53 protein-coding genes and 3 pseudogenes (1 of these 56 running past the window's edge) are annotated in these 55946 nt (G+C 73.2%); 29 read left to right on the top strand and 27 right to left on the bottom strand.

Annotated elements, in window-relative coordinates; all coding sequences use genetic code 11:
- Positions 1-151: 151 nt before the first annotated feature.
- On the bottom strand, positions 152-1378 hold the full coding sequence (locus tag ABT369_RS35025) for a beta-ketoacyl-[acyl-carrier-protein] synthase family protein (protein ID WP_350618570.1): 1227 nt from the start codon (positions 1376-1378) through the stop codon (positions 152-154).
- A 54-nt stretch (positions 1379-1432) separates the two neighbouring features.
- Here ABT369_RS35025 and ABT369_RS35030 point away from each other — a divergent pair, with 54 nt between their 5' ends.
- Positions 1433-2014 (top strand): TetR/AcrR family transcriptional regulator C-terminal domain-containing protein, encoded by a 582-nt coding sequence (locus ABT369_RS35030; protein ID WP_350618572.1) that lies wholly within the window; start codon positions 1433-1435, stop codon positions 2012-2014.
- Between the two features lie 204 nt (positions 2015-2218).
- Here the strand turns inward: ABT369_RS35030 and ABT369_RS35035 are convergent, their stop codons facing one another.
- Both ABT369_RS35035 and ABT369_RS58035 read right to left on the bottom strand, forming a co-directional pair.
- Positions 2219-3055 (bottom strand): SDR family NAD(P)-dependent oxidoreductase, encoded by an 837-nt coding sequence (locus ABT369_RS35035; protein ID WP_350618574.1) that lies wholly within the window; start codon positions 3053-3055, stop codon positions 2219-2221.
- A gap of 346 nt (positions 3056-3401) precedes the next feature.
- Positions 3402-5825, bottom strand: coding sequence for an arabinofuranosidase catalytic domain-containing protein (locus ABT369_RS58035; protein ID WP_502891856.1), 2424 nt, complete (start codon positions 5823-5825; stop codon positions 3402-3404).
- Between the two features lie 175 nt (positions 5826-6000).
- Between ABT369_RS58035 and ABT369_RS35055 the strand changes: the two genes are divergently transcribed.
- From ABT369_RS35055 to ABT369_RS35075, 5 genes are all read left to right on the top strand, one after another.
- The gene (locus ABT369_RS35055) at positions 6001-6357 is read left to right on the top strand and encodes a hypothetical protein (protein ID WP_350618576.1); all 357 of its coding nucleotides are present in this window, start codon (positions 6001-6003) and stop codon (positions 6355-6357) included.
- A 1-nt stretch (position 6358) separates the two neighbouring features.
- Positions 6359-7666: a glutathionylspermidine synthase family protein gene (locus ABT369_RS35060; protein WP_350618578.1), complete on the top strand. Its 1308-nt coding sequence runs from the start codon at positions 6359-6361 to the stop codon at positions 7664-7666.
- 12 nt (positions 7667-7678) lie between these two features.
- Positions 7679-8542, top strand: coding sequence for a DUF350 domain-containing protein (locus tag ABT369_RS35065; RefSeq protein WP_350618580.1), 864 nt, complete (start codon positions 7679-7681; stop codon positions 8540-8542).
- Positions 8539-9045 (top strand): GNAT family N-acetyltransferase, encoded by a 507-nt coding sequence (locus tag ABT369_RS35070; protein WP_350618582.1) that lies wholly within the window; start codon positions 8539-8541, stop codon positions 9043-9045. The genes ABT369_RS35065 and ABT369_RS35070 overlap by 4 nt, the downstream gene beginning before the upstream one ends.
- A gap of 113 nt (positions 9046-9158) precedes the next feature.
- Positions 9159-9305 carry a hypothetical protein gene (locus ABT369_RS35075; RefSeq protein ID WP_350618584.1) on the top strand — a complete coding sequence of 49 codons (147 nt, stop codon included), beginning with the start codon at positions 9159-9161 and terminating at the stop codon, positions 9303-9305.
- Between the two features lie 78 nt (positions 9306-9383).
- Here ABT369_RS35075 and ABT369_RS35080 read toward each other — a convergent pair whose 3' ends face one another.
- Positions 9384-11270: a pectate lyase-like domain-containing protein gene (locus ABT369_RS35080; RefSeq protein WP_350618586.1), complete on the bottom strand. Its 1887-nt coding sequence runs from the start codon at positions 11268-11270 to the stop codon at positions 9384-9386.
- Between the two features lie 267 nt (positions 11271-11537).
- On the opposite strand from ABT369_RS35080, the gene ABT369_RS35085 reads away from it, so the two are divergent.
- Positions 11538-13352 (top strand): PH domain-containing protein, encoded by a 1815-nt coding sequence (locus tag ABT369_RS35085; RefSeq protein ID WP_350618588.1) that lies wholly within the window; start codon positions 11538-11540, stop codon positions 13350-13352.
- A 9-nt stretch (positions 13353-13361) separates the two neighbouring features.
- Here the strand turns inward: ABT369_RS35085 and ABT369_RS35090 are convergent, their stop codons facing one another.
- Positions 13362-13790 (bottom strand): VOC family protein, encoded by a 429-nt coding sequence (locus ABT369_RS35090; protein ID WP_350618590.1) that lies wholly within the window; start codon positions 13788-13790, stop codon positions 13362-13364.
- A 51-nt stretch (positions 13791-13841) separates the two neighbouring features.
- On the opposite strand from ABT369_RS35090, the pseudogene ABT369_RS58040 reads away from it, so the two are divergent.
- Positions 13842-13997 (top strand): annotated as a pseudogene (locus ABT369_RS58040) (DUF899 family protein); the annotation flags it as partial.
- 156 nt (positions 13998-14153) lie between these two features.
- Here ABT369_RS58040 and ABT369_RS35100 read toward each other — a convergent pair.
- Positions 14154-15740 (bottom strand): cellulose binding domain-containing protein, encoded by a 1587-nt coding sequence (locus ABT369_RS35100; protein WP_350618592.1) that lies wholly within the window; start codon positions 15738-15740, stop codon positions 14154-14156.
- 244 nt (positions 15741-15984) lie between these two features.
- Between ABT369_RS35100 and ABT369_RS35105 the strand changes: the two genes are divergently transcribed.
- The 3 genes from ABT369_RS35105 to ABT369_RS35115 all read left to right on the top strand — a co-directional run bounded on the left by ABT369_RS35105 (position 15985) and on the right by ABT369_RS35115 (position 21483).
- Positions 15985-16701: a sensor histidine kinase gene (locus ABT369_RS35105; RefSeq protein WP_350618594.1), complete on the top strand. Its 717-nt coding sequence runs from the start codon at positions 15985-15987 to the stop codon at positions 16699-16701.
- Between the two features lie 108 nt (positions 16702-16809).
- Positions 16810-19221, top strand: coding sequence for an Hsp70 family protein (locus ABT369_RS35110; RefSeq protein WP_350618597.1), 2412 nt, complete (start codon positions 16810-16812; stop codon positions 19219-19221).
- Between the two features lie 291 nt (positions 19222-19512).
- Positions 19513-21483 carry a DUF4142 domain-containing protein gene (locus ABT369_RS35115; protein WP_350618599.1) on the top strand — a complete coding sequence of 657 codons (1971 nt, stop codon included), beginning with the start codon at positions 19513-19515 and terminating at the stop codon, positions 21481-21483.
- Positions 21484-21532: 49 nt separating this feature from the next.
- Here the strand turns inward: ABT369_RS35115 and ABT369_RS35120 are convergent, their stop codons facing one another.
- Complete coding sequence (locus ABT369_RS35120) at positions 21533-22879, bottom strand: DUF1996 domain-containing protein (RefSeq protein ID WP_350618817.1); 1347 nt, start codon at positions 22877-22879, stop codon at positions 21533-21535.
- 320 nt (positions 22880-23199) lie between these two features.
- Here ABT369_RS35120 and ABT369_RS35125 point away from each other — a divergent pair, with 320 nt between their 5' ends.
- Positions 23200-23931, top strand: a complete 732-nt coding sequence (locus ABT369_RS35125; RefSeq protein ID WP_350618602.1) for an SDR family oxidoreductase — start codon at positions 23200-23202, stop codon at positions 23929-23931.
- A 9-nt stretch (positions 23932-23940) separates the two neighbouring features.
- Here the strand turns inward: ABT369_RS35125 and ABT369_RS35130 are convergent, their stop codons facing one another.
- The 3 genes from ABT369_RS35130 to ABT369_RS35140 are packed head-to-tail and all read right to left on the bottom strand — an operon-like array spanning position 23941 to position 25942.
- Positions 23941-24984, bottom strand: coding sequence for an FAD-dependent oxidoreductase (locus ABT369_RS35130; RefSeq protein WP_350618604.1), 1044 nt, complete (start codon positions 24982-24984; stop codon positions 23941-23943).
- Positions 24969-25592 (bottom strand): hypothetical protein, encoded by a 624-nt coding sequence (locus ABT369_RS35135; protein WP_350618606.1) that lies wholly within the window; start codon positions 25590-25592, stop codon positions 24969-24971. The genes ABT369_RS35130 and ABT369_RS35135 overlap by 16 nt, the downstream gene beginning before the upstream one ends.
- Positions 25505-25942, bottom strand: coding sequence for a hypothetical protein (locus tag ABT369_RS35140; RefSeq protein ID WP_350618608.1), 438 nt, complete (start codon positions 25940-25942; stop codon positions 25505-25507). Before ABT369_RS35140 ends, ABT369_RS35135 begins: the two co-directional genes overlap by 88 nt.
- Positions 25943-26144: 202 nt before the next feature.
- On the opposite strand from ABT369_RS35140, the gene ABT369_RS35145 reads away from it, so the two are divergent.
- The 10 genes and pseudogenes from ABT369_RS35145 (at position 26145) to ABT369_RS35190 (ending at position 32184) form a co-directional block, all read left to right on the top strand.
- A complete protein-coding gene (locus ABT369_RS35145; protein ID WP_350618610.1) occupies positions 26145-26720 on the top strand; it encodes a hypothetical protein in 576 nt (191 codons plus the stop codon).
- Positions 26717-28237, top strand: coding sequence for a DUF4012 domain-containing protein (locus ABT369_RS35150; RefSeq protein ID WP_350618612.1), 1521 nt, complete (start codon positions 26717-26719; stop codon positions 28235-28237). The genes ABT369_RS35145 and ABT369_RS35150 overlap by 4 nt, the downstream gene beginning before the upstream one ends.
- Positions 28234-29289, top strand: a complete 1056-nt coding sequence (locus ABT369_RS35155; protein ID WP_350618614.1) for a glycosyltransferase — start codon at positions 28234-28236, stop codon at positions 29287-29289. The genes ABT369_RS35150 and ABT369_RS35155 overlap by 4 nt, the downstream gene beginning before the upstream one ends.
- Before the next feature lie 5 nt (positions 29290-29294).
- Complete coding sequence (locus tag ABT369_RS35160) at positions 29295-29900, top strand: glycosyltransferase (protein ID WP_350618616.1); 606 nt, start codon at positions 29295-29297, stop codon at positions 29898-29900.
- Positions 29893-30000, top strand: a pseudogene (locus tag ABT369_RS35165) (glycosyltransferase family 2 protein); the annotation flags it as partial. The gene ABT369_RS35160 and the pseudogene ABT369_RS35165, both read left to right, overlap by 8 nt.
- A 44-nt stretch (positions 30001-30044) precedes the next feature.
- Complete coding sequence (locus ABT369_RS35170; RefSeq protein ID WP_350618618.1) at positions 30045-30725, top strand: glycosyltransferase family 2 protein; 681 nt, start codon at positions 30045-30047, stop codon at positions 30723-30725.
- Positions 30726-30826: 101 nt separating this feature from the next.
- Positions 30827-31084 (top strand): hypothetical protein, encoded by a 258-nt coding sequence (locus tag ABT369_RS35175; RefSeq protein WP_350618829.1) that lies wholly within the window; start codon positions 30827-30829, stop codon positions 31082-31084.
- Positions 31057-31329: a glycosyltransferase gene (locus ABT369_RS35180; protein ID WP_350618819.1), complete on the top strand. Its 273-nt coding sequence runs from the start codon at positions 31057-31059 to the stop codon at positions 31327-31329. The genes ABT369_RS35175 and ABT369_RS35180 overlap by 28 nt, the downstream gene beginning before the upstream one ends.
- Positions 31326-31556, top strand: a pseudogene (locus tag ABT369_RS35185) (oligosaccharide flippase family protein); the annotation flags it as partial. The gene ABT369_RS35180 and the pseudogene ABT369_RS35185, both read left to right, overlap by 4 nt.
- A gap of 19 nt (positions 31557-31575) precedes the next feature.
- Complete coding sequence (locus ABT369_RS35190) at positions 31576-32184, top strand: oligosaccharide flippase family protein (protein ID WP_350618821.1); 609 nt, start codon at positions 31576-31578, stop codon at positions 32182-32184.
- On the opposite strand, the gene ABT369_RS35195 is transcribed toward ABT369_RS35190, so the two are convergent.
- The 4 genes from ABT369_RS35195 to ABT369_RS35210 all read right to left on the bottom strand — a co-directional run bounded on the left by ABT369_RS35195 (position 32145) and on the right by ABT369_RS35210 (position 35446).
- Positions 32145-33350: a glycosyltransferase gene (locus ABT369_RS35195; protein WP_350618620.1), complete on the bottom strand. Its 1206-nt coding sequence runs from the start codon at positions 33348-33350 to the stop codon at positions 32145-32147. The two genes, ABT369_RS35190 and ABT369_RS35195, sit on opposite strands and share 40 nt — an antisense overlap.
- Before the next feature lie 67 nt (positions 33351-33417).
- Positions 33418-34122 (bottom strand): response regulator, encoded by a 705-nt coding sequence (locus ABT369_RS35200; protein WP_350618622.1) that lies wholly within the window; start codon positions 34120-34122, stop codon positions 33418-33420.
- Positions 34123-34214: 92 nt separating this feature from the next.
- On the bottom strand, positions 34215-35306 hold the full coding sequence (locus tag ABT369_RS35205) for a sensor histidine kinase (protein WP_350618624.1): 1092 nt from the start codon (positions 35304-35306) through the stop codon (positions 34215-34217).
- Positions 35294-35446, bottom strand: coding sequence for a hypothetical protein (locus ABT369_RS35210; protein WP_350618626.1), 153 nt, complete (start codon positions 35444-35446; stop codon positions 35294-35296). Before ABT369_RS35210 ends, ABT369_RS35205 begins: the two co-directional genes overlap by 13 nt.
- A 135-nt stretch (positions 35447-35581) precedes the next feature.
- Between ABT369_RS35210 and ABT369_RS35215 the strand changes: the two genes are divergently transcribed.
- Positions 35582-35779, top strand: coding sequence for a hypothetical protein (locus ABT369_RS35215; RefSeq protein WP_350618628.1), 198 nt, complete (start codon positions 35582-35584; stop codon positions 35777-35779).
- Positions 35780-35807: 28 nt separating this feature from the next.
- Here the strand turns inward: ABT369_RS35215 and ABT369_RS35220 are convergent, their stop codons facing one another.
- Entirely contained in the window at positions 35808-37034 is a 1227-nt protein-coding gene (locus tag ABT369_RS35220; protein ID WP_350618630.1) for a LeuA family protein, read from the bottom strand.
- A 91-nt stretch (positions 37035-37125) separates the two neighbouring features.
- Between ABT369_RS35220 and ABT369_RS35225 the strand changes: the two genes are divergently transcribed.
- The 3 genes from ABT369_RS35225 (at position 37126) to ABT369_RS35235 (ending at position 41597) form a co-directional block, all read left to right on the top strand.
- Entirely contained in the window at positions 37126-38580 is a 1455-nt protein-coding gene (locus tag ABT369_RS35225; protein ID WP_350618632.1) for a citrate synthase, read from the top strand.
- A 172-nt stretch (positions 38581-38752) separates the two neighbouring features.
- A complete protein-coding gene (locus ABT369_RS35230; RefSeq protein ID WP_350618633.1) occupies positions 38753-40807 on the top strand; it encodes a M3 family metallopeptidase in 2055 nt (684 codons plus the stop codon).
- Between the two features lie 151 nt (positions 40808-40958).
- Positions 40959-41597 (top strand): hypothetical protein, encoded by a 639-nt coding sequence (locus ABT369_RS35235; protein ID WP_350618635.1) that lies wholly within the window; start codon positions 40959-40961, stop codon positions 41595-41597.
- A gap of 280 nt (positions 41598-41877) precedes the next feature.
- Here the strand turns inward: ABT369_RS35235 and ABT369_RS35240 are convergent, their stop codons facing one another.
- A complete protein-coding gene (locus ABT369_RS35240; protein WP_350618637.1) occupies positions 41878-42324 on the bottom strand; it encodes a hypothetical protein in 447 nt (148 codons plus the stop codon).
- A gap of 612 nt (positions 42325-42936) precedes the next feature.
- Here ABT369_RS35240 and ABT369_RS35245 point away from each other — a divergent pair.
- Genes ABT369_RS35245 through ABT369_RS35255 form a run of 3 tightly spaced genes read left to right on the top strand, consistent with a single transcriptional unit; the run spans position 42937 to position 45106 of the window.
- Complete coding sequence (locus ABT369_RS35245; RefSeq protein WP_350618639.1) at positions 42937-43644, top strand: FadR/GntR family transcriptional regulator; 708 nt, start codon at positions 42937-42939, stop codon at positions 43642-43644.
- Positions 43641-44468: a sterol desaturase family protein gene (locus tag ABT369_RS35250; RefSeq protein WP_350618641.1), complete on the top strand. Its 828-nt coding sequence runs from the start codon at positions 43641-43643 to the stop codon at positions 44466-44468. The genes ABT369_RS35245 and ABT369_RS35250 overlap by 4 nt, the downstream gene beginning before the upstream one ends.
- Positions 44465-45106, top strand: a complete 642-nt coding sequence (locus tag ABT369_RS35255) for a lysoplasmalogenase (RefSeq protein ID WP_350618643.1) — start codon at positions 44465-44467, stop codon at positions 45104-45106. The genes ABT369_RS35250 and ABT369_RS35255 overlap by 4 nt, the downstream gene beginning before the upstream one ends.
- On the opposite strand, the gene ABT369_RS35260 is transcribed toward ABT369_RS35255, so the two are convergent.
- From ABT369_RS35260 to ABT369_RS35310, 11 genes are all read right to left on the bottom strand, one after another.
- Positions 45063-45950 carry a methyltransferase domain-containing protein gene (locus tag ABT369_RS35260; protein WP_350618645.1) on the bottom strand — a complete coding sequence of 296 codons (888 nt, stop codon included), beginning with the start codon at positions 45948-45950 and terminating at the stop codon, positions 45063-45065. The two genes, ABT369_RS35255 and ABT369_RS35260, sit on opposite strands and share 44 nt — an antisense overlap.
- Before the next feature lie 22 nt (positions 45951-45972).
- Positions 45973-46197 carry a hypothetical protein gene (locus ABT369_RS35265; RefSeq protein ID WP_350618647.1) on the bottom strand — a complete coding sequence of 75 codons (225 nt, stop codon included), beginning with the start codon at positions 46195-46197 and terminating at the stop codon, positions 45973-45975.
- A gap of 59 nt (positions 46198-46256) precedes the next feature.
- A complete protein-coding gene (locus ABT369_RS35270) occupies positions 46257-47771 on the bottom strand; it encodes a ricin-type beta-trefoil lectin domain protein (RefSeq protein WP_350618649.1) in 1515 nt (504 codons plus the stop codon).
- Between the two features lies 1 nt (position 47772).
- Positions 47773-48408, bottom strand: a complete 636-nt coding sequence (locus ABT369_RS35275; RefSeq protein ID WP_350618651.1) for a hypothetical protein — start codon at positions 48406-48408, stop codon at positions 47773-47775.
- Positions 48405-50099 carry a putative Ig domain-containing protein gene (locus ABT369_RS35280; RefSeq protein WP_350618653.1) on the bottom strand — a complete coding sequence of 565 codons (1695 nt, stop codon included), beginning with the start codon at positions 50097-50099 and terminating at the stop codon, positions 48405-48407. The genes ABT369_RS35275 and ABT369_RS35280 overlap by 4 nt, the downstream gene beginning before the upstream one ends.
- A gap of 11 nt (positions 50100-50110) precedes the next feature.
- Entirely contained in the window at positions 50111-50665 is a 555-nt protein-coding gene (locus ABT369_RS35285; protein ID WP_350618655.1) for a type 4a pilus biogenesis protein PilO, read from the bottom strand.
- Positions 50665-52347: a PilN family protein gene (locus tag ABT369_RS35290; protein ID WP_350618657.1), complete on the bottom strand. Its 1683-nt coding sequence runs from the start codon at positions 52345-52347 to the stop codon at positions 50665-50667. Before ABT369_RS35290 ends, ABT369_RS35285 begins: the two co-directional genes overlap by 1 nt.
- Positions 52344-53366: a type IV pilus assembly protein PilM gene (gene pilM, locus ABT369_RS35295; RefSeq protein ID WP_350618659.1), complete on the bottom strand. Its 1023-nt coding sequence runs from the start codon at positions 53364-53366 to the stop codon at positions 52344-52346. The genes ABT369_RS35290 and pilM overlap by 4 nt, the downstream gene beginning before the upstream one ends.
- A 50-nt stretch (positions 53367-53416) precedes the next feature.
- Positions 53417-54205, bottom strand: a complete 789-nt coding sequence (locus ABT369_RS35300) for a prepilin peptidase (protein ID WP_350618661.1) — start codon at positions 54203-54205, stop codon at positions 53417-53419.
- Between the two features lie 84 nt (positions 54206-54289).
- Positions 54290-54784, bottom strand: a complete 495-nt coding sequence (locus ABT369_RS35305; protein ID WP_350618663.1) for a prepilin-type N-terminal cleavage/methylation domain-containing protein — start codon at positions 54782-54784, stop codon at positions 54290-54292.
- A gap of 193 nt (positions 54785-54977) precedes the next feature.
- A protein-coding gene (locus ABT369_RS35310) for a type II secretion system F family protein (protein ID WP_350618665.1) crosses the window boundary here: on the bottom strand, positions 54978-55946 show its 3' portion. The gene runs 264 nt beyond the window's last position; the window shows 969 of its 1233 coding nt (coding positions 265-1233); the start codon falls outside the window, past its right edge; it ends in the stop codon at positions 54978-54980.

A 55946-nucleotide genomic window follows, 5' to 3' on the forward strand; every position in this document is an offset into this window, starting at 1 on the left:
CGTAGCTCGGTCGAGCGGTGAAGACGAGTGGTGCGCGCTCGGTCGAGCGGTGAACACGTGCTGTGGACGCGAGTGGTGCGTGCTCGGTCGAGCGGTGAACACGAGTCGTGCGCGTTCGGTCATGTTCGGTGTGCGAGTGCGGCGTGTTCGCTCACGCGGTGAAGACGAGTGAGACGTTCAGGCCGCCGAAGCCGAAGGAATTGCACACCGCCGCCGTCATCGGGAGCGTTCGCGGCTCGCCCGCCACGACGTCCAGCGTGACGTCGGGGGACTTGTGGTCGAGGTTGAGGGTGGGCGGTACGACACCATGAACCACCGACAGCAGGGTCACAATGCTTTCCACCGCCCCCGCGGCTCCGACCAGGTGGCCGAGCGCGGACTTCGGCGCGGTCAGCACCACGTCGTCGCCGAGTGCGGCCTGGATCGCCGCCGCCTCGCCGACGTCGCCGACCACGGTCGACGTGGCGTGGCAGTTCACATGCGCGATGTCGGACGGCTGCAGCCCGGCGTCGGCCACGGCCCGCCGGATCGCGCGCACCTGGCCGGCGCCGCTCGGGTCCGGGCCCGTGATGTGGTACGCGTCCGAGGTGACCCCGACCCCCGCGACCCGCCCGTGCACGCGCGCCCCGCGGGCGGCCGCATGCGACGCGCGCTCCAGGACCACGATCCCCGCGCCCTCGCCCATCACGAAGCCGTCCCGGTCCGCGTCGAACGGCCGCGACGCGCGCTGCGGCTCGTCGTTGCGCTTCGACAGGGTCCGGGCCTGCGCGAACCCGGCGAGCGTGAGCGGCGTGATGGCCGCCTCCGAGCCGCCCGCGATCACGATGTCGGCCTCGCCGGAGCGGATGAGCCGCACCCCGAGCGCGATCGCCTCGGCGCCCGACGCGCAGGCCGACACCGGCGTGTAGACCCCGGCGTGCGCGCCGAACTCGATGCTCACCCAGGCCGCGGGCCCGTTGGGCATGAGCATCGGCACGGTCAGCGGCGACACCTTGCCCGGGCCCTTCTCCTCAAGGACGTCGTCCTGGCCCAGCAGCGTGCTCACCCCGCCGATCCCGGTGCCGATCACCACCGCCAGCCGCTCGGTGTCGACCTCCGGCGCGCCCGCGTCCTGCCACGCCTGGCGGGCCGCGACCAGGGCCGCCTGCTCGCACCGGTCCATCCGCCGCGCCTGGACGCGGGTCAGCAGCGTGTCCGGCGACACCGCCATCGTGGCCCCGATCCGCACCGGCAGCTCGTCCAGCACTCCGGGCGGCAGCAGGTCGTCGATACGCCGCACGCCCGACCGGCCCGCGAGCAGCCCCTGCCAGAGCGCCTCGACGTCCTCGCCGAGCGGCGACAACGCCCCCATTCCCGTGACGACCACGTCCGCGTTCATGGCACCCTCCCCGGTTCGATTGCCTCCGATACTTGTATCGCATACAAATATGACATGTCCATCAGCGAACCGGCCCGGGCCCGCGGCCGCCGCACCCGCGCGCGGATCCTGCGGTGCGCGGCGGCCCTCTTCGCCGAGCGCGGACTGGCGGGCGTGAGCGTGGCCGCGATCGCGCGGGCCGCGGAGGCGTACCCGCACCAGATCACGTACTACTTCGGCTCCAAGGACGGCCTGTTCGTGCACGCGGCCCTGTCCACACTGCTGCGCGACGCCGCGCGGCTGGAGTCGGTCGGCTACCGCCGCCGCACGCCCGAGACGTTCCGCTCCGCCCTCGCCCGCACCGCGCTCGCCCTGCCCACGATCCCGGCCGCGGTGCAGGCGATGTCGATCGCGCGGGAGCGCCCGGAGTTGCAGAGCACGGCGCAGCTGTACCTCACGATCCTGTTCCGCCAGGCCGAGCACTACCTGGTGACCCTCCTGGACCGGCGCGCCTGGACCGTGGACCGCCCGCCCGCGGTGGAGGTGCGTACCTTCTGGAGCGCGGTGCTGGGCGCCCGCCTGATCGCCGACTCCGGCCACGGCGGCCGCCCGGCCGACGTGGACCTGGCCGGCCTACTGACTGTTCGAGCGCGGTAGGCGCATGAACGTGGTGTCCGGCTGACGGTTCGAGCACGGTGGGCGCGTGGATGCGGTGTCCGGCTGACCGTTCGAGCACGGTGGGCGCGTGGATGCGGTGTCCGGCTGACCGTTCGAGCACGGTGGGCGCGTGAACGCGGTGTCCGGCTGGCGGTTCGAGCGCGGCGGGTGAGCGAACGCGGTGTGCGGCGGCTCGATGTCGGCCTACTGACCGTCCTGGCGCGGTAGGTCCGTGAACGCGGTGTCCGGCGGCTCGACGTGGTCCCGGAGGCGGCAGCGCAGGTAGGCGTCGATGTGCGCGTACGCGTCCGCGCCGAGCGGCAGCCGCAGCGGCGCCCCGGGATCGTCGACGGCGGCCAGCACCGCCGCGGCCGCCCGGGCCGGGTCGCCCTCCTGGTGCCCGTGGCGCGCGGCGAACGCGGCCCGGGCCGGCTCGATGAACGCGCGGTAGGCCGGGCTCGTCGCCGCCCACCGCATCGAGCGTCCGCTTGCGTCCGTGCGGAAGCCGCCCGGCTCGACGATCAGCACGCGGATGCCGAACGGCGCGACCTCGCCGGCGAGCGACTCGGACATCGCGTCCAGCGCGGCCTTGCTGCCCACGTACGCCGAGCCGCCCGGACCGGGAACGACACCGACGAGTGACGACATCTGCACGATGCACCCGGTGCCGGCCGCGCGCATGGACGGCAGCACTGCGCGAGTGAGCGCCAGGGCGCCGAACAGGTTCGTCTCGAACTGCTCGCGCAGTTCGTGCTCGTCGAGGTCCTCGAGCGCGCCCAGCAGCCCGTAGCCGGCGTAGTTGGCCAGCACGTCGATGCGGCCGAAGCGGGCCAGTGCCTCTTCCACCGCCAGGCGGGCGGCCCCGGGCGACGTGACGTCCAGGCAGTGCGCGAACGCGCGCTCGGGTGCGCGCGCGATGAGCGTTTCCAGCGAGCCGACGTCGCGCGCGGTGGCCAGGACGGCGTCGCCGCGGGCGATCGCGGCGGACGCGAGCGCGCGGCCGAGACCGCTCGAACAGCCAGTGACGAGCCAGGCCTTCACGCGGACACTCCGGCGAAGACCACGCGGTCGGCGAGCCGAGCGCGCGAGAACCGGATGTGCGAGAACCGGACGTGCGGGAAGGGGGCGTGCGGGAAGGGGGCGTGCGGGAAGGGGGCGTGCGGGAACCGGACGTGCGAGAAGGGGGCGTGCGAGAGCGGGGCGTGCGAGAGCCGGCTGTGCGGGAAGGGGGCGTGCGAGAACCGGACGTGCGAGACCCGAGCCCACAGAAGCGGGGCGTGCGAGAACAGGGCGCGCGAGAGCCGGGCACGCAGATGCTGAGCGTGCGAGAGCGGGACGTGCGAGACCCGAGCCCGAGTCCGCAAAAGCCGAGCGACGACCCGGACCCTCACGACGACGGCCACCCGGACAGAGCGCGATCGATCGCGTCGAGCACCAGCGACCAGCTCGCATCCAGCTCGCGCGCGTGATGAAACCCGCCGTCCGTCTCCAGGTGGACGAACCCGTGCATCGTGCTGTACACGAACCGCACCGCGTCCACCGCGCGCGTCTCAGAGAGTTCATACCCGCGCAGCAGCGTCGCGCACCCGGCGACGATCCGCGCCTGGGCGGCCGCGCCCAAGGGGTCGGTCAGTGGCCGCACCGTCGCCGCGTACCGCCCGGGATGCGCCAGCACCCACGCGCGGTACGCGGTGCCGTAGGCGATCAGCGCCGCCCGCCCCGAACGCCCCTGCAGCGCCTCGCCCAGCCGGTCCGCCAGCTCGTTCGTCGCCTGCCCGGCGACCGCGTCCAGCAGGTCCGGCACCCCGCGAACGTGCTCGTAAAGGCTGGGCACCGCCACGCCGAGCCGCCGCGCGAGGGCGGTCATCGTCACGTGGTCGATGCCCACCTCGTCGGCCAGCTCCAGCGCGGCGGTGCACACCTGTGCGCGCGACAGACCGGCCCGTACCATGCGGTACAGCCTAATGGGTTTAGGGATTAACCTACAAGGAACTTCTGGGCGGCCGAGGCGTTGCAGTCGTAGAGCTGCAGCCGGGTGCCGTTCGCGGTCGCGCCGTTCGGCGAGTCCACGCAGCGGCCCGACGCCGGGTTGCGCAGCGAGCCGTCGGACTGCTGCACCCAGTTCTGCGCGCCGCCGCCGTTGCAGTCGTAGAGCTGCAGCTTCGCGCCGTTCGCGGTCGAGCCGGCCACCACGTCGAGGCAGCGCCCGAGCGTGCGCAGCGAACCGCCGGAAACCGCGCACCCAGTGCTGGTCGAACGAGCCGGGCTGGCAGTCCCACAGCTGCACGGCCGCGTTGTTGGCGCCGCTGTCGTCCCCGGCCACGTCCACGCACTTGGCGCCGGGGCCGCCGATGGTGCCGCCGCCGCTCACGGCGAACTTCTGCGGCCCGAGGCCGTTGCAGTCCCAGATCTGCAGCTTTGTGCCGTTGGCCGTGGCCCCGCTCGGCGCGTCGAGGCACCGTCTGGACACCGGGTTGCGCAGGGATCCGTCGGTCTGCTGCACCCACTTCTGGTACGCCCCGCCCGCGCAGTCGGCCAGCTCGACCCGGGTGCCGTTGCCGGTCGCGTTGCCCACGAGGTGCAGGCAGCGCCCGAGCGCCGACACGGACTGGTCGGACCCGTGAATCCAGCGCTGGTCCGCCGTCCCCTGGCAGTCCCACAGCTGTACGGCCACGCCGGTCGCGTTCGCGTCGGCGCCGTCGACGCACTTGCCGCCGGGGCCGGTGACCGGGGCCGCGGGCGCGGGGCTGGTCGCGCCCCCGCCGTAGCCGGCCGCGACGATGCTGGCCTGCACCGCGTCGTCGGCGGCGTCGGTCGGGTACCCGGCCGTCATCACGCCCTCGAAGAACGAGCCGATCGCCTGGTTGGAGTTGTCGCCGCCGGTGCCGAGCACGATCGAGCCCTCGAGGTGCATCGGCTGGTACCCGCCCGCGGGCAGTGCGCCGTTCCACCACGTGCTCAGCGCGCCGGTGCGCGAGTCGCCGCCCTTGAGTGCGAAGGTGTGCTGCCCGTCGTTCTTGAGCAGCGCGGTGACGAACGGCGTCGCATTGCCCAGGTTCGCCGGGTTCGGGCCGCTGCCCAGGAACAGCCCGTTCTCGAGGTCGGCCTCCACCCACGGGCCCGAGCCGGTGCACGGCGGGGTCTTCACGCAGCGGGTGGTCAGCGACACCGCGTCCATGTGCCCGTTGCCGGTGTCGGCGATCTCGGCCTCGGCGTTGCCGTAGTCGAAGCAGCACAGGTTGTTCGCATGGACACCGCTCGCGACCATGTACATGCCCTCGGGCTGCCCGCCGGTGGCCACCCCGTCGCCGACGCGGTGCCGGTAGCCCGTGTGGCCGTTGAAGTACACGCCGTACACGTGATGCCCGCCGGCGGTGACGGGCAGCGCGGCCGCGTTGGCGCCGACGTCCTGGCCGCCCGCGGTGCCCGGCCCCTCGATCGTGAGGTCGTTGTGGTGCGGCGACTGGTCGTAGATGACGGTGATGACGCACGCGGTGCCGGTGCAGAACGCGTCCTGCGCGTCCGCGTCGGCGTATCCGCCTGCGGCCAGCAGCCCGATGTCGGAGAGCGCGCCGTCGGAGGCGCGCCGCACCTGGTAGAGCCGGCCGTTGTACGCCTGGTACAGCGCCCGGGTCGTGCTGTGGGCGCCGACGCACGGCGTGCCGGCGGCGCCGTAGATGTCGCAGGGCTGAGCCGTGCCGGCCTGGATGGTGTGGGCCTGGATGGTGTGGGCCTGGGCGGCGGGCGGGAGGGCGGCGAGACACCCGAGCGCGAGCACCAGGACCCACACGGCGCGGAGCCGTGATCGCATCAGAACTCCTCGATGACTACATCGTGGCGGGTCGATGCAGGGAGTATCGCGACGGTCAATTCTTCCAACCAGATCCCGGCGGAATGGAAACCGACACTGTCACAGAACGGTCCGTCCGCTCGCGCTCCTTGCGAAGGTCATTTACCGTGCTAAGGCACACCTGAGGGAGCAGACGATGAGGCGTTCCAAGTCGGTACCGCTGGGCCGAAGCTACCTCGCGCTGGCGGCGCTGGCCACGACGGGCGGTCTGGCGGCGTGCGGCCGCGAGCAGCAGACCTACTGCGCCGACCAGAACGGCGTGGTGGTGCCGGACGCCCGATGCGACGACGGCTCGCCGGGCCACTACTACTACACCGGCAGCTACGGCCGCGGCCGCTCGCCGGGCTACCGGCTCAGCGGCGGCAGCCGCGTCTCGTCCACCAACTCGGTCGGGCGTTCCAACGCCGGGCTGCCCGCGACCGGCCACGTGAGCAACGGCAAGGTGAGCTCCGGCGGCTTCGGCAGCAGCAGCCACGGTAGCTCGGGCAGCTGACGTGCGACGCATCGCCGACGGAGCCGTCCGTCCGGACTGGCGTGAGCAGCTGGCCTCGCAGGGGATCGTCTACAACAACGAGATCCCGGCGCCGGGCGGCGGCACCCTGTCGTACTGGAAGGAAGGCCCCTTCTACGACTTCACCTCGGCCGAGATCGACACGCTCTCGGCGAGCGCCGCGACGCTGTTCGAGATGTGCGTCGCGGCCGGCGACTTCGTCATCGACCACAACATGTTCCAGCTGCTGGGCATCCCCGAGTTCGCCTGGGACCAGATCAAGCGCACCTGGTGGGACGACGAGACCGAGCCCGGCGGGCGCAGCAAGGGCGACTTCTCGCCGAGCGTCTACGGCCGCTTCGACGTGCGCTACGCGGGCGAGTTCGCGGGCAAGCCGCAGCTGCTCGAGTTCAACGCCGACACCCCGACCGCGCTGCCCGAGGCGGCGGTCGCGCAGTGGTACTGGATGCAGCAGACCGGCCAGGGCAAGGACCAGTGGAACGCGATCCACGAGATGCTGGTCGCCGGCTGGCAGCGCAACCTGGCGCGGCTGCGCCAGGCCCGCACCCACCTGCTCGACCCGGTCACCATCCACTTCGCGTGCGACCGCGAGGAGGACAGCGGCGAGGACCTCTTCAACACCGAGTACCTGATGGAGACGGCCCGCCAGGCGCTCGCCCCGCTCGGGTACCGCACCAAGTTCATCTGGATGGACCAGATCGGCGCCGGCGACGTCGAGGCCGGGGACCGGTTCTACGACCCCGAGGGTCAGCACATCGATGTGATCTTCAAGCTGTACCCGTGGGAGTGGATGACCGCGGAGCAGTTCGCCAAGCAGTGCTTCCGCGACATGAGCGACCCGCGCCGCGACAGCACCGTGTGGATCGAGCCGCCCTACAAGATGCTCTGGAGCAACAAGGGCCTGCTGCCGGTGCTGTGGCACCTCTTCGGCGACGACCCGGAGAAGAAGGACCTGCTCCTGCCCGCGTACTTCGAGTCCGAGAAACCGGACTGGATGACCTCCTACGTGCGCAAGCCCCTGCTCGGCCGCGAGGGCGCCAACGTCTCGGTCATCGTGGACGGCGTCACCAAGATCAGCACGCCCGGTGACTACGGCGGCCCGTTCGTGTGCCAGTCGTTCGCGCCGCTGCCGGCGTACACCGACCCCCGGGGTGGCGATTGGCACCCCGTGCTCGGGGTCTGGATGATCGACGGTGAGCCGGCCGGGCTCGGCATCCGCGAGAGCGCCGGGCTCATCACCGACAACCTGAGCCACTTCGTGCCCCACACCATCGACCACACCGGCTTCTAGTAGGAGACCGCCATGAACGGTACCGCCGCCACGATCGCGGTGCTCCAGGTGCTCATCGTGATCCTCGGCGTGGGCGGCGGGTGGTGGCTGCTCAACGCCGTCACCGCGTTCGACGACCACGACGAGCTCTGGCAGCGGTCGAACTGGGGCTACCTCGTCCAGCGGGTCGGCTTCGTCGCCGTGCAGGTCATCGGCGTGTCGAGCCTGATCGGCCAGGACCTGACCAACTGGAACTCGCTGGCCTGGGTCGGCGGCGGGATCGTGTGGGCCACCGTGCTCGCCGTCCTCGGCTTCTGGATCACCGACTGGATGATCCTGCGCTCCCGCGCGACGCGCATCGGCGAGCTCAACACCGTGCCGCTGTCCGTCGGGCTGGTCCGGCTCGGCTTCTACCTCGGCCTGGCCCTGGTCGTGCGGGCCACCTTCATCGGCCACGCGCCCGACCTGCGCACCTCGCTGCTGTCGACGGCCGTGTTCACCCTCGCCGGGATCGCCGGCCTCGTGATCGCGTTCCACCTGCACGGCCTCGTCGCGCACGGCAACCCGCGCGCCGCGATGGTCACCGGCGACGGCGTGACCCAGGGCCTCGAGTCCGCGGCCGTGCTCACCGCCGTCGGGCTCATCCTGTACGGCGCGATCGCCGGCGACTTCACCACGTGGCCCGAGAGCCTGGCCGGCTTCGGCGCCGCGCTCGGGATCGCCTACGTGGGGCTGTACGTCGCGCGGTACCTCATCGACTGGTTCGTCCTCACCGGCGAGTGCACGCTCAAGACCATCCACGCCCAGCAGCAGAAGGGTGCGGCCGCGCTCCTGGCGTTCCTGCTCGTGATGGTGGCCCTGCCGATCAGCGCGTGCATCAACCTGTACGTCGAGTGAGTGTCCTGACCACGCCGCGGCTCGTCCTGCGCGAGATGGTCGAGGACGACCTGGACGAGCTCGCGGCGCTGCTCGGCGATCCGGAGGTCATGCGGTACTACCCGAGGCCGAAGACCCGCGCGGAGACGCTCGAGTGGATCGCGCGCAACCGCACGCGGTACCGGGAAGACGGCCACGGCCTGTGGACCATGCGCCTGCGCGACGGTGACGTGTTCGCCGGCGACTGCGGGCTCACCGTCCAGCGCGTCGACGGGGTGGACGAGCTCGAGCTCGGCTACCACGTGGTGCCGTCCCTGCAGCGCACCGGCCTGGCCACGGAGGCCGCCCGCGCCTGCCGCGACTGGGCCCGCACCGTGCTGGGCGCGCGCCGGGTGATCGCGATCATCCACCCGGACAACGTGGCGTCGCAGCGGGTGGCGCGCAACACCGGCCTGACCCTGGAGAAGCGCACGACGGGCTACGGTGCCGGCGCCGAGGTCCTCATCTTCGCGGCGGCCTTATGAGGCGAATTGCCGGATGGCAAGGAGCGGAACGCCTTTTCGCACGTTACGAATATTGAGGTTTACCTCACACGTTGTGGCGTTTGCCGTCACGCTTCGCGGGTAGCGATATCGACATGGATAGCGCGGTGCTCAGCAGTGACGTTCGGGACAACCAGATCAACGTCGAGCCAGAGGACGCGTCGGACGATCTCTTCTGGCTGCCGGCCGAGCCCGGCGCCGCGATCGCCGGCCCGCACGCCGACAGGCGGTTCATTCTGTAGGAGATCGTCCCTCTCGGACGAGCAACGGCGCCCGGCCGCAATGGCCGGGCGCCGTTGTGTCGTGCGGGACGTGCGGGATCAGCTCGCCGGGTAGCTCGTGACGTAGCTGGGCACGCCGACGCCGGTCTCGGTCGCGACCGGGGCGCCGGTGTCGTTGACCACGTGGTCGATGGTGCCGGCCGAGAGGTTCACCGTCAGGACGTCGTGCAGCTTGACGCCCGGGCGGTTCGGCACCTCGAAGCCGCGCGCCGCGTGGATGGTCGGGTCGACGTTCGTGAAGATGTAGGCGCCGCCACCCCACAGCTCGTGGGTCTTCACCTTGTCGCTGACCTTGTACGCGGCCCAGCCGAGCACGCCGTCGTGCTGCCACGCCGCCTGGTTCGGCGGGTCGTACGGCAGCTCGTTCTGGAAGAAGATCGTCTTGCCGCGCTCGCCGTTCCAGATGACGTTGTACTGCTGGTAGTGCTCGACGAACAGGCCCGTCGCGAGGACGTCGTCGCCGTTGACGATGACGCCGTTGCGGCCGGTGTTCACGTTCCAGCCCACCGAGCCCGGCACGCCGTGGTCGGCGCGCCACGCCCAGATGTCGTCGAGGATGACGTGGTCGGAGTTGACCTCCAGGCTCACGTCCGCCTTGCCGACGTGCGGGCCGCCGACGCGGAAGAACACGTCGTGCAGCACCGTCGGGTCGTTGGCGTCGCCCAGGTTGAGCGCGCCGCCGAGCTTGGTGCCGACCTGCATGAGCGCGGGCGAGTTCACGGTACCGGCGTCGATCATGATGCCGGAGACCGAGATGCCCTTGCTGTCGGCGATCCACAGCGGCACCGAGCCGCCGACGGCGGTCAGCGTCGCGATGCCCATGCCCAGCACGATGGTGTCGGGCCGCCAGACGAGGATCGAGCTGTTGATGTTGTACACCCCGGGCGTGAAGATCAGGTTCTTGCCCAGGGCGAGCTGGATGTTGATCGCCAGCACCGAGTCCGTCGGCTTGGCCAGGTAGAAGTCCGACAGCGGGACCGAGCGGCCCGCGGTGGGACCGTTGGCCCAGCTCGCGCCCGAGGAGTTGCGGCGCAGCGCGGGCTCGAAGACGTTCCACTTGCCCTTGGCGTCGATGTAGAGGAACGGCCGTTCCTTGCTCACCGGCGTCGTGTCGAGGGTGGTGTACGGCGGGTTCGGGAACTGCTGCGCGGGCGCGCCCACGGCCCCGGAGAACACCTGGTTCCACACGGCGTTCGACCAGTTGGTCATGTTGCTGTCCCGCACCAGGAACTGCTGCTGCGAGCCGTTCGTGGCCGTGGAGAACACCGAGTCGGCGATGAAGCCGCCCGAGGCGTACTGCGGCCCGCCGGTGCAGTAGTCCATGAAGGTCATGTTGCCGTTGACCTTCACCCGCCGCATCGGCGCGGCCTGCGACACGGCCCAGAACTCACCCGAGGAGCGGCAGTCCTTCTCGCCGGCCACGTTGATGGTGAGGTTGGACAGCGAGCGCCAGAAGTTGACCAGCGCGAGGCAGTTGTCGGCCGTGAGGCAGCGGTTGTAGACGTCGACGTGGCCGTTGATGACCGTGTCGGTGGGGTTGAGCCCGAGGCCGGCGACCTCGGTGTAGTACCCGACCTGGAAGATCAGCGGGTGCTCGGCCGTGCCGTACGTGCCCGGCTTGAACAGCAGCGTGTAGCGCTGCGTGCCCATCTCGTTGTCGACCTGCTCCGCGTGGATGGCGTCGACGGTCGCCTGGATCTGCGCGACCGGCATGGACGGGTCGAAGATCTTGACGTTCGGGCCGAAGTCGGGCTGCCCGGCCGGCGGGCGGTTGGCGGGTGCGGCCGCGGCGGCGCCGGGGGTGCTGACGGCGGCGACGGCGGTCAGCAGTACGGCGGCCCCGAGGGCGAACCACCGGCCACGGCGGCCGCGAGGGGCTGACCCGGCAGACCTGGCGGACGCCTGGCCGGAGTGGACCAATGGCATGAAACGCGACCTACTTTCCTCCGGGTGGCGGGCTCACCCACGGCCCCAGACGACGATGGGGCGTGGCATCGCTGGGCGGGGGTGATGCGCCACAAATGCGAGAGAGCGCTTTCACGGCAGGACGTTACAGGGAACATCGCAACTGGTCCACGGGTACAAATCGGCCGTGATCCCCACGGAACTCGCTCTCTCGGCCCGGTTCCGGGCCGGTTGAGAGCCACCCCGCGCAGGCGGAGCCTGGCGCCGCTGGAGGAGAATGGCGGGCTAATGACCCCGCTGCTGACCGCCGACGTCTTCGGCTGGACCGCGCGCCCCGTGCGCTGGCGTCGCGCCCGTGCGCTGCTCGTCGTGGTCGTGGCCCTCGGGGTCCTCGCGCTGCACGTCGCGTTCGACCCGCCCATCGAGTGCTCCGACGCCGTGCCGTGCGGCCCCGACTGGCTCAACGCCCTGCTCTTCGGGCTCGTCACCGCGCTGCCCGTGGTCGCGTTCGTGTCGCTGCCGGTCACCGCCTGGCTCGCGGCCCTCTTCTTCACCACCGACGCCATCTGGCAGGTCGCGCACCCCGATCTCGCCTCGCCGGCCTGGCTCACCGGGGCGGACGCGGCGCTCGCGGTGCTGGTCTTCGTGGCCGCCCGGCTCGCCCCGCCCGGGCCCGGCGGCGGCGCGCAGATGTGGGCGGCGACCACGTCGCATCGAAAGACCCCGACGCCTTCGACGCTGCCACGGTACGGTCTGGGCTGGCGGCTGCTGGCGGTACCACTGACGCTTGTGGCTCTGGCGATCGCCGGCGTCGCCGTCGCGGACCAGTCGGGCGCCGACGACCGCCTGGCCACGGCCGAGCGCGTCACGGCGGAGGTCGTCGCGCACCCGGACGAATACTCGCTGGAGGTCCGGCTCCCGGGCGCCGGCGCCGGCCCGGCGACCGTGCGCGTCACCGTGACCGACTCCGACGAGCACCCGGTCGGCTCGCACGTCGCCGTCCTCGTCGCCCGGGACGGGCTCTACCAGCTGGTCAGCGAGCCGTACAACACCAGCAACTGGCTCTCCCTGGCCGTCCTGCTGGCCGGGCTGGCCGCGGGGTGCCTGGCCCGGGCCCGGGAGCGCGGCGCGGCGGCCCGGGCGCTGTTCTCGGGCGAGCAGCCGGCGACGGAGGTGTACGTCTGGGCGCTCGGCGGCCGCGTCGCGGTCTACGCCACCGACGCCCGGCCGGGGGAGCCGGCGCTCGTGGAGTTCTTCGCGCTGGCCCGGCACGGCTCCGACGACATCCGCCCCGGCGTCCTCTTCGGCGTGCCCGCCCAGCGCCACTGGTGCGCGGTCGCCGTCGACGGCGAGCTGCTCGTCCCGCGCGGCCCGGCCCGCAGCGGCCGTTTCGCCCCCGCGTACGGCGGCCCCGCCCCCGCCCCGGACCTCGACGAGCCCGTGGCCGTGCCCGACGCGGCCCGGCTGCCGCTGCGGCCCGAGGAGATCCTGGCCCTGCGCCCCGAGGACGTCGCGGCCGACCCGGAGACCGTGCACACGCACCGGCACAACCGCTTCTCGGGGTACACCGTCGTGGTCGCCTCCTCGTGGCCGTTCCTCGTCATCCTGTCCCGGCTCCTGCCCACGCTGCCGTACTGGGGCGCCGTCGCGGTGACCGCTCCCGTGACCGCGATCGCCTGCCTCTCGGGCTGGCGGCTCTTCCTGCGCCCGCGGGTGAGCTGGAACGGCGCCGGCCTGAGCGTCGTCGGCTCCATCGGCGCCCGCCTGCTCGTGTGGTCCGACGTGCACGCGATCCGCGCCGACCGCCACGGCGCGGTGACCATCGAGACCGACCACCACGGCGCGGGCCTGGTCGTCACCGCGCGCGGCGAGCACGCGCTGCTGCCGCGCTTCCTCTCGGGCGACGAGCGCACCGGCCTGCAGCTGTCGGGCGCCCTGCGCCTGGCGGCGGAGCGGGCCGCGGCCCGGGCGCGCGAGCGGGTGCGGGACGTGGTGTCGCTGCCGCCGGCCCCGGTAACGCCTCCGGCGCCCGCGCTGCTGTACGCGGCGTGGGCGGGGGAGACCCTGCTCTACGCCTTCGTCCTGGCCGGCCTGTTCAGCTGACCGGCCTGTTCAGCTGACGGTGGTGCCGCCCCAGGTCTCGGGCTCGACGTCGGCCAGGGTCTGCGAGAACGTCCAGCGGTGGCCGGCGAGGTCCTCGGCCTGGTACTGGCGCTCGCCGTACGGAAAGTCGGCCGGCTCCATGACGATTCGCGCACCGGCGGCGCGCGCTCGCGCGCAGTGGGCGTCGGCGTCGTCCACGCGCACCATGACCGCGTGCGTCACGCCCGCGCCGGGCTCGGGTGCGCGCCGCTCGCCGCCGTTGTCGGCGACGATGATCGCGCCGTCGCCGGCGCGCAGCTGGGCGCGATGGTCCTCGCCGATGCGCACCCGCTCCGCGAAGCCGAACGCGGCCTCGAGCCACGCGACGGCGCGGCGGACGTCCGGGTAGGTCAGGATCGGCACGACCGCGGCGGCCGGGATCGAACGGTTGGCCCTCACACTCGCGATCGTAAACCGCGCGGGCTGACCTGCGGGCGGGCAGAATCGCAGATCGAGTCGTACAAGGCCGAGCGCGGATGGACGGTGCCGTTCGTGTCCTCGCACGGCACCACGTTCGCCGAGGACTGCGACGCGGGCGGGGGCTTCATGCTGAGCGTGTTCCTGCGTGACGGGGACGAGGTCTACCGCACGTACAACAGCACCCAGCGCGGCGTCGTACGGGCGGCAGGAGGACTGGGAGGACTCGCCGGCGGGCTGGCCGCAGCGCCCGACCTACGGCTGAGGCGGCGCCGGGCGGTTGATCGTTCGCAAAACTGCGCCCCGCGGAGGCCGGCGAGCGGTCTCCGCGGGGCGCGGGCGATCTCAGCCCGTGTAGGCGGCGAAGATCTTGGAGAACTCGTAGGGCGACTGCGCGATGTTCGTGCACATGTAGAGCGCCCCGGTGCAGGCGTTGCGGTCGCGGGTCGCCTCCCAGAACGACAGCATGCCGAGGTGGTTGGTCTGGGCGAACGCGACGAGCTGGCGGGCGTCGTTCTGGTCGTAGGTCCCGCCGTCGTCGTTCTTGCCCAGCATCGGGGTGACGCCGAGCATGCGCCACACCTGCGCGTCGGTCTTGCTCGGGTACAACCCCTTCAACTGCGTGAACGTCGACTGCGCGGCCTGGACCGCGAAGTTGCCGTAGTCGCCGCTGCTGCGCTGGTAGTCCATCGCCATCACGTTGACCAGGTCGAGGTTGACGCCGGCGTCGCGGGCGGAGCGGACCACGTTCACGCCGTCGGTGGTGAGGCCCTCGGGCAGCACCGGCAGGGTGAGCGAGATCTTCACGTTCGGGCGGGCGGCCTGCAGCAGCGCGAGGGCCTGCGAGCGGCGGGCGATCGTGGTCGGGTCGGCGACGGCGGCGCCCTCGATGTCGAGGTCGATGTACTTCAGGCCGTACGCGTCCACGACCGCCTGGTACTCGGCGGCGACCTGGGCGGGCGTCGAGCAGGCCTGGGCGAGCTCGATGCCGCTGGCCCCGCCGAACGAGATCTTCACGTCGCCGCCGCGGGCGCGGATGGCGTCGATCTGGTCCTTGGCCCACGCGGCGCGCGGGTCGTACGCGTTGAACCACGACGCCTTGCACCCGGCGCTGTTGACGAACGCGAGCGTGAAGTTCTTGAGGTTGCCCGCGGTCGCCATGTCGGTGAGCGTCGGGGTCGGCCAGGCGCCCATGTCGACGTAGGGCGCGACGGCGAGCGTGGTCCCGGTGCCGCCCCCGCCTCCTCCGCCGCCGGCCTGGGTCGTGGCGCTGACCGAGTTGGACGCCGCCGAGGCATTGCCCGCCGCGTCGCGCGCCTTCACCGTGAAGGTGTATGCGGTCGAGGCGGAGAGGCCGGATACGGTACCGCTCGTGCCCGTGACCGACGCCGCGAGCGTCCCGCCACGGTAGATGTCGTAGCCGGTGACCCCGACGTTGTCGGTCGACGCGTTCCAGGCCAGGTCGACGCTCGACGACGTCGTGGCGGTGACCCGCAGGCTCGCGGGCGCGCTCGGCGCCTGGGTGTCGGCCACGCCCGCGCACGAGGCGCCGTTGAGCTTGCAGTTCGCGGGCTTGCCCGAGCCGGACACCAGGAACCCGAAGGTGGCCGTGGCGCCGGGGGCGAGCGGGGCGTTGTACGTCCTGTTGTTCGCGATCACGTGGGTGCCGCTCTGGCTCATGAGCGCGTCCCAGTAGCTGCCCAGCGCCGAGCCGGACGCCAGGTCGAACTCGACCTTCCACGTCGAGACGGTGGCGGCCGTCCCGTTGGTGATCGTGTACTTCGCCTGGTAGCCGCTGCCCCAGTCGGAGTCGTAGCTCAGTGTCGCGGTCAGGGAACCGGCGGCCTGCGCCGGCGTCGTGATCGCCGCGATGCCGCCCGCGGTCACGAGGACCGCCGCGGCCGCGAGGGCGATCCGGAGTCGGGATGTCATCACTGCCTCCAGACAAGACAGGTGTCTATTGAGGCACAACGATAAATAAAGTTAACTAAAAGTCAATGCCCCACCGGCGGGCTCCCGGCGAACGCCCGGCGGCCCGCGGGGTGGCGCGTGTCAGCTCGCTCGCCCGTCGCTGGGGTGATGCGCGGGGTGGGCGGCTCGCCGCGAGGGTGATGTGGAGAGTCGCACAGTGTGAGGCTTCGATGTGCGAGCCGCCCGCGTGCGGCATGATGTGCCGATGGGACGGCACGAGCAGCGGCAGCGGACGGCGGTCTGCATCGTCCGCGACCCGCGCCGCGCCGTGCCCTGGTGGCCCTGGCTGCTGCCGCCCCTGGGTCTCGTGCTGCTCGCGGCCGGGGTGGCCGCGGGGCTGGTCGCGACCGGGATGCTGCTGGTGGCGGTCGGGGTGTTCATGCGGTACGGATTCGGCGGCGTCCGCATCGAAGGCTCCGCGGTCCCCGAGTGGCAGGCGGCCGAGGCGGCGCTGCGTGAGGTGCGGCTGCGCTGGCCCACCCTCGGGGCGATGGCCGAGCCCGCGGACATCCGGCCGACGCTGGACATCACGCGGTACAACCTCGCGCGCCTCATCGCCGCCCGGGTCAGCCTGCGCGGGAACCTCGGCGAGCTGCGCGCCACGCGCAAGGATCTCGGGCGCGGGGACCTGCGCGACGAGCTGGACGAGCGGATCGAGGCGGCCGAAGATCGGCTGCGGGACCTCGACGCGCAGCTCGCGGCGCGGACGGCGGCGCTCGGGCGGCTCGCCGCGTCGCTGGACGCGCACGAGCGGCGCGAGGTCGCCACGGCCCGGGCCCGGGTGCTGCTGGCCGAAACGGGTGAGATGCCCGGTTCGATCCTCCTGGCCGACCCGCTCGCGGAGGTGGGGGAGCGGACGGCGGCCACGCTCGCGGCGTACCGGGAGCTGTCCGAGCTGCGACCGTCGCCGTCCGGGGCCTGATCGGGGGGACGGCGGACCTGATCGACGGGCGCGGAGCTGTCCGAACTGCGACCGCCACGGTCCGAAACGTGATCGTAGGGGGCGGTCCCGGCGAACTACGATGAGGCCATGTCACCGGCCTTCGGGCTCGGGATCGACTTCGGCACGTCGAACACGGTTGCTCTGATGCGCTGGCCGGACGGCCGGGTCAGGCCGCTGCTGTTCGACGCCAACCCGTTGCTCCCGTCCGCCGTCTTCGCCCCGACCAAGCCGGGCCCGGCCTCCGCCGAGCCCGGGTCCGACCTCGTCGTGGGTGGCGACGCGCTGCACCACGCGCGGTTCGACCCCGCGGGGCTGGAGCCCAACCCGAAGCAGCACATCGACGAGCAGGCCATCCTCCTCGGCGAGCGGGAGGTCGCCGTCGTCGATCTCGTCGCGGCCGTCCTGCGGTTCGTCTTCGCCGAGGCCAAGCGCGTCGCGGGCTCGGAGGACTTCGCCGTGGCGATCGCGCACCCGGCCGGCTGGGGCACCCGCCGCCGGGCCGTGCTCGCCGAGGCCGCCAAGCGGGCCGGGCTCGGGACCGCGCTGCTCGTGCCCGAGCCGGTCGCGGCCGCGCACGCGTTCACGGCGGTGCTCGGGCAGCAGGTGCCGACCGGCAAGGCGCTCGTCGTCTACGACCTCGGCGCCGGCACGTTCGACGCCAGCGTGGTCGTGCGCCGGCCCGCCGGTTTCGAGGCGGTCGCGGTCGACGGGCTCACCGACGTCGGCGGGCTCGACATCGACGCGACCATCGTGCGGTGGCTCGGCGAGCGATACTCGGCGAACGACCCCGAGCTCTGGACCCGCCTCGCCGACGCCCAGGACCCGGAGTCGCTGCGGCACCGCCGGATGCTCTGGCACGACGCCCGCGTCGCCAAGGAGATGCTCTCGCGCGCGCCCGCGGTCGTGCTGCAGATGCCGGCCCCGCTCGACGTCGACGCGCAGCTGACCCGCGACGAGTTCGAGGCGGCCGCGAAGCCCCTGCTCGAGCGCACCGTGTTCACCACCGCCGCGCTCATCCGCCAGGCCGGCATCGCCCCCGGAGACGTGGCCGGCGTGCTGCTGGTCGGCGGCGGCAGCCGCATCCCGCTCGTGGCGACCATGCTGCACCGCGCGCTGAACGTGGCCCCGACGATCACCGAGCAGCCCGAGATCGTGGTGGCCGAGGGCTGCCTGCTCTCGCTGTCGGCTCTGCCCGCGGACGGCACCGGCGAGGGCTCCCCGCTCTGGCCCGCCGCAGCCGCGGCCGCCGCCCCGTACGCCTCGATGGCCGCGGGCCCGTCCTCACCGGCGCCGTCCTTGTCCTCGCCGATCGCCCCGGCCCCCTCGACCACCCCGGCCGCCTCGACCACCCCGGCCGCCTCGATCGCACCGGCCGCCTCGACCATGCCGCAGCCCGTGGCCGCTCAGTCGACGCCGGCACCGACGGCCGCGCAACCGGCCGCGGACCAGACGGGCACCGATCCGGGCGTCATGTGGCCGGACCAAAACGCCGCCGCGGCCGCGGGCTTCAGCATGCCCGCGGCGGCATCGACGTCCGCGCCGCCCGCCGGCTACGCCCCGACGTCCGCGCCGCCCGCCGGGCACGTCCCGACGTCCGCGCCGCCCGCCGGGCACGTCCCGACGTCCGCGCCGCCCGCGGGGTATACGCCGACGTCCGCGCCGCCCGCCGGCTACGGCGCGCCGGTTTCAGCCCCGCCCGTGTCCGGCGCCCCGGCCGGAAGGGTCTACCACACCGGCTCATACCCGACCGTGCAGCCGCCGCAGGGGCAGCCGTTCCAGGCGCAGTGGCCGCAAGGGCAGGCGCCGCAGGGACAGCCACCCCAGGCGCAGCCGTCGCAAGGGCGGCCGTCGGTGCCGCGGTACCTTCCGCCGCCGCCGCCCGTTCCGGCCGGCGCTCCGGTGTCGCCGGGGCCGTCGAGCCGAGTCGTGCCCGTGTACGACGACCGCACCCCGGCGCCCCGCAAGGGCGGCCGCAACTGGCTCAACGCCCTGCTCGTCGTCGTCGCGCTGATCGCCCTCGCGGGCGCGGGCACCACGGTCTACCTGGTCGGCCTCGGCAACAAGGACAAGCCCGCCGCCAACGGACAGTCTCCGGCCCCGCAGACGTCCACGAACCCGGGCGACAACGGCGCCGCCGGCGCGGGTGCCTCGGACGGGACCGGGATCGGGGCCGGCACGGGGGCCGACACCGAGACGAACGAGTCGCACGCCCCGGCGACCACGGCCACGAAGACCGAGACGATCACGGCTCCCGACGTCTCCGGCGACTACATCGACTATGCCAAGCAGCAGTTCCGCGACAAGGGTTTCACGGGCAGCTTCAAGGTCGTCAAGAAGCCGACCGACGACCCGGACCAGATCGACCACGTGCTGTCGCAGGACCCGAAGGCGAACAACAAGGTGGCCAAGAACGGCACCGTGACGCTGACGATCGGCTCGCAGCCGGCCCCGCCGTCGAGCCACCCGCCGACGAACACCCCGCGCCCGACCTCGACCTGAGCCACGCCCGCCGAACGCAGCGCCCGCCCCGCCCGCGCGGCGGAGCGCCCGCCGAACGCAGCGCCCGCCCCGCCCCGTCACGCCGGCAAGCGGGCAAAGCGTCCGCGCCCGCCCCACCCGCTTGCCGGGCGGAGCGTCAGCGCTCAACCCGCCGACGAAGACCCCGCGGCCCCACCGCGACCTGAGCCGCGCTCGCCGAGCAACGGTCCGCCGGTGACGCGGGCCCGAGCCATGGATTTTGCCCCGCTTGGCAGACTGGGGCCGCACCGGACCCCCGACGAGGAGCGGCGGATGTCGAACACCAACACCTATCTCGACCAGGTCGTCAGGCAGCAGGAGCGGCTCGAGTCCGACCTGCGTTCCAAGCGCGCCAAGGTGGCCCCCTCCGCCCCGGCGCCGGCCGGCGGGCCGCAGCCGGAGCAGGAGCGCGGGCGGGGCGGTGACGGCGGCCGGAGGCCCACGCCGAACGCCGTCGAAGTGCGCGTCACCGGGTTCGGGCGCTGGAAGACGGTGCTCGTGCCGCCCAACGCGTTCGTCGTGCACACGCGGCGCGGGCGGCCGGAGCCGCTGCACGTCGGGCTCGGGGTGTCGTTCCGGTACAACCCGGCGACCGATTCGTACCTCGTCGTGCCCGGCGCGATGCAGACGATCCTCATCAACGCGTACTGCATCTGCCGCGAGTTGCAGGGCGTGCTCGTCCAGGCCTACGTGCAGTGGATCATCCAGGACTTCTCGACCGCCTACCGCCGGCTCGACTTCGGCGACCCCGAGGACCCGATGCGGCTGGTCAACCTGCAGCTCAAGGAGCAGGCCGAGGCGGCGATCAAGGACAAGGTGTCCACGCTGGGCGTCGCCGAGGTGCTCAGCGACAAGCAGCCGATCATCGAGGAGCTCACGGCGCGGCTGCGGGCGGTCGCCGAGGGTTCGGGCAGCGCCGACGAGGGGCTCGGGCTGCGGATCGTCACCGTGCAGATCAAGGAGGCGGTGGTCAGCTCGTCGCGGCTGTGGGAGAACCTGCAGCAGCCGTACCGCACCGAGCAGGGCCGCATCGCCCGCCTCGCCGAGCTGGCGGCCGAGGAGGCCGTGGCCGAGCGCGAGCTCGCGGCGCAGCGGCAGCGGGAGGCCGCCCGGATCGCCAGCGACCGGGAGCTGGCCGACCTGCGCGCGCAGAGCGCGTCGCACGAGTTCGACCGGGAGGCGAGCGAGTTGCTGCGCCGTTCCCAGCGCGAGCAGCAGGACGCCCGGGCGCTCGCCGAGCTGCGCGACGCGACCAACCGGCACGCGCTCGCGCTCGAGCGGGAGCTCGCGGCCGAGGAGGCCGAGATCGGGCGGCTGCGCATCGCGCGAGGCGGAGCTGACCCGGCTGGCCGCCGAGGCCGAGCTGGCGCTGGCCGCGACCCGGGCGGTCAACGCGCACGAGGAGGCGCTGCTGGACGTCGAGCGGGAGCGGCTGCGGGCCGAGATCGCCAACGCGCAGTCGCCGGAGAACCTGCAGGCCCAGCTCATCGAGCGGCTGCCGGAGATCGTCGCGCGGCTGCCGAAGCCCGCGGAGCTGCGCTCGGTGACCATCGGCGGCAACGACGCCACCTCGGTCGCGGGCCTCATCGCCGAGCTCACGGCCGTCGTCGGGGCGCTGCAGCAGCGGCGCATTGCAACCGAGTAGGCCGTTTCGCGGCCGTGGGCCCGGCAATCAGGACAACCAAGATCGCTTCACGGGAGGTTGTCATGCGATTGCCGATGCTTGCGGCCGCGGTGCTCGGCGCCGCGCTGCTCGGGGGCTCGCCGGCCCAGGCCGCGCCCGGGGACGAGCCTGGGGCACTGTCGGCCCAGGACTCCGCGTTCGTGACGGCGGCCGGGTACGCCGGGAACTTCGAGGTCGCCGGTGGCTCGCTCGCGCGGGCGCGCGGCTCCACACAGGCCGTCAAGGACTTCGGGACGCGGATGATCAGCGACCACAACCGGGCCGGCACCGAGCTGGCGATGCTGGCCCAGGCGAACGGGATGTCGACGCCGGACCTGCCCGACTCGGCGCAGCAGAACATCCTCACCGCGTGGTCGCGGCTGGACGGGCTGCTGTTCGACTGCGCGTACGTGCCGGCCGAGTACCTCGACCACGTCGGCGCCATCGGGCTCTTCGAGAACGAGGCGGCCCACGGCGACAACGCCGACCTGGTCGCCTTCGCCCGGGAGACGCTGCCGACGCTGCTGGAGCACAAGCGGATGATCACGACGGCGCTCAGCGCGCTGGACTGCAACGGATAAGGCGAAGGGCCCGCCCGGTCGCAACCGGGCGGGCCCTCGCGGCGAACACCTAGGGCAGAACGTAGTTCTCGTTCAGGGCGGCGCCGCGGTCCGGCTTGTACTGGTCGAAGCCGCGCGGGTCGCACTGCAGGCCACCGTTGATGCAGTGGTCCGAGAGGGCCTTCAGGGTCGGGGCGTCCCACGCGTTGTAGACGTCGTAGTGGAACGAGTAGCCGCGGCCGCTGGAGAAGTGCACGTTGGCCATGTTGCCGCTGACCGGCCAGGCCATCTTGAACTCGATCATCGGCACGGCGACCGGGTGGTCCTGCGGGCAGACGCCCACGACCGGGTACGCCATGTGCGACTTGTGGTCCGGGGTGTCGAGGTGCAGGCCGTCCCAGCAGCTGGGGGCCTGGAGCCGGACGTTGAGCTGGCTGCCGGCCACGCAGTTGGCGGGGATGTCCCACTGGTTGGTGAGGTCGCCGCACTCGAAGCCCTCGACGTGGCCCGGGTGGTTCTTGAACTCGTCCAGCGTGGAGGACGGGCTGCCGACGACGTAGCGCAGGCCGGCCGGGAACGGGCGGACGCTGCGGTAGTCGAGCACGCCGCTCTTGTAGTAGATGACCTGGCGGCCGACCGGCTGCACGGCGGTGTCGCCGTTGAGCAGGGTGGGCATCCAGTAGGCCGTCTTGTCGCCCGGCGTGATGCAGGCGGTGCCGCCGGCCTGCAGCGAGGCGAGCGTCGTGTTCGCGTTGGTGGTGGTGTTGCCCATGAACGTGTGCGAGTGCGACGCGCCCGGCAGGCCGAAGAACACGATCGGGTCGTCCGGCAGGTTGCTGCGGCTCACCGAGCAGTTGGCCTGGAACTCGTGGTGGGTCGTCGGCGGGTTGGTGGCCGGCGGGGTGGCCGTCGACGGGACCACGCCGGTGACCGGCGGGTTGGCCATGACGTACCCGGGGCCGTCCGAGGCCGGCGGGGTGGTGCCGGAGGTGCCGTAGACCTTGAACTCGTACAGCGAGTAGCCGTAGCCGGTGCCGCGCTGGGTGCCGTACATGCGCACGTAGCGGCCGGAGCCGGTGACGTTCAGGGTCTGGGTGCCGCCGGTGCTCGTGGTGGTGCTGTAGATGCTGGTCCAGGCGTTGCCGTCGGGCGAGGTCTGGATCTGGAAGGCCTTGGCGTAGGCGGCCTCCCACTGCAGCACGACCTGGGAGATGGTGCTGGTCGAGCCCAGGTCGACCCGCAGCCACTGCGGGTCGCTCCACTGGCTGCTCCAGCGGGTGGCGTTGTTGCCGTCGAAGGCGGCGGCGGCCGGGGACTCGCCGAGCTCCGTGGAGGAGGCGAGCGCGGGCTTGTTCTGCGACAGCAGGGTGGCGGTGGCCGCGTTGGCGGACGTCAGCTGGAACGCGCCGACGACCATCGACGCCACGACGGCCGTGGTGACTCCGATGGGGATTCCGATTCTTCTGAGGCGTCTGGTACGCAATGCAGCTCCCAGGGGTGTGGGGTGTGCCGTTCGCCGGTGGCGGTCCGGCTGGGTGCGCGCTCTCGGAGAGCGCTCTCCCATGTTGCGCCCGCTCCGCCGAACCGTCAATACGTAGGGCGTGCCCGATGCGGCTCAAGCACGCAATTCGGACTTTGATCAGCAGAATTTAAGGCAAAGGTGGAGAGCGCTCTCCACCGCATGCCGCGTCCGATCGCCGCCAGACGCGCGGACGGGTACCGGTCAGGCTGATCGGCATGAACGAACTGCATGGCAAGGTCGCACTGGTCATGGGTGGATCGCGGGGGATCGGGGCGGCCGTCGCCCGGGAGCTCGCGGCCCGCGGGGCGGATGTGGCGATCACCTACCACAGCGGGGCGGCCCCGGCGGCCGCCGTCGCCTGCGAGATCAAGGAGCTCGGCCGCAGGGCGCTCACCCTCCGGGCCGACAGCGCGGACCCGGAGGCCGTGACCGGCGCCGTCGACGAGACCGCCGAGCTGCTCGGCCGCCTCGACATCCTGGTCAGCAACGCGGCCGTCTTCCTGCCGGGCGCCGAGAGCATCGCCGACCTCGACCGGACCCTGGCCGTGAACGTGCGCGGGCCCTACGCGGCCGCGCGGGCGGCGGCCCGGCACCTGGGTCCCGGCGGGCGGATCGTGACCATCGGCAGCAACGTGGCCGAGCGGGTGCCGTTCGCGGGCCTGACGGTGTACGCGCTGAGCAAGACCGCCCTCACCGGTCTCACGAAGGCCCTGGCCAGAGAGCTGGGCCCGCGGGGGATCACGGTGAACCTCGTGCATCCCGGCCCCACCGACACCGACGCGAACCCGGCCTCCCAGCCGATGGCGGCCACGATGGCCGGGCTCACCGCGCTCGGCCGGTACGCGGACGCGTCCGAGATCGCGTCGGTGGTGGCGTTCCTGGCGGGAGAGGGCTCCGCGTACGTGACGGGCGCGACGATCAACGCGGACGGCGGCTGGGCGGCGTAGCCGAGGCCCTCAGGCGAGCGCCAGGCCGGTCGCGGTGATGCGCGACCGGCCCGGGTGCGGGGTCGGCGACCAGAGGTCGTGCCCGGCGTCCTCCAGCACGTTCTCGGCCGCGAGCAGGCCCGACAGGATGCTGCCGGCCTGGGTCGCGCCCGGCCGCCCCAGCACCTCCAGGCCCTCGATCGGCGCGTACGGGCCCGGGCGGTGCGTGGCCTGGCTCTTCGGCACCCGCAGCGCCACGGCGTCGAGGATCTCCCGCGCCGCGACGAGCCCGATGGCGGCGACCTCCGCGCGGGCGAGCGCGAGGTACCGCTCGTCCTCCCACCGCCAGAAATCGTCGTCGCCGCAGCGGTACTCCAGCGCCAGCACCGTCTCGACCTCGCCCCGCTTGGCGGCCGGCACCCAGTTGTCGAAGTTCGTGACGCGCTCGGTGCGCAGCCCCGGGTCGGGCACGTCGATCCAGGTGTCGCCGAAGACCGACTCGGCGGTCGTGTGCAGGTAGACCACGACGGTGTGGCGGTAGGCGAGCCGGGCGCCGGGCGGTGGCATCGAGGAGATCACGTGGTCGTGCTCGCGCACCTCGCCGGTGTTGAGCCGCACGCCGCTGACCCGGGTGCCGTCCAGCGCCAGGCCGGCGACGGGCGTGTCGAGGTGGACGCGGCCGCCCTGGCGCTCGGCGAACGCGCACATCCGCGCGTACACCTCCCCGGGCCCCTGCCGCGGATGCGCGAACGCCGGTGCGGGCCGGCGCAGCAGCCGGTCGGCGAGCGGCCGAGGGTCGCGGCGCAGGCGGCCGTCGCGGTAGGCCCGCACGCGCGGCTCGACCATCTCGTACGCGCCGCCGGCGGCCTCCAGCCACAGCTCGTTGACCCGCGGGTCGGTGCTGGAGAAGCGCTGCGGGCCGATGCCGACCGTCTGCCCCCACAGGTCGATCGAGCGGGCCATCCCGCCGACGCCGCCCGAGGCCTCGTAGACGTCGACCTCGACGCCTGCCCGGGCCAGGCAGTAGGCGGCGGTGGCGCCCGCCGGCCCGGCGCCGATCACCGCGACGCGCATGCGTCCCCCGTGGCCAGGGCGAAGATCGCGAGGGGGAGCATCGGGGTCAGGTGCTTGAGGTGGGAGCCGTAGTCGGGGGCGAACAGGGCCTGGGTGACCACGAACGCGAGCAGCAGCGTGACCGCGACGCCGAGCGCGGCGTGCCCGGCGCTGTGCCGGCCCGCGGCGCACACCCGCACCGTGAAGGCGGCCAGCAGGACCGCCGCGGCGACGTGCGCCCAGCCGCCGGCCAGGGCCAGGGGCACCGGCACCAGCAGGGCGGCGAACGTGAGCAGCGCGTTGACCAGGCCGGCCGGTGCGGAGTGGGGCGCGTCGAGGAACGGCGCGATGAGGGTCACCGCGTCGGGGGAGCCGGCCCGCCCGGCGTTCGCGGCCGCGCGGAACGTGTCCAGCGAGTCGTGGCGCAGCACCAGGGTGCCGGCCGCGGCGACGACGAACATGGCCGCCGCGACCGGCAGCAGTAGCACCGGGCGGCGGCCCCGGCGCAGGGCCGCGTAGCCGGCGGCGAAGAGCGCGGCGATCACGAGCCAGTACGAGCGGAACAGGGCGCCGTAGAGCAGCAGCGCGCCGGCGGCCACGAGGGGCGCGGCCGGGGCCCACGCCGGCACGCGCAGCGCGACTCCAAGGACGCCGTCGTCCTGCTCGTCGTCCTGCCGATCGTGCTCCAGCGCGCGGCGGGCCGCAGGGCGAGCCCCACCGCGGCGACCACGAGCGCGAGCTGCAGCACGGCGGTCAGGCGGGGATGGTCGTCGAGGCCGAGGCGGGCGTAGAAGCCGGCGATCGCGCGGTAGTAGGGGTCCGGCCGGATGCCCGTCGTGCCCGCGTTCAGCGCGGCGATGTAGTCGCCGTCGTAGAAGTACTTGGCGGGCAGCAGCGTCCGGGCGCGCGGCAGCAGGGCGAGCGCGCCGAGGCCGGCGATCAGCTCGACGAGCCGCCAGCGCAGGACGAAGGCTCTCACGGCACGGGACGATACTGGAGTTCATCCCACTTTGGGTGGTTTGGGCATAACTCAACGTGTTTGAGCTGATACGGTCCGTGCGTGCGGAAGATCCGGCCCTATCCGGCGGCGCGCGTCCTGGACCTGGCCATCCTGGCCCGCACCACCGTCACCGTGCTCGCCGGCCGTGGCGCGTACTAGCCAACCCGAGAGGAACCTCCACATGCGTTGCCTGACAATGGCCGGCACGACCCTCGCCGGCCTGACGATCGCCACCGCGCTCGGCTCCGCCGCGCTCGCCGAGCCGGCCCCGACGTCCAGCCCGTCGCCCAGCCCGACCCAGGTCGAGCCGCAGCCGATGCCCAACAGCGGCGAGGTCGACAACCAGAACCCGGTCGCCGGCGGCACGGTCGTGGTCACCGGCCACGGCTTCCAGCCGTTCGAGATGGTCAGCTTCGACGTGAACATCGAGTCGGCGCGGACCGAGGCCGTCACCCACCTCGCCACCGTGCAGGCCAACGGGGCCGGCGACGCCACGGCCACCATCCAGATCCCGGCCGGCTTCACCGGCCAGCTGCCGATCAAGCTCACCGGCCAGACCTCCGGCGTCTCCGTCACCGTCGCGGTGACCGTCGCCCCGGCCGCGCCGGCCCCCACGATGTCGGGCCTGCCGGTCACCGGGCCGGGCGCGCTCGCCTTCACCGCGGCCGGCCTCGCGTTCGTCGTCGGCGGCGCCGCCCTCGTCACCATCGCCCGCCTGCGCCGCACCGCCCACGTGGCGGCCCACGCGACGCGATGACGTTGCCGCGGACGCTGAGCAACCCCTGGGTCCGGCAGCGCGCGGTCCGGCTGCGGGAGCTCCTGCTGCCGCGGGTCCGCTCCGTGCGCTTCTGGGCCCTGGTGCTGCTCGGCCTGCTGCTCGCCGGCGCGCTGTGGATCGCGGTCACCGGCTGGTTCGCCCGCGGCGAGCTGAACCGGGTCCGGGACGCGGCGGTGGCGGCGCGTGCGGCCGCGGCCCGGGGCGACCTGCCCGCCGCCACCGCCGCGGCCGACCGGCTGCGGGTCCACGCCGCGCGCGCCCACGCCCTGACCAGCGGTCCCGCGTGGGCGCCGGCGGCGGCGCTGCCGTGGGCCGGCGCCCCGCTGCGCACCGTCCGCGGCCTCGCGGCGGCGGCCGACGAGCTCGGCGCCGTGACCGCGGACCTGCCCACGCTGTCGGGGCTCGCCACTACGACCGGCGGCGCCGTCGACCTGCACGGGGTCGGGGACGCCGCGGCCGCCGTGCACCGGGCCGCCGCCACGGTCGCCCGGCTGCGCTCCACGGTGGACGGTCTGCCCCACCACACCTGGCTGTCCACCGTGGACACCGCCCGCGGGGAGGCCGCCGGGGCGCTCGGCGAGGCCGGGCACGCCCTCGACGGGGCCGACCGCTGGGCGAGCGTCGCCCCGGAGCTGCTCGGGGCCGGCGGTCCGCGGCGGTACTTCATCGGCTTCCTCAACGAGGCCCAGGCCCGCGGCGTCGGCGGCATCCCCGGCGCCTTCGCCGTCGTCGAGGCCGACCACGGCGTCGTGCGCTTCCGCGACTTCGCCCCCGACGGCGCGCTCTGGAACGTGCCGACCGGCCTGGACCTCGGCCCCGAGTACGACGCCCGCTACCGCGAGACCCGCAGCACCGACTACCTCATCAACAGCACCACCAGCCCGCACTTCCCGTACGCGGCCCGGATCTGGGCGGCCATGTGGCAGCGGGCGCACGGCGAGCGCATCGACGGGGCCGTGGCCGTCGACCCCACGGCGCTGTCCTACCTGCTCGCCGTCACCGGCCCCGCGACCGCGCCCGGCGGCGAGCGGGTCGACGCCGGCAACGTCGTCGCGCTGACCCAGAGCACCATCTACGCCCGCTACGCCGACCCGAGCCCGCAGGGCCAGGCCGCGCGCAAGGACTACCTGCTCGGCCTGGCCCGCGCGGTCGAGGCGCGCATCCTCGGCGGCGGCCTCGACCCCGCCCGCCTGCGCCCCCTCGCGGAGGCCGCCCGCCGCGCCGCCACCGAGCGCCGGCTGGTGGCCTGGAGCGCCGACGAGCGCGTGCAGCACCTGCTCGAGGGCACGCCCGTCGCCGGCGAGGTCGAGCAGACCGCGCGGCCGTACTCCGGCGTCGTGGTCGTCAACGCCGGCGCCAACAAGCTCGACTACTACCTCGACCGCACCGTCACGCTGCGGCTGCGCGAGCCCTACACCGAGGGCGACCTGCTCGTCCTGCGCCAGCCGCTCGTCCGGCCCCTGCAGTTCACGTCCAGCAGCCAGGAGTGCGGATGAGTGCGCCGCGAATCCTCCACGTGACCGAGGCGATGGGCGGGGGAACGGCGGCCGCGATCGCCGAGTTCGCCCGCTCGACGCCGCAGTACGAGCACCACCTGCTCGGCCGCCTCTGCCCCGGCAGCGAGACGGCGACGGCCGCCGACTTCGCCGCGAGCCACCCGGCCGGGCGCGGCCTCGTAGGCTTCGCGCTGGCCGTGCGCCGCGCGGTCGCCCGGGCCCGCCCCGCCGTCGTGCACCTGCACTCGTCCTGGGCCGGGCTCGTCGGCCGGCTGCTGCTGGCCCCCGGCGGCCCCGCCGTCGCCTACACCCCGCACTGCTTCGCCTTCGAGCGCGACCCCGCCACCACCCCGCCCGGCCTCGTGCGCGCCGCGCGCCGGGCCGAGCGGGCCCTGGCCGGACGGACCCGGCTGGCGATCTGCGTGAGCCCGCGCGAGGCCGACCTGGCCGCGGCGCTGGGCCTGGCCGCCGTGCACGTACCGAACACGACCCGGGTCCGGGCGCCCCGGGAGCTGCCCGCCGAGCCGGCCCCGGAGGTGGTCACCGTCGGGCGGATCGGCGCCCAGAAGGACCCGCACTTCCTGCTGCGCGTCAAGGCCCTCGTCACCGCTGAGGCGGACTGGACGTGGATCGGCGGCGGCGACCCGGCGCTGGAGGCGCAGCTGCGCGCGGCCGGCGTCGAGGTCACCGGCTGGCTGCCGCCGCGGCGGGTCGGCGTGCGCCTCGCCGCCGCCGGCGCCTACCTGCACACGGCCGCCTGGGAGAGCTGCCCGCTCGCGCTGCTGGAGGCGGGCGCGGCCGGGCTGCCGCTCGTGGCCCGCAGCATCCCGGCGCTGGACTCGCTCGGCCTCGACCCGGCCCTGCGCACCCCCGAGCACGTCGCCGCCGAGCTGGAGCTGGTGCTGCGCACCGGGCAGCCCAGCCGGCCCCGGCTGCAGGAGGCGTTCGCGGCCCGGCACACCCCGCAGGCCCAGGCGTCGGCGCTCACCGCGGCCTACGAGTGGCTGCTCGACGCGGCCGTCCGCGCCGGCCTCCCGGTCCCGGTGGGGTGAGGCGGATGCGCGTCGTGCACGTCGTCAACGTCGCCGACACCGGCGGCGCCCAGACCCTCGTCGAGGCGCTCGCCGCGCACCGGCCGCCCGGCACCTACGCCGGCGTCGTCGTGCTCGGCCCGCCCGGGGCGCTCTCCGCCCGCCTCGCCGCCGTCGCCGGGCGCGTCGACCACCTCGGCCTCGACCCGGCGACGTGGCGGCTCGACCGGCTGCTGCGCCGCGTCCGGGCCGCCGTCGCCGCCCACGAGCCCGACGTCGTGCACGCCCACCTGCTGCAGTCCGACCTCGCCGTCGCGCTCGCGGCCCGGGCGCCGGCCCGGGTCAGCACCGTGCACACCACCGGGCTCGGCGCCGCGGACCGGGCCCGGTCGCGGGGCCTGGCCCGGGTGATGGCCCGGCTGTCGCGGCGCTTCGACTGCTCTGTCGCCTGCAGCCGCCAGGCCCGCGCCTACATGCGCGGCGCCGGGTACGCCGAGCACCGCACCCGGCTGGTCGAGAACCGGGGTCGCGCTGCCCGCGGTGACCGTCGCGCCCGAGCGGCGGGACACCTGCTCAAGCGCCGCCGCGAACGCCGCCTGGGCGCCCGGCGGCGGGAGCTCGCGCATGCCTGACGTGACCGTCGTGGTGCCCACGCACGACCGCCCGGCGCTGCTCGGGCGCGCGATCGCCTCGGTCCTGCGCCAGACGGTCCCCGCGGCGCAGATCGTGGTCGTGGACGACACCGGCAGCGCCGAGGGGGCGCGGGGCGGTTCGGGGTGCGGTACATCCGCGTGGACTCGCACACCGCGGGCGCCTCCCGCAACCGGGGCGCCCGGCACGCCGACACCTCCCACCTGGCCTTCCTCGACGATGACGACGAATGGGAGCCGCTATTGCTCGAGCGCCTCCTCGCCGCCGGGGGCGACCTGGCCGTGGCCTGGACGTGGTACCAGCGCGGCGCCGACCGCCGCCCCGGCTGCACCCTCCCGAGCCGCCTGGCCGCCCCCGACTGCCTGCACCACAACCCGGGCCTGACCGGCAGCAACTTCGTCGTGCGCACCGCCGCCTTCCGCGCGCTGGGCGGCTTCGACCCGGCGCTGGTCGTCAACAACGACCTCGACCTGCTGGTGCGGGCCCTCGACGCCGGCCTGCACCACGCCGTCGTGGCCGAGCGCCTGGTCGTGCAGCACAGCCGCGGCCACGGCCACCTGTCCTCGCGCGGCCCCCATCGCGCGCGCGGCCTGGCCCAGTACCGCGACAAGTACGCCGACCGCCTCACCCTGGCCCAGCGCCGCTTCCTGGCCCGGGAGCGCTACGTGGCCCTGAAGTTCCCCGGCCAGCGCCCGGCCCGCCGCGCCGCGTTCGCCCTGCTCGGCTGGCTCAACGCCTCTCCGCGCCAGCTCGCCGGCCTGGCCCGCCACCACCTCGGCGGCCTGTCCCCGGCCTTCTATGACTGACTGGCACCTGCTCGTCGTCGCCCCGGACCTGGCCAACAAACTCGCTCGGCCGCGCCCACTGCCTGTGGCGGCCGGCCCGGGCCGCGGGCTGGACCGCGAGCGTGGCCGCCGTGCGGGGCGAGACGATCTGGGAACCCCTGGCCGGCACCCGGTTCGCCGCGGCGTGCACCCGCACCACCCCCGCGGGCCTGGCCGTGCGCGCCCGCGCGGCCACGGCGGTCGTCGCCGTCAAGCCGCTGGCCGAGTCGCTCGGGCTGGCCGTGCGCGCCCGGGCCGCGCGGCCGACGTCGTCGCGCTGCCGACCCGCCCCGAGGGGTGGGGCCTGGCGCGGCTGCCGGCGAAGCTCGTCGACGCGATGATGGCCGGCGCCGCCGTCGTCGCCACCGACGTCGGCCCGAACCGGTGGGCCCTCGGCGCGGCGGGCCTGCGGGTGCCGCCCGGCGACGCGGCCGCGCTGAGCGCCGCGCTGCGCCGCTGCCTCGACCCAGGCCTGCGCGCCGAGCTGGGCGCTCGCGCCAACGCCTGGGCCCGGGCCCGGTTCTCGGTCGAGGCCCTCGTGCCCGCGTTCGCCGCGTTCCTGCACGAGCGCCTCCGTGACCGTTGACGCGCCGGCCGCGCCGGGCCTCGCCACCGAACCGGAGGACGTCGCCGGCCGCCGCCCGGGGCGCGCTCGCGACCGTCGGCGGGCAGCTCGCCCGGGCGGTGCTGCAGGCCGGGGGCGTGGTGGTGCTGGCCCGCCTCGTCGCGCCCGCCGAGTACGGGCTGCTCGCGATGGCGGCGGTCGTCATCGGTACCGCCGAGGTCGTCCGCGACCTGGGCCTGTTCCACGCCGCCGTGCGGGCCCCCGGCGCTGAGCCGGGCCCAGCGCGACGCGCTGTTCTGGTGCAACGCGGTGCTGGGGCTGCTGGTGTACGGCCTGATCGCCGCCGGCGCCCCGCTGCTCGCCGGCGCGTTCGGGCGGCCCGGCCTCACCCCGGTGCTGCGCGCGCTCGGGATCGTCGTGCTGCTCGGCGGCTGCACCGTGCAGCTGCGCGCGGAGGCGACCCGGGCGCTGTACGTCTGCGACTGGCTGTTCCTCGCGACCGGCCACGCAGGCGCGAACCTGCGCTACTGCCTCGTGACCCGGCCGCTGCTGATCCTGTGCATGGCCGTGGGCGCGGTGGCCGGGCCGCTCGGCGTCGCCCGGGGCTTCGCGCTCGGCGCCGCCCTGTCCTGGCCCGTCGCGCTGCTCTGGCTGCGCCGCTCGACCGGGCTGCGGGTGGGCAAGCTGTTCACGCACGGCCTGCGCGCCCTCGCCGCGCTGGCCGTCGCCGGGCTCGCCGCCGCGCTCGCGTCCGCCCAGCTCGGCTCCGGCTGGTGCGGGCTGATCGTGGCGGCCGTCGTGGTCCCGGCCTGCCTGGCGGTGCTGGTCGTGCTCCCTCAGAGGCGCTGGGGGACGCGCAGGCCCAGGTCGTGGTAGGCCGCGTCGATGACGGTCGCGTAGGAGGCGATCATCCGCGTGTGGCTGAACCGCTCGCGGCTGCCGAGCAGGCGCGGCGTGAACTCCGCGCGCCGGTCGACCGCCTCCGACCAGCCCGCCGCGATCGCGTCCGGGTCCGGAGCCGTGATCAGGCCGTGCCCGGCGACGATGATCGCGGTGTCGCCGATGTCGGTCGACACCGGCACCGCGCCGCACATCGCGCCCTCGATCAGGCACAGCGGGGCCGCCTCGCCGCTGGTGGACGTCAGGGCGACGACGTCGGTGGCGGCGTACACCGCCTCCATGTCGCGGCGGATGCCCATCAGGTGCAGGCGGGACAGGAACCGCGGCTCGTCGCCGAAGAGGTCGTTGAGCATCCCGCACAGCTCGGCGTTGGCCGTGGTCATGCCCGCGCCGCACATGAGGACGTGCCCGTTCGGCTCGCGCTCCAGATAGCGGCGCGCGGAGGCCAGGAACAGCGGGATGTTCTTCATCGGGTCGTAGCGGGCGGCGAGGGTGACGACCTCGGCCTTCGCCGGCACGCCGAGCGAGCGGCGAAGCGCGGCCCGCCGCCGGGCCGGCACCGGCTGGAAGCGCGACAGGTCGACGCCGTTCGGGATGACCTTGAGCAGCCGCGACGGGATGCCCGCGGCCTCGTAGGCCGAGCGCGTCGACTCCGCGCAGCAGATCGCCGCGGCCACCCGCCCGTCGGCGACGGCGGTGCGGAACTCCGTCAGCGCGCTGCCCTGGTTCTCCGGGTCGGAGCGGTGCAGGCAGACCACGACCGGCCGGCGGGGGAAGCCGGGCAGGTTCACCAGTCGCAGCGGCTGCTCCTTGAGCGACAGGATGATGTCGGCCCGCTCCGCGTGCGCGAACGCGGTCGCGACCTCGGACGGGCTGAACGTCTTGCGGGCCGCGGTGTCGCCCCCGATGCGGCGGCCCAGCGGGCGCACGTCGACGCCGATCGCGTGCAGCGACCGATAGCTCGCGTCGTTCTCCATGCGCTGCAGCAGCGTCTCGCGGCGCATGGCCGCATAGATGCTCAGCACCGAATGGCGCTGGCTCCCCCCGGTGTGCAGCCCGGCCACGACGGTGGTGTGCAGGGCCCGGGCACCGCCGGAGAAAAAGCCCTCATAGATCGACATCACGCGCAGTTGGCTAGTCACGGGCAAATCATCACCCGTGGTGGGCGTCCTGTCAGGTTGAACCAGTGAACTGTGCGTTTCGGGGAAGTCACGGATTAGGTGTGGACGTCCCTCGATACGGTGCGTCGCCACCATCGCCCTGGACGGTGACCAAACCGGCCTCGTAGGCCAGGATCACCAGCTGCACCCGGTCCCGCACGCCGGTCTTCGCGATCGCCCGTGTGACGTGCGTCTTCGCGGTGAGCGGGCTGATGAACAGGGCCCGCGCGATCTCCTCGTTGGACAGTCCGCTCGCGACGAGCCGCACCACCTCGGCCTCCCGCGCGGTGAGCGGCTCCAGCCGCCGCCCGCCGCCCGGCACCGGCCGCCGCGCGAACTCGGTCACCACCCGGGCCGTGACGCTCGGTGACAGCAGCGCCTCGCCCGCCGCCACCACCCGCACCGCCCGGCGCAGCTCGTCCGGCTCCACCTCCTTGGTGAGGAACCCGCTGGCCCCCGCCCGCAGCGCGGCGAACACGTGGTCGTCGGTCTCGAACGTCGTCAGCACGATCACCCGCGTCCCGCCGAGCGCCGGATCGGCGCAGATCCGCGCGGTCGCGGCGATGCCGTCGAGCCCCGGCATCCGGATGTCCATGAGCACCACGTCGGGCCGGAACTCGCGGGCCGCGCGCACGGCCTCGTCGCCGGTGCCGGCCTCCGCGACCACGTCGATGTCCCGGCTGCGCCGCAGCAGGCTGCCGAACCCGGCCCGGACGAGGGCCTGGTCGTCGGCGAGCAGAACGCGCACGGTCATGCCGTCATCCTCGCCCGGACGCGCGCGGTCATGCCGTCATCCTCGCCCAGCCGCGGGCGGTCATGCCGGAATCCTGGCCTGGAGGCGGGCGGTCATGCCGGGATCCTCGCCTGGACGCGGAACCCGCCCTCGTCCGCCTCCGCGGCGAAGGCGCCCCCGAGCGCCGCGACCCGCTCGGCCAGCCCGCGCAGCCCGTGCCCGGCCGGCCCCGGGTCGCGGCCCGCCCCGTCGTCCTGGACCGCGACCTCCACGGACGGTCCATAGTGGACGCGCACGGTCACGCGCCGGGCCCCCGCGTGCTTGACGACGTTCGTGAGCGCCTCCCGCACGACCGCCGCGGCCACCAGCCGCACCGGCAGCGGCACCGCGTCCGCGTCCCCCTCGACGTCCAGCCGCGCGTCCAGCCCGGTCGCCCGGACCCCGGCGACGAGGTCCTCCAGCGCCGGCGGCGCGACGGGCGGGGCGATGCCGTCGCCGCCGGTGGTGCGCAGGACGCTCACGAGCGCGGACAGGTCGGCCATCGCGCGGCGGCGGATGTCCTGGGCCAGCCGCAGGGCCGCGCGGGCCTCGTCCGGGTCGGCGTCGAGCGCGTCCGCGGCGACGTTGACGTGCACGCCCACCACGGCGAGGGTGTGCGCCACCGCGTCGTGCACCTCCTGGGCGAGCCGCAGCCGCTCGGCCGTGCGCTGCTCGTCCAGCTCGACGCGCAGCCGCCGCAGGGACTCGTCCTGCCAGCGGCGCCAGTTGCGGTACGACACCGTGACCGCGAGCGCCGCGGACAGCCACAGCGCGTCGATCCCGACGCTCGCCCCGGCCTCGCGGGTGGAGTGCCCGAGCGTGGTCCAGTCGAGGTTGAACGCGCACAGGGCGTGCCCGGCGGCGATCGCGACGACGACGGACGTACGGCGGGTCAGCGCCGCATACGCGTACAGCAGCGTCGCCGGCCACAGCCAGCCGGCCTCGGTGAGGTGCGCGAGGCGCAGCGCCAGGATGCTCGCGACGGCCAGGCCGAGGGCGCCGAGCGGGAAGCGCCGCTGCACCCACAGCAGCGCGAACAGCGTCCCCGCCAGGCTGAGCGGCCCCGGCTCGGTGAGCGGGGCGCCCGCGGCCGCGGAAGCGCTGAGCACCCCGAGCACGGTGACCGCCCCGAACGCGGCCGTGGTGGCGCGGGTCAGCGGTTGCATCGGACCACCGTCCCATGTCCGGTGGCCTCGCCCGCGCCGTGTCCGAATGCCGGTGCGCCGGATGCGAACAGCACCCCGATGAGGGCGGTGGCCAGCCCGATGACCAGCCCGGTGACCATCCTCTGGTTCGTCTCGTCCATGACTTCGACGCTAGGGTCCGGCGCGCGTGCCGTCGTCGTCCGCGCGGAGACACCGGGGCGTACACCAATTGGTGTACGCCCCGGTCCCCGTTGCCCGGGTGGGTGCCGCCCGGGCCCGCGGATAGCTTCGCTGGTATGGGAAACGCCCGCCGCTGCGGCAAGCTCGCCGTCCTGGCCAACCCCGCCTCCCGCATCCCGGTGTGGATGGAGTGCGCCGTGCACCGGTTCACGCCCATGCAGATCGACCGCCGCTGCGCCGGGATCGTCGAGCTGGAGTTCTCCTACGAGGAGACCCTGCGGCTGGGCTGGATCGTCGAATACGCCATGCTCTGAACCATCCCGGCTCTAGAACATCCCGGCTCTAGAACATCCCGGGGTAGAGCAGGGACAGCTCCTGCGGGTAGGCGGCGATCAGCCGCAGCTCGTCGTCGGTCAGCGGCCGCCCGGTGCTCGCGTTGACCAGCTGGACGAGCTGGAAGGTCCGGGTCTCGTCGGTGACCTCGACGCCGAGATCGTCCATGACGTGCCGGAAGCCGGCCAGCCCGCCGTACTCCCCGGTGAGCACGATCCGTCCCGCCCGCGCGTGCCGGTCCCGCGGGTGCGGCCCGAGCAGCTCCTCGTCGTAGAGCTCGTAGTTGCGGTGGTCCTTGAGCGCCCCGTCGGCGTGGATGCCGGACTCGTGCGCGAACGCGTTCGGCCCGACGCCGGGCTGGTTGTTGGGCAGCGGCTGGCCGAACGCGTAGGAGGCCCAGCCCGCGAAGCGCCGCGCCCACGTCAGGTCGAGCTCGTCGCCGATCTGCGCCCCCTCCGGCACGCCGAAGCCGTGGCGCAGCGCCAGGATGCACGAGATCAGGTCGGCGTTGCCGGAGCGCTCGCCGATGCCGTTGACGCACGTGTTGATCCAGGCGTCCTGCCCGGCGGCCAGGTCGCCGAACGCGCCCGCGAGCGAGTTGGCCACGGCCATGCCCAGGTCGTTGTGGCAGTGCGTCTCGATCGGCATGCCGGCGGCGCCGGCCAGCTTGGCGAAGCGCTCCCCGATGCGGCCGGGGGTGTCGCCGCCGATCGTGTCGCAGTAGCGCAGCCGGTCCGCCCCGGCCTCCTTCGCCGCGAGCGCGAACTCGGTGAGGAAGCTCTCGTCGGTGCGCGAGCCGTCCTCGGCGTTCACCCCGACGGTCTGCGCCCCCGCCGCCTTGGCCGCGCGCACGGCCGCGACCGTCTCGCGGATCAGCGCGTCCCGGTCGAGCCGGCCACGGAACTTGTTCTGCAGCATCTGGTCGGACGTGGAGATGGACAGGTTGTAGTGGCGCAGCCCGAGCCCGGCGGAGCGCTCGACGTCGGCGACGACCGCCCGGCACCAGCCCGACAGCCGCAGCGAGCCGAACGCGCCGGCCCGCTCGAGGGCGGTCTGCGCGCGCACGTACGGCACCTCGTGGAACAGGAACGGGAACCCGATCTCGGACTGCGCCACCCCCAGCCGCCCGAGATAGAAGTTCACCATGGTCTTGCCGAACTTCGACAGCCCGGTCCGGGCCGTCTGCACCCCGTCGCGATTGGTGACGTCGAGGAAGTGAATCCGAGGTGTTGACATGCCTCCAGGTTGACTGCCAGATCTGATTTGTGTCAACGTTGACGAAAATCAACATAGTAACGTCGTCGTGCGTGAGCGAGCGGAGTCGTGCGTGAGCGAGTGGATGAGTGCCGAAGAGGCGGCCGACCGGCTGGGCGTCAAGCCCGCGACGCTGTACGCGTACGTCAGCCGCGGCACCCTGACCCGCCGCAAGCACGAGGGCCGCAGCGTGTTCAACCGCGCCGAGATCGAGGACCTGGCCCACCGGGGCCGGCCGCGGCGCCAGGCCGGCAGCACCGAGCTCGTCATCGAGTCGGCCATCACCATGCTCGGCGAGGACCGGCACTACTACCGCGGCCGCGAGGCGATCGCCCTCGCCGCGACGTGGCGCCTCGAGGAGACCGCGCTCTGGCTGTGGACCGGGGCCGAGCCCGCGGCCGCCGGCTCATGGGACGCCGCGCCCGGCGCGCTCGCCGCGGCCAAGCAGGCCGGGCCCGGCGCGCTCGCAGCGGCCCAGCAGGCCGGGCCCGGCGCGCTCGCAGCGGCTCAGGAGGTCCGGCGCGGGCTGTCCGGCGACTGGGATGCCGCGCCTGACGCGCTCGCCGCGGCCCAGCAGGCCGGGCCCGGCGCGCTCGCCGCGGCTCAGGAGGTCCGGCGCGGGCTGTCCGGCGACTGGGAGGCCGCGCCCGACGCGCTTGCGGCAGCTCAGGAGGCCCAGCGCGGGCTGTCCGGCGACGTGCTGCCGCTCGATCGGCTCCAGGTCATCGTCACCGCGCTCGCCGCGGCCGACCCCGTGCGGCACAACCTCGACCCAGCCGCCGTCGCGCAGACCGGCAAGGGGCTCATGGCCGGCATGGTCGACGCGCTGCCCGGCCACGGCTCCGACCAAGCCTCCCGTCAAACCTCCCGCCAAAACTCCCGCAAGGGCCGCGACCGGGGCCTGCACACGCGGCTGTGGCACAAGCTCGGCGCCGTCCGGGCCGAGGAGGGCCTGGCCGACGTCCTGCGCTTCGCGCTCGTGCTGCTCGCCGACCACGAGCTCGCCGCGTCCACGCTCGCGGCCCGCGTCGCGGCTTCGGTGCGCGCCGACCCGTACGCCGTCGTCACCACCGGCCTCGGCACCGTCAGCGGGGCCCTGCACGGCGGCGCGTCCCTCGGCGTCGAGTCCCTGCTCGCCGAGATCGCCGAGCCGGAGCGGGCCGCGCAGGCGATGGGGGAGCGGCTGCGGCGGGGCGAGCGCGTCGCCGGCTTCGGGCACGCGGTGTACCGCGCCGGCGACGCTCGCGGCGACGCGCTCATGGACCGGATCCGCGCCGCCGTGCCGGGCTACCCGCGCCTCGCCGTCGCCGAGGCGGTGCTGGAGGAGGCCCGCCGCCGCGCCCTGCCCGCCATGAACATCGACTTCCCGCTCGGCGTGCTCACCCACCTGGCCGGCATGCCCCGCGGCGCCGGCGAGGCGATCTTCGGCGTGGCGCGCACGGCCGGGTGGCTCGCCCACGCGATGGAGGAGTACGCGAACCCCACCCGGCTGCGGCTGCGCGCCGCCTACACGGGGCCGCTGGCCTGACCGGCCCGGCACGCTTCTTGTGCCGGGCGGGCCTGCCGCCGACGTGACGGGCCCGGCACCCTTCTTACGCTGGGCGGCCCGGCCGCCGGCGTGGCCGGCCCGGCACCCTTCTTGCGCCGCACGGCCGAGCAAGGGGTGCGGATATCGGGGGGCGGGTCGATACAGTCGGTAGGTGACCACGGACAACCCGTTCTTCGCGCCGAGCGACCTGCCGTATCAGCTGCCGCCCTTCGACCGCATCGAGGTCGAGCACTACCCGCCGGCCTTCGAGCTGGGCATGCGGGAGCAGCGCGCCGAGGTCGCCGCCATCGCCGCCGACCCGGCCCCGCCGACGTTCGACAACACCCTGGTGGCCCTGGAGCGCTCGGGGCGGATCCTCCAGCGCGTCTCGGCCGCGTTCTTCACGCTGACGAGCTCGCACACGTCGGACCGGCTGCAGGAGATCGAAGCCGATGTCGTACCGCGGCTGTCGGCCCACAGCGACGCCATCATGCTCGATCCCGGGCTCTACGCGCGCGTCAAGGACCTGTACGGGCGGCGCACCGAACTCGGCCTCGACGCCGAGGGCGCCTGGCTGCTGGAGCGCTACCGCACCGAGTTCGTGCGGGCCGGCGCCGAGCTGTCCGAGGCTCAGCACGAGCGCCTGCGCGAGATCAACGCCGAGCTGGCGGGCCTCGCCACCGACTTCGGCAACCTGGTGCGCGACGACATGAAGGCCCGGGCCGTGATCGTCGATGACGAGGCGGCCCTGGACGGGCTGTCCGCCGACGCCGTGGCCGCCGCGGCGGTCGCGGGCAAGGACCGGGGGCTCGACGGGCAGTACGTGCTCAACCTCGTCCTGCCGACCTCCCAGCCGCCGCTGGCCGCCCTGCACGACCGGGCCCTGCGCGAGCGCCTGCACGCCGCCTCCGTCGGCCGCGGTGCGGGCGGCGCCAACGACACCACCGGGCTGGTGCTGCGCATCGTGCGGCTGCGGGCCGAGCGGGCCCGGCTGCTGGGCTACGACAACCACGCCGCCTACAACATCTCCGACAACACCGCGCGCTCGGTGACCGCGGTCGAGGAGATGCTCGCCAAGCTCGTCCCGGCGGCGATGGCCAACGCCGCCACCGAGGCCGACGACCTGCAGGCCGTCATCGGCGACGAGTTCACGCTGCGACCCTGGGACTGGGCGTACTACACCGAGCGCCTCCGCCGCGAGCGCTACGCGATCGACGAGAGCGAGCTGCGGCCGTACTTCGAGCTCGAGCGCGTCCTGCACGACGGGGTCTTCTTCGCCGCGGGGCAGCTGTACGGGCTGCGCTTCACCGAGCGGCCGGACCTGCACGCGTACCATCCGGATGCCCGCGTCTTCGAGGTCTTCGATCACGACGGGAGCCCGCTCGGGCTCTACATCGGCGACTTCTTCACCCGCGCGTCCAAGCGCGGCGGGGCCTGGGCGAACGCGCTGGTGCCGCAGGCGCGGCTGTTCGGCACGTCCCCGGTCGTGTGCAACAACCTCAACGTGAACCGGGCGCCGGAGGGCGAGCCGACGCTGCTCACCCTCGACGAGGTGCGCACCCTGTTCCACGAGTTCGGGCACGCGCTGCACACGCTGTTCTCGTCGGTGCAGTACCCGAAGTTCGCGGGCACGCGGGTGCCGCGGGACTTCGTGGAGTACCCGTCGCAGGTCAACGAGGTGTGGATGCTCTGGCCGGAGGTGCTCGAGCACTACGCCCGCCACCACGTCACCGGCGACCGCCTCCCGCAGGAGGTCGTGGACCGGCTCCAGGCGGCCGAGCAGTTCAACAAGGGGTTCGCGACGGTGGAGTACCTCGCGGCGACCCTGCTCGACCTCGCGTGGCACACGCTGGACGTGGAGGCGGCCGCGGCCGTCACCGACGTCGTGGCCTTCGAGGCCGCGGCCCTGGAGCGGGCCGGGGTGGCGACGCCGTTCGTACCGCCCCGCTACCGCACGCCCTACTTCGCGCACATCTTCAGCGGGGCCGCGTACAGCGCCGGCTACTACTCGTACATCTGGAGCGAGGTCCTCGACGCCGACACCGTCGACTGGCTGACCGAGCGCGGGGGCCTGCGCCGCGACAGCGGCGACGCGTTCCGTGACGGACTCCTGGCGCGGGGTGGCAGCGCCGACTCGATGGAGGTGTACCGCGCCTTCCGCGGCCGCGACCCGCTCATCGAGCCCCTGCTCAGGCGCCGTGGACTGCTCGGCGACGCGAAGTCGTGACGCAGCGTGAAGATTCTCGGATTCCTTAGGTTTTGTTAAAGGAGGCGGATCCCGCCTTTCGGTACGGGCGCCACGTTCGTAAGCTGTCGCGGTGCGTGGCGCCACCCCCCGGCGTAGGCGCGCGGCCGGTCGCCGTCTGCATCTGAGCAGAATGGTGCTCCTCGCCGCGATCAGCCTCGTCGCTTCGTTGATCAGTGTCGGTGTGTCGTGGGCGATCTTCCCGGCGCAGCCGCCGGCTCCGGTCGCGGACGACACGAGCTTCGACTCCGCGAAGTTCTACGAGACCCACGCCCGCGCCAACGCGGCCCGCGGCGCGGCCCAGGCCGCCCTGCCGGGCCAGCCGCTGGTGCCGAAGCCGGTGGCAGGCTTGAACCAGGCCCAGACCAACAACGCCTACATCGTCGTCGAGGTGGCCAGGCAGATGGGCCTGCCGGAGCGAGCGATGGTCGTGGCAATCGCGACGGCGCTGCAGGAGACGTACCTGAAGAACCTCGCGAATCCGAAGGTCCCCGCGTCGATGAAGCTCCCGCACGAGGGCACCGGGACGAATTACGATTCGGTGGGAATCTTCCAGCAGCGGGTGAGCATCTGGGGCACACCGGAGCAGCTCATGGACCCGGCCTTCGCGTCCGCCAAGTTCTACACGAAACTGCAGAAGGTCGGCGGCTGGGAGAAAATGAGCGTCACGAACGCGGCCCAGGCCGTGCAGCGCAGCGCCTTCGCGAGCGCGTACGCGAAGCACGCGACCAACGCCCAGAAAATCGTCGACGAACTCACCGCAGGCGACTGACCCTTTTTCCGGCGCCCGTGCCTCGCAGGTCCCACGCGAACGCCTCCCCTTTTTCGCGGCGCCAGTCGTCATTCTGTGACCTGCAAAAGAATGTTTTCACCATGTGCGTTGGTGTGCTTTCGTGGGTCGTGGTTCGGGTAGCATTCTGAGATAATTTTACCGTGGGGCAGATGCAATTGTTCAGCTCGCGGGAATTGGCTGCCATGCGCGACCGGACGAAGGCGCACAATTGGTGGCCGGGGAAGGACGAATTCCGCCGGGAACAACAGCGGCGGCGTGATTACGGTTTGGCGAGACGGCACGCGGAGAAGCTCCGCCGCATCCACGGCCCAGTGCCTCCCACGGCCGAACCGCCCGCACCGTCACCGCCCGCACCGTCACCGCCCGCGCCGCCCGCGCCGCCCGCGCCGCCCGCGCCGCCCGCGCCTGCACCCGTGTCCGTGCCGCCCGTGCCGCCCGCGCCCACGCCTTCCGCGTCCGCGCCGCCCGCGTCCGCGCCGGCCGAGCCCGCGTCCAGGCCCACGCCGCTCGCGCCTGTGCTGCCCACGCTCACGCCACCCACGCCCACGCAGGTCGCGTCCGCGCCCGTGTCCGCGCCGCCTGCGTCCGCGCCGCCCACGCCCGGGCCCGCGCCCGCCTCCGCCTCTGTGTCCGCACCGCCCCGGTCCGTGTCCACGGCGCCGACGCCACCCGCGCCCACGCCGCCCATGCCTGCGCCCGTGCTCACGGCGGCGCCGCCTGTGTCCGTGTCGCTCGCCCCGTGCCGCCCATGTCCACGTTCGCGCCGCTCGCGTCCGCGCCCGCCTCCGCCTCCGCCTCCGCGCCTCTCGCGTCCCCCGCCGCCCAGGTCCGCGTCCACGTCCGTGCTGCCCGCGCTCGTGCTGCCCGCGCCGCCTGTGTCCGCGCTGCCCGCGCCCGCGCCCGCGCCGCCCGCGCTGCCCATGTCCACGCCCGCGCCGCTCGCGTTCGCGCCCGCCTCCGCGCCCGTGCCTCTCGCGCCCGAGCCGCCCAGTTTCGGCGACCGACCGCCGCACTCCCACCGGCCCTGCTGCCGCGCCGCAACGACACCTTCCAGACAATCGCACAGACCGGCCGTAAAGAGTCGTGGCCCGCCCCTGCGCCCGGGCTATTTCCTCCGGCACGATGAATGCGCGGTCCACGCAATCAAGCCGCGGCATCGCCCCGCCGGAATCGGCACCGAGAACACCGCCAAGAGCGACCAACCCGCGCACCCCGCCAGAAAGCCCGATCAGAAAGCGCCGAACATACCGCAAAACCGAACAACCCAGGCAAAACAAGCACTGGTCCAACCAGTTGATGAGTGGCAGACTCCCGGGGCATGGAGTTCGTCCCGGCCGCCCGTGTCTCGGTCTCCGACCACGTCTTCGCTCAGCTCCGCGACGCCATCCTCGCCGGTGACTACCAGCCCGACGCCAGCCTGCCCAGCGAACGCGACCTCGCCGCCGTCTTCGAGGTCAACCGTCACGCGGTGCGCGAGGCGCTACGCAGGCTCCAGCAGCTCGGCCTGGTGCGAGTGGCCCAGGGCGGCGCCACGAAAGTCCTGGACTGGCGCGAGCACGCCGGCCTCGACCTCGCGATGGCCGCCGGCGCCCAGGATCGCCTCCCCGTCGAGCACCTGGTCCGCGACGTGCTCGAGATGCGGGCCTGCCTCGGGGCCGACGCCGCGCGGCTGTGTGCGCAGCGTGGCACCGCGGCGGGCAAGGCCGCGGTGGGGGCGGCGATCGAGGCGTACGCGCACGAGGCCCCCGACCTCGAGCGCATGGGCGCCGCGAACATCGCGCTGTGGCGGGCGATCCTGCTCGGCAGCGGCAACACCGCCTACCTGCTCGCCTTCAACAGTCTCGTCGGCGGCGCGCTCGCCGTCGGCCGGGTCCCCGCCGCCCACCGTACCGCCGAGCTGCTCGACATCGCCGGGCACCGCCGCCTCGGCGAGTGCATCGACGCCGGCGACGGCGCCGCCGCCCAGCGCCAGGCCGAGACGCTGCTCAACGCCCCCATCCGGAAGAAGGGAGGAATCGCCGCATGATCCCCGCCGTGTTGTACGCCGTGCCGGCGTTCCTGCTGCTGATTGTCATGGAGGCGGTCTCGTACCGCTTCCTCCCCGACGACGAGGAGCGCGGCTACGAGGTCCGCGACACCGCCACCAGCCTGTCGATGGGCCTGGGCAGCCAGATCATCGGCGTGCCCTGGAAGCTCCTCGTCGCGGTCGCCTTCGCCGGGCTCTACGTGCTGACCCCGCTGCGGATGGACCCGCACAGCCCGTGGACGTGGGCGGTGCTCTTCCTCGCCGACGACCTCGCGTACTACTGGTTCCACCGCCTGCACCACGAGGTCCGCGTGTTCTGGGCCGGGCACGTGGTGCACCACTCGAGCGTGTTCTTCAACCTCAGCACCGCGCTGCGCCAGAGCTGGACCCCGATGACCGCCACGCCCTTCTGGCTGTTCCTGCCGCTGCTGGGCATCCCGCCGTGGATGGTCTTCCTGCAGCAGTCGATCAGCCTGGCGTACCAGTTCTTCCTGCACAGCGAGCGGGTGAACCGGCTCTGGGCGCCGGTCGAGTGGGTCTTCAACACGCCGTCGCACCACCGCGTGCACCACGGCGCCAACCGGGAATACCTCGACCGCAACTACGGCGGCATCCTCATCGTGTGGGACCGGATCTTCGGCACCTTCGAGCCCGAGCGCGCCCCGGTCACGTACGGCCTGACGAAGAACATCGCCACCTACAACCCGCTGCGGGTCGCCACCCACGAGTACGCGGCCATCTGGTCCGACGTCCGCCGCGCGACCCGCTGGAGCGACCGGCTCCGCTTCGTGTTCGGCCGCCCCGGCTGGCAGCCGTCAACGTGAAGCCGCCCCGGCTGGCAGCCGTCGACGTGAAGCTGAAGCTGTTCTGGCTGGCCGTCGCCGTCGAGCTGATCGGCGTCGCCACGGACCAGCACATCCTGCAGTGGATCGCCAAGCCCCTCATCGCGCCTTTTCTGCTGTGGTACCTCCACAAGCGCGGCCCGATCGCGACAGCGCTGGTCTTCGCGACCATCGGCGACATCGTGCTGCTGATCCCGGGAAAGCTCGCGTTCCTGCTGGGCATGGCCGCGTTCCTCGGCACCCAGATCGCCCTGCTCACCGGGTTCCTGCGCAGCGGCCGGCCCCGAGCGCTGGCCATCGCCGGGTACGCGGTGCTCTGGGTGGGTGTCAACGCCGCCCTCTGGGGCCAGCTCGGCGCGCTGCGGGGCCCGATCCTGGGGTACAGCCTCGCCCTGGCCGCCATGGCCTGCGCCGCGACCGGCGTGAGCGCCCGCACCGGCCTCGGCGGCGCACTGTTCCTGGTGTCCGACCTGCTCATCGGCGTCGGCGCGGCCGGGCTGGACTTCCCCGGGCGGGACCTCGTGGTGATGGCGACCTACGCGGCCGCGCTGTACCTCATCGTCACGGCCGCGGCGGTCAGTGCGCGTGCGCCGGAACCGAGACCCGCAGCACGTCGGTGAGGGCGGGGATCTCGTCGCCGGGGGAGTACTCGAACCGCACCCGCACCTCGTCGCCGGTGAGCACCTCGACGGGCTCGCTCACCGGCACCACGAGGTAGTTCATGGTCCAGTCGACGCTGCCGGCCGGCTCGTACAGCAGGGTCAGGAGGTTCTTCGTGACGAGCCGGACCGCGTTGACCACGGCCGGTCGCTCGGCCACGAACGTCAGGTCGGCCGCGCACCGGGCCGGCAGCGGCTCGGAGTAGAAGAACTGCTGGAACACCTGCGGCGGCGCGGCCTCCACCGTGCGCGGCTGGACGCTCTCCGGCAGCTGGAACACCGGCGCCGGCACCGTGTACCCCATGTACGTGAAGTCCTGCTCGACCGGCTGGACCGCCTGCACGCAGGCCTCGGGCAGGAACCGGGGCAGCGGCCCGCCCACGTGGTGCAGGTAGCGGCGCTTGAACGCGGCCAGCACCTCGATCTGGCGCTCCCGCAGCAGCCCGACGTGCAGCATCTCGCACATCACCAGGTCCACGGGCTCGTCGGGCAGGTAGTCGCGGGCGTCGGCGTGCAGGATGCGCACCGCGTCGCCGGTCGCGGCCCGCAGCGCGGCCCGGGCGGCGGCGTAGACCCGCGGCTCGCGCTCGATCGCGGTCACGACCGCGCCCGCGCGGGCGGCGAAGTAGCTGAGCACCCCGGTGCCGGCGCCGAGGTCGAGCACCCGCATCCCCGGCCGCACGGTCCGGGCGATCGCGTCGGCGAAGGCCCGCATGCGGCGCTCGTCGGTGAGCAGCAGCGCCTGGTACTGCAGCGGGATGATGTCGGCCGGGAACCCCGTGTACTCGGTGCTGAGGTGCTCCATGCGCACAGGGTAGTCGCGCGTACTACGCAGCGTTGTCGGTTTTGTGCAGGTCCAGCCCGTCCCAGCCCGCGTACCCGCGCCCCCGCCGCGGCCGTCTCCGCCGCGGCCGCAGGGCGAGCCAGGCCAGGACGGCCAGCACCACCCCGGCGCCCACGTCGAGCACGGAGTACTCATGACCGGCCGGAGCCAGCGACACCGCGAGGGCCGCGACCAGACCGAACCCCACCACCCGGGCCACCATCCTCATGCCCTCAGCCTCGTCCGGCGCGGGCTCGATGCCATCCGGTCGATGCCCGGAAGCGGCCCCTACTTTTCCCCGATGTTCTTCAGGGGCGTCGGGTCCTCGATGTTCGCCGGCGCGTTCCACTTCTGCAGCTTCGAGCCGTCGCACGCGGCCACGATCAGCTTGCTCACCGTGGTGCTGCCCTTGAAGATGTCGGCCGCCGGCAGCTTCGGGTCGTCGAGGTTCGTCGGGGTCAGGCAGCTGCCGTTGTGGTCCTTGATGACATAGCTCGCGCCGTACGTCCTCTCCTGGTACGACACCGTCCACAGCGTGCCCGCGTCGGTCGTGGCCGGGCACGCCTTCATCGTCACGAAGTGCGAGGCGGCCCCCGGCTCGGCGGTCGTCATGCACACGTTCTGCTTCGTCTTGGAGCTGTCGTACGTCCAGATCTGCCCGGTGATGCTGCCGAGCCCGGTGCCGGTCGTGGGGATGTTCCACCGCTGGTTCCAGCCGACGTTGAGCGGGTTCGGCGCCTGCTTGCACGGCCACACGATGATGTACCCGACCGTGATGTCGAAGTTCGTGACGTCGATGCACCGGCCGAACTGCTTGAAGTTGACGATCTGGTAGGGCGGCCCGGCCGCCCCGGCGCCGACGGACGCCTCCGGCGCGAACGTGCGCGTGTTGTCCGACGCCCCGCCGCACGCGATCAGCTCCACGAACGCGCCCGGCGTGCTGCCGGACTTGGCGTGGAAGCAGAAGCTGCCGAGGCTCGAGCCGTTGGACGCGGTGCTCTGGAAGTTGGAGCTGTCGTTGATGCTCCAGCGCTGGTAGTACGGGATCGTCGGCGACCCGCACACCTGGAACTGCACCAGCGTGCCCGAGACCGGGCCGTCGCCCGAGTCCAGGCACATGCCCAGCGGGTTGGCCGCGGTCTTCGAGGAGACCAGCTGCAGCGTCAGGTTCTTGGTGTACGCGAACGTCTGCCGCGCGCTGCCGGTGCTGCACGGCTGCGTGGTCACGTTCGTGCCGACGGCCGGCGAGCCGGAGCCCGCGTCGAGGCAGTACGCGCCGCCGTAGAACTTGACCAGGCCGCCCTCGATGTTCTCGTTGGTGAAGCGGAACACGTAGGTGGCGTTCAGCGTGCGCGAGGCGGCCGGGTCGAACGCCTGGCCCGGGTTGCCCTTGGCCGTGCCGGTCGCCGTGATCACCGCGAACGAGGGCACGCTGACGAGGTGCCCGGCCCGGGTCGCGCACGGCAGCGCGGTCTTGCTCGAGTCCTGGAAGACGACGGAGACCTTGTACCGCCCCGGCAGCCCGCCGCCGACGGTGCCCAGCAGCGGGTCGGCGGCCGGCAGGCACAGCAGGTTGGCGATCGTGCCCGCGGAGGCGCGGATGCTGCCCAGCACCACGTCGATCCCGGCCTGCGCGGCGTGCAGCGCCTTGGCCCGCTCGACCGTCTCGGCGGTGTCGCGCAGCTGGGTGATGACGATCGGCACCATGAGCGTCGACAGCGAGGTGCCGACCAGCGTGAGCATCATCGCCAGCGGCAGCGACCCGTCGTCGCGCCGCAGCGCCCGCAGCAGCCTCCGGAGCATGTCAGAGCCTCGCTTCCGGGCAGATCGTGTTCGGGTCCGTGCTCGCCTTGCTGTTCAGCGCGGTGAACGTCAGGTCGGTGTTCGCCGTGGTCTGCCCGCGCCCCGGGTTGGACTGCACGATGAGCAGGATCCGCAGCCGCTGGAACGCGGTGTTCTCGGTCGGCGCGATGATCGCGAAGGTGCTCTTGGTCTCCGCGGACCCCGGCGGGGCGATGAGCACGTTGGAGGCCAGCACCGCCCACTTGTTCTGCGGCTTCTGCCCGGTCGGCCACACCTGCCGGCGCAGCGTTCCGGCCGCCCGGTAGAGCTCCAGCTGCGCGCACTCGGGCGTGCCGCTGGGCGTGCCGGTGTTGACGTACTCGACGAACACGTTGCCCGCGGCGTCGGGGCGGATCGGCCCGAAGCCGGCGGCGTAGCGCAGCTCCCGGTCCAGGCGCAGGAACGCGTTGTTGAGCTGCGCCTGGGTCATCGCGACGAGCTCGTTCTTGTTGCCGGCCTGGAACAGCTGCACGATCCCGGTCGTGAAGATGGCCATGACCACCGACATGATCCCGGTCGTGACCGCCAGCTCGGCGAGCGTCACCCCGCGGTCGTCGCCCGGGCGCGCGGCCCGGCGGATGCGCTGCGTCAGGCTCATGTGATCGTCCAGGTGAAGGCGAACGAGGAGGTGGCGCCGGTCTTGTCCGTCACCGTGAGGACCACGACCCAGGCGCCCTGCGCGCTCGGGGTGCCGGTGATGGCGCCGGTGGTCGTGTTCAGCGAGAGGCCGGTCGGCAGGTTCGTGACGGCCGAGGCGGTCCAGGTGTACGGCGTGGTGCCGCCCGTCGCCACCGGGGTGTAGGTGAGCGCCGTGCTCTTCGGGCTCGACTTGTCCGGCGCGGTCAGGGCCGGCGTGGTGATCCTCAGCCCGGACGGGACGGTCACGTTGACCGGCACGACGGTCGAGTTCGTGACGCCGTTGCTGTCCTTGACGTTGACGGTCACGAGGAACCGCGTGCCGCTCGTGATCTTCCCCGTGACCAGGCCCGCGGTGCTCATCGAGAGCCCCGGGGGCATGTTCGGCGACGAGAACGTGTAGCCGCCCGAGCCGCCGGCCGCGACCACCGAGCCGCTGTACGCCACGTCCTTGGTCAGCGCGATCGGCGTCGAGGCGTTGGGGTACTGCACCGCGACCTTGGTGTTCCACTTGAACGTCGCCGAGGACTTCTGGCCGAAGGAGTCGGTGACGCCGACGGTCACGTTCGCGACCGCGGCGGCCCCGGAGGCGGTCGTGGTGCCCTTGACGATCCCGGTGAGCGGGTCGATCGTCAGGCCGGCCGGCAGCCCGGTCGCCGTCCAGGCCAGCTTCGGCGTGCCGCCGGGCAGCGGCACCTGGAACGCCACCACCGATCCCGCGTCGAAGGTCTGGTCCGGCACCACGAGCTTCGGCAGCGGGTTCACCACCCAGTTGAACGAGGCGTCGTTCGTGCTCGCGTTGTCCTTGACGATCACGCGGACCACGTAGGTGCCGGCCGCGGTCGGGGTGCCGCTCATCAGCCCGGCGTCGTTGATGGTGATGCCCGGCGGCAGGCCCTCCGCGGACCAGGTGAGCGGCGGGTAGGAGCTGCTCGCGGTCAGCTGCACCGGCCGCGCCGCGATGTTCAGGTCGCTGCCCTGGTTGCCGGGGTTGTCCGGCAGCGGCGGGGCGACCGTGACGCTCGGGTTGAACACCGGGTCGACGGCGGACGAGGCGACGAGGGTGTCGGTGATGTACGAGCACTGCCCACCGGCGCAGGCCCTGGAGTTCTGCCAGGTGATGGCGACGACGACCCGGAAGAAGGAGAGCGGGTTGGGGATGCCCGCCGACAGCAGGCAGGGCGCGCCCGAGCCGAGCTTCGGGTCCATCACGCAGCTGCCGATGAACCAGTGCCGCTTGAACACGGCATCGTTGACGGTCAGCTGCTCGGGCACGACCGGCAGCACCGGGTTGAGGCTGCTCGCGCCGGCCGGCAGCGTCGGGTCCGACACCATCGACATCGTCGTGGCGAGCGAGCGGAGGTCGAGGTTGGGCACGACGTCGGTGCTCAGCTGCGTGGCGATGTCCTTGGCGCTGCGCCCGACCGCGAGGGTCGAGCCGGGCAGCGACTTGACCAGCTCGATGCCGTCGCTGGCCAGCCGGATGGCCATCTGCAGGCCGCGCTCCTTGTTGATCGTGTTGGTCGTGGACACGAAGAACGTGGTCAGCGCCGTCATCACCACGCCCATGATGGCGATCGAGGTGAGCGTCTCGACCAGGCTGAACCCGCCGTCGCGGGGGTGCGGCACGGAACCGGCGCGGGGGAGCTTCATCGGTCTGCCTGCTAGCTCAGCGGGGCGTAGAACGCCTGGAGGTTGATCGTGACGTTGGACCTGTCGCTGCCCGTGCTCGTCGGGGCGACGTTGATGCTGCTGATGAGCACCGCCCGGGGCTGGGCCACCTGCAGCTGGTCGAGGAAGGGGTTCAGCTTGCCGGTCGGGCCGGCCACGGTGAGGCTCACCGGCAGCGCGTACACCTCGAAGCCCACCAGGGCCTTGAGGTCCACGGCGGAGCCGACCGAGACGCCGCTGACGGTCACGCCGGTCAGCTCGCCGGCCGACTGCAGCTCGCGCAGGAAGTCCGAGGCCCGGTCGGCGTCGGGCAGCGCCGCCTGGTCCTTGGCCAGCGCGGCCTTGAACTCCTCGATGTGCTCGTGCTGTTTGGCCAGCGTCGCCAGCTCGCGCCGCTGCTGGTCCACCTTCAGCTGCGCGTCGGCGGCGTCGGACCGGATGGTGTCGGTGTCCTGCTGCTCCGGGCGGATGAAGAACAGGAAGCCGAACGCGACCACGACGAGCGCGAAGAACGCGCCGCCGAGCAGCCACAGCCGATCGTGTCGCATCACTTGCTCCCGGTGGGGCTCGCCGACGGCGCGGCACTGGTGAACCGGCCGCCGAGCGCGGCCCGGGTGATGTCGACGCGGATGGTGAACGACACCCCGTCGTTCTCCTGCGTCGCGTCCGACGGGAAGGGGTTGGTCACGCCGGAGACGCCGGTGAGCGCGTCCACGTACGCGGCGACGCCCGCCTTCGTCGGCGCCTTGCCGGTCAGCGTGACGGTGCCGATGATGTCGCCCTGGTTCTGCCCGGCCAGCGACTCCTGGTTCAGCGACGCGGTGATGCCGCTGAGCGTGACGTTCTTCGCGGCCGCGGTGGTGCGCAGCGAGGCGAGCATCTTCGACCAGGACAGGTCGTAGTCGAGCACCTTCTTGAGCCGCTCGTCGATCTTGCCGGAGTCCGCCTGGACGCGGGTCAGCTCGTCGTACTGCTTGTGCCTCTGCCGCGTCAGGTCCTGGCTGGTGTCGAGGATGCTCTGCCGGTCGTCGCCGGCCAGGGTGTGCTCGTGCACCGTGACGCCGTACCAGCCCACGACCAGCGCCGCGACCAGCACGACGCCGGAGATGACCAGGCGGCGCACGCGGCGCACGTGCCGGGTCTCGGAGATCTCCAGCGGCAGCAGGTCGGCCGCGATGGGCAGGATGCGGAACGTGCGCGCGGTCGCGTCCGGGAACGCCGGGTGCGGCGTCCCATCCCATGGCCCCTTGCGCGCCGCCGGGGCCGTGGCCGCCTCGGCCGCCACGACGGGCTGCGGCGCGGTGGCCGTGGGTGGCACGACGGGCTGCGGCGCGGTGGCCGCGGCCGGCACGACGGGCTGCGGCGCGGTGGCCGCGGCCGGCACGACGGGCACAGGTGCGGTGGGCTCCTCGCCGGCGGGGATCGGGGCCGTCCGAGCCGCGGCCGGCTCGACCACGGGTTCCCAGGTTGGCTCGGCCACCGTTTCGACCGGCATCGAGACCGGCGGCATCGATACGGCCTGGGGCGGGGGAGCCGGGGGCGCGGGGGCCGGTTCAACGGCGACCGGCTCCGCGGGCTCGTCGGGGATGTCGAGGGTCGGCGTGCGCTCCCAGCGCTCGGCCGCGGGCGGTGACGGGGGAGGCGCGGCCGGCATGCCCCACGAGGGCAGGGCGTTGCGCAGGCCCTCGGGCGCGGCCGGCGCGTGCGTGTTCGCCTCCAGCACGTCGACGGGCGCGGTGAGCGGATCGAACCCGCCGGACGGGGCCGGTGGCGCGAGGGTCGCGGTCTCGGCCTGGGTGGCGTCGTCGGCCGGCAGCACGAACTCGCCGTGAATGAACCGCGGGAACTCGCGCCGCGGCGCGGCCGCGACCGGGGCCGGCTCCGGCGCCCACTCCTGCTCGGCGGCGGCCGGCGGCCAGGCCGGGGGAGGGCCGGCGGGCACGACCGGCACCGGGAGACCGGCGAGCTCGTCGGCGGCCGTGCGGGCGCGGCGGTCGCGTCCGAGCTCGTCGAGGTCCTCGGCGGCCGTGCGGGCGCGGCGGTCGCGCTCGAGCTCGTCGAGGTCCTCGGCGGCCGTGCGGGCGCGGCGGTCGCGCTCGAACTCGTCGAGGTCCTCGGCCGCGGCGGGGTCCTCGAAGGAGGGCAGCACGATGCCGGTCAGGCGCGGCTCGGGCTCCTTCCAGCCGGGCTCGTTCCACCCCGCCTCCCGCTTCCAGACCGGCTCGCTCACGATGACGCCCCCAGGGTCAGGCCGACCGAGATCGCGGCCGAGGCGCGCACCTGCTCCAGGCTGCCGTGGCGCACGCGGCGCAGCCCGCGCACCCGCATCACCGGGTCGATGGCGATGACCTCGACGCCGAGCTGGTCGTGCAGCGCGTCGAGCAGGCCGGGCAGCATCGCCCCGCCGCCGGAGAGGGCCAGCCGGCTCACGCGGGCCTGGCGGCCGCCGGCGGTGAGGTACGCGAACGAGCTGCCGATCTCGTTGATCAGCGGGCGCACCGACTCGCGCATGGCGGCGCCGCTGGCCGGGTCGGTGTCCGGGCGCAGCCCCACGCGGCACTTGAGGTCCTCGGCCTCCTGCAGCGGCAGGTCGAGCCGGTCGGCCACGGTCTTGGTGATCTCGTTGCCCCCGCGGGGGATGGTGCGCACGATGAGCGGCTCGCCGTCGTGGTGCACGACCACGCTGGTCGCGTGGGCGCCGATGTCGACCAGCGCCTCGACCTGCTCGTCGAGGCGCGACGCGGCCCGCAGCAGCGCGAAGGAGGCCAGGTCCACCCGCTCCACGTGCAGCTTGGCCGCCTCGACGGCGCGGATCGCGGCCATCACCGGCTCCTTGGGCGCGGCGATGAGCAGCCCGCGGACCGTGTCGCCGGCGGCCTCCTGCAGCGGGTAGAAGTCGATGAGCGAGCGCTCCGGCGGCAGCGGCAGCGCGTCGCGCACCTGGAACGGCAGCGCCCGGCGCATCTCCTTGGCCGGCAGGTTGGCCACCGTCGTCTCGCGGACCACGATCTGCTGGTGGGTGACGCCGAGTGCGACCTTGCGGCTGCGGAACTTGAACGTCGACCACAGCTGCTTCAGCGCCGCGGTGACGGCGGGCTCGTCCTGGACCGCGCCGTTCTGCACGGCCCCGGGTGGCACCAGGATGTGGCCGAAGTTGCTGATGACCGGCCCGTCCTTGCTGTTGCTGGTCTCCGCCGCACGGATGGACACCGTGCCGATGTCCAGCCCGATCAGGTTGACTGCGGCCATCGTGCTCCTTCGAGAAGGTCCCCGCCCGGTGCGTGCGGACGAGTCAGGGCTTACGCGGGAACCAGCAGGTTCGTGTACCAGTCGGTGATCGGCGCGGCGGCGAACAGCGCCAGCAGCGCGCCGGCCAGCATCGCGGGGCCGAACGGCAGGGCGGTCTTGCGCCCGGCGCGCCCGAAGGCCATGAGCGCGAGGCCCGCGGCGCCGCCGAGGACGAACGCGGCGAGCGTGCCGACGGCGACCGAGGACCAGCCCAGCGAGCCGAGGTAGAGGCCGAGCACGCCGGCGAGCTTCACGTCGCCGAAGCCCATGCCGCCCGGGTACACCAGGGCCAGCAGGAAGTAGAAGGCCCACAGCGCGGCCATCGCGAACAGCCCGCGCAGGCCCGCGGCCCAGTCGCGCTCGACGATGACGGCGGGCAGGAACAGCAGCGGGGCGACGACGTAGGAGGGCAGCACGATCGCGTTGGGCAGGCGCAGCACGTCGAGGTCGATGAGCGCGAGGGCCACGGCGATCGCGGCGAGGTAGAGCCACGCCGGCAGCACCAGGAGCGTGCCGTCGCCCAGCCGGGCGGCCACGGCGACGAACAGCAGGGCGGTGCCGAGCTCGACCAGCGGGTACCGGATGCTGATCGGGGCCTTGCAGTCCGCGCACCGGCCGCGCAGCGCGAGCCAGCCCAGGACCGGGACGTTGTGCCAGGGGCGCACCGGGTTCGTGCACTGTGGACAGTGCGAGGCCGGGCGCAGGAGCGACTCGCCGCGGGGGACGCGGTGGATGACGACGTTGAGGAACGAGCCGACCGCGAGGCCGAAGACGCCGACGACGGCCAGGACGAACGCCACGGCGGGTCTCCCTTCTCGGGCGGGGTGGGTCGGCGGCGGCCCGCACCCGGGGTCAGCCGGGGCGGGCCGCCGTCGCGGACGGTCCTACGGGGTGGCGCTGGCGATGCAGGCGCCGAGGTCGGCCTGGGCGGTCGCCTTCTTGACCGAGCCGCCGACGGACGAGTCGTAGACGTAGATCGTCTTGCCGTCGGAGTTCACGCCGCAGATGCGGTAGGAGGCGCCGTTGTTCTTGTACTGCATGCTGTTGCCCGGCGACAGCGTGGCCGTCTGCTGCGTACCACCGGTAGCGGTGGCGCCACTGGCCGTGGTGCCGAAGATGAGCTTGTCCGCGGTGCTGGTGCCGTCGAACGGGTAGCTGTTGTTGTTCTCCGTGTAGAACTGCTCCACGGCGCTGACCGCGGCGCGCACGTCGGACTCGGCCGACTTGTTGGCGGCGCCCTTGCGGTAGTTGAGGTACATCGGCACCGCGATCGCGACGAGCACGCCGATGATCACGACGACGACGAGCAGCTCGACGAGCGTGAACCCGCCGTCGCCGGCGGCACGCTTCTTCTGCATCCTGCGCAGCGTCTGGGTCATGGAGAGCCTCCTGCTCCTGGGGTGTACGGGTGGTGGTGGCGAGGCTCCGCTGCCTGGCGCCGGTTGCGTTGCGGGTGGTGTGTTGCGGTGGTGATCTCAGTAACGGAACTCGTTGGTGCGCCGGCGTTGCGCGTTCCGTTGCCGTCCAGGAGCGCTGGGTTCGCTGGTGCGCGGCTGACGGCCTACCGATCGATCAGTTGCTCTGGATGTTCTGGTAGATCGAGAACATCGGCAGGTACAGGCAGACGATCATGCCGCCGACCACGCCACCCATGACGAGCACCATGATCGGCTCGATGGACGCGGTCAGCGCCTCTGCCGCGCTGTCGACCTCTCGGTCGTAGAAATCGGCAACCTTTTCGAGCATCTGACTGATTTGGCCGCTCTCTTCGCCGACCTCCACCATTTGCACCACCATGGGCGGGAAGATCTTGTGGTGTCCCAGCTGTGACGACATGGGGCGGCCCTCCCGAACGGCCTGTTGCAGGTCGGCCATCGCGGTGCTGACCACGGCGTTGCCGGTGGTCGCGCCGACGACGTCGAGGGCCTGCAGCACGGGCACGCCGACGCCGAGCAGGGTGCCGAGGTTGCGCGAGAAGCGGCTCAGCGCGATCTTCGTGAACAAGGGGCCGAAGACCGGGACCTTGAGCTTCATCTTGTCGAACCACAGCCGCACGGCCGGGTTGCCCGCCATGATCTGGCGGAACGCGACGGTGATGATGATCGCCACGACGACGAGCAGGGGGCCCAGCCAGAACAGCGTGTGGCTGGCCGTGACGATGATCCGGGTGGGCAGCGGCAGCTCCCCGCCGAGCTGCTTGAACATCTTCTCGAAGATGGGCACGATGAAGATCAGGACCGCGCTGATCATCACCACGGTGAAGGCGAGCACGATCACGGGGTACGTCAGCGCGCTCTTGATCTTCCCCCGCAGCGCCGCGTCCTTCTCGAAGTTGGTGGCGATGCGATCCAGCGCGCTGTCGAGGAAGCCGCCGGTCTCGCCGGCCCGGATCATCGCGACCATGAGCGTCGGGAACACCTTCGGGTGCTTGCCCAGCGCCCCGGACAGCGACGTGCCGCCCTCGATGTCCAGGCGCACCTCGGTCAGCGCCTTCTTCAGCGAGGGCTTGGCCGCCTGGTCCTCCAGCACCGCGAGGGAGCG

This window comes from Dactylosporangium sp. NPDC000244 (assembly GCF_040300725.1).
In the GTDB taxonomy this organism is placed as follows: domain Bacteria; phylum Actinomycetota; class Actinomycetes; order Mycobacteriales; family Micromonosporaceae; genus Dactylosporangium.

Coding starts and splice junctions, on each gene's coding strand:
- ABT369_RS35210 (WP_350618626.1), bottom strand. CDS start 35,446: ATGGACGAGACGAACCAGAGGATGGTCACCGGGCTGGTCATCGGGCTG.
- ABT369_RS35120 (WP_350618817.1), bottom strand. CDS start 22,879: ATGGTCGTCGGCGCGTTCCAGCTGACGTCCGCCAACGCGGCCACCGCC.
- ABT369_RS35275 (WP_350618651.1), bottom strand. CDS start 48,408: ATGAGCCTGACGCAGCGCATCCGCCGGGCCGCGCGCCCGGGCGACGAC.
- ABT369_RS35260 (WP_350618645.1), bottom strand. CDS start 45,950: ATGGAGCACCTCAGCACCGAGTACACGGGGTTCCCGGCCGACATCATC.
- ABT369_RS35220 (WP_350618630.1), bottom strand. CDS start 37,034: ATGTCAACACCTCGGATTCACTTCCTCGACGTCACCAATCGCGACGGG.
- ABT369_RS35205 (WP_350618624.1), bottom strand. CDS start 35,306: ATGCAACCGCTGACCCGCGCCACCACGGCCGCGTTCGGGGCGGTCACC.
- ABT369_RS35030 (WP_350618572.1), top strand. CDS start 1,433: ATGTCCATCAGCGAACCGGCCCGGGCCCGCGGCCGCCGCACCCGCGCG.
- ABT369_RS35130 (WP_350618604.1), bottom strand. CDS start 24,984: ATGCGCGTCGCGGTGATCGGCGCCGGGCCGGCGGGCGCCACCGCCGCC.
- ABT369_RS35085 (WP_350618588.1), top strand. CDS start 11,538: ATGACCCCGCTGCTGACCGCCGACGTCTTCGGCTGGACCGCGCGCCCC.
- ABT369_RS35075 (WP_350618584.1), top strand. CDS start 9,159: ATGGATAGCGCGGTGCTCAGCAGTGACGTTCGGGACAACCAGATCAAC.
- ABT369_RS35270 (WP_350618649.1), bottom strand. CDS start 47,771: ATGCTCCGGAGGCTGCTGCGGGCGCTGCGGCGCGACGACGGGTCGCTG.
- ABT369_RS35200 (WP_350618622.1), bottom strand. CDS start 34,122: ATGACCGTGCGCGTTCTGCTCGCCGACGACCAGGCCCTCGTCCGGGCC.
- ABT369_RS35080 (WP_350618586.1), bottom strand. CDS start 11,270: ATGCCATTGGTCCACTCCGGCCAGGCGTCCGCCAGGTCTGCCGGGTCA.
- ABT369_RS35065 (WP_350618580.1), top strand. CDS start 7,679: ATGAACGGTACCGCCGCCACGATCGCGGTGCTCCAGGTGCTCATCGTG.
- ABT369_RS35125 (WP_350618602.1), top strand. CDS start 23,200: ATGAACGAACTGCATGGCAAGGTCGCACTGGTCATGGGTGGATCGCGG.
- ABT369_RS35105 (WP_350618594.1), top strand. CDS start 15,985: ATGGGACGGCACGAGCAGCGGCAGCGGACGGCGGTCTGCATCGTCCGC.
- ABT369_RS35245 (WP_350618639.1), top strand. CDS start 42,937: ATGGAGTTCGTCCCGGCCGCCCGTGTCTCGGTCTCCGACCACGTCTTC.
- ABT369_RS35025 (WP_350618570.1), bottom strand. CDS start 1,378: ATGAACGCGGACGTGGTCGTCACGGGAATGGGGGCGTTGTCGCCGCTC.
- ABT369_RS35280 (WP_350618653.1), bottom strand. CDS start 50,099: ATGAAGCTCCCCCGCGCCGGTTCCGTGCCGCACCCCCGCGACGGCGGG.
- ABT369_RS35145 (WP_350618610.1), top strand. CDS start 26,145: ATGCGTTGCCTGACAATGGCCGGCACGACCCTCGCCGGCCTGACGATC.
- ABT369_RS35235 (WP_350618635.1), top strand. CDS start 40,959: ATGGTGCTCCTCGCCGCGATCAGCCTCGTCGCTTCGTTGATCAGTGTC.
- ABT369_RS35215 (WP_350618628.1), top strand. CDS start 35,582: ATGGGAAACGCCCGCCGCTGCGGCAAGCTCGCCGTCCTGGCCAACCCC.
- pilM (WP_350618659.1), bottom strand. CDS start 53,366: ATGGCCGCAGTCAACCTGATCGGGCTGGACATCGGCACGGTGTCCATC.
- ABT369_RS35055 (WP_350618576.1), top strand. CDS start 6,001: ATGAGGCGTTCCAAGTCGGTACCGCTGGGCCGAAGCTACCTCGCGCTG.
- ABT369_RS58035 (WP_502891856.1), bottom strand. CDS start 5,825: ATGCGATCACGGCTCCGCGCCGTGTGGGTCCTGGTGCTCGCGCTCGGG.
- ABT369_RS35110 (WP_350618597.1), top strand. CDS start 16,810: ATGTCACCGGCCTTCGGGCTCGGGATCGACTTCGGCACGTCGAACACG.
- ABT369_RS35305 (WP_350618663.1), bottom strand. CDS start 54,784: ATGACCCAGACGCTGCGCAGGATGCAGAAGAAGCGTGCCGCCGGCGAC.
- ABT369_RS35150 (WP_350618612.1), top strand. CDS start 26,717: ATGACGTTGCCGCGGACGCTGAGCAACCCCTGGGTCCGGCAGCGCGCG.
- ABT369_RS35160 (WP_350618616.1), top strand. CDS start 29,295: ATGCGCGTCGTGCACGTCGTCAACGTCGCCGACACCGGCGGCGCCCAG.
- ABT369_RS35265 (WP_350618647.1), bottom strand. CDS start 46,197: ATGAGGATGGTGGCCCGGGTGGTGGGGTTCGGTCTGGTCGCGGCCCTC.
- ABT369_RS35155 (WP_350618614.1), top strand. CDS start 28,234: ATGAGTGCGCCGCGAATCCTCCACGTGACCGAGGCGATGGGCGGGGGA.
- ABT369_RS35250 (WP_350618641.1), top strand. CDS start 43,641: ATGATCCCCGCCGTGTTGTACGCCGTGCCGGCGTTCCTGCTGCTGATT.
- ABT369_RS35285 (WP_350618655.1), bottom strand. CDS start 50,665: ATGCGACACGATCGGCTGTGGCTGCTCGGCGGCGCGTTCTTCGCGCTC.
- ABT369_RS35115 (WP_350618599.1), top strand. CDS start 19,513: ATGTCGAACACCAACACCTATCTCGACCAGGTCGTCAGGCAGCAGGAG.
- ABT369_RS35100 (WP_350618592.1), bottom strand. CDS start 15,740: ATGACATCCCGACTCCGGATCGCCCTCGCGGCCGCGGCGGTCCTCGTG.